46 protein-coding genes and 1 tRNA gene (1 of these 47 cut by a window edge) are annotated in these 41,674 nt (G+C 58.6%); 21 read left to right on the top strand and 26 right to left on the bottom strand.

Annotated features, from left to right (window positions below; translation table 11 throughout):
* Positions 1 to 78 precede the first annotated feature (78 nt).
* Entirely contained in the window at positions 79 to 462 is a 384-nt protein-coding gene (locus tag I9182_RS04150; RefSeq protein ID WP_209596686.1) for a VOC family protein, read from the top strand.
* 82 nt (positions 463 to 544) lie between these two features.
* Here I9182_RS04150 and I9182_RS04145 read toward each other — a convergent pair whose 3' ends face one another.
* Positions 545 to 1,192: a response regulator transcription factor gene (locus tag I9182_RS04145; RefSeq protein ID WP_209503641.1), complete on the bottom strand. Its 648-nt coding sequence runs from the start codon at positions 1,190 to 1,192 to the stop codon at positions 545 to 547.
* A complete protein-coding gene (locus I9182_RS04140) occupies positions 1,189 to 2,622 on the bottom strand; it encodes a cache domain-containing protein (RefSeq protein ID WP_209596684.1) in 1,434 nt (477 codons plus the stop codon). Before I9182_RS04140 ends, I9182_RS04145 begins: the two co-directional genes overlap by 4 nt.
* A gap of 245 nt (positions 2,623 to 2,867) precedes the next feature.
* Here I9182_RS04140 and I9182_RS04135 point away from each other — a divergent pair, with 245 nt between their 5' ends.
* From I9182_RS04135 to I9182_RS04125, 3 genes are all read left to right on the top strand, one after another.
* Positions 2,868 to 3,950, top strand: a complete 1,083-nt coding sequence (locus tag I9182_RS04135; protein WP_209503643.1) for a TRAP transporter substrate-binding protein — start codon at positions 2,868 to 2,870, stop codon at positions 3,948 to 3,950.
* A gap of 122 nt (positions 3,951 to 4,072) precedes the next feature.
* Positions 4,073 to 4,999: a TRAP transporter small permease subunit gene (locus I9182_RS04130; RefSeq protein ID WP_209503644.1), complete on the top strand. Its 927-nt coding sequence runs from the start codon at positions 4,073 to 4,075 to the stop codon at positions 4,997 to 4,999.
* Positions 5,000 to 5,016: 17 nt separating this feature from the next.
* On the top strand, positions 5,017 to 7,371 hold the full coding sequence (locus tag I9182_RS04125; protein WP_209596682.1) for a TRAP transporter large permease subunit: 2,355 nt from the start codon (positions 5,017 to 5,019) through the stop codon (positions 7,369 to 7,371).
* Between the two features lie 134 nt (positions 7,372 to 7,505).
* Here I9182_RS04125 and I9182_RS04120 read toward each other — a convergent pair whose 3' ends face one another.
* From I9182_RS04120 to I9182_RS04105, 4 genes are all read right to left on the bottom strand, one after another.
* Positions 7,506 to 7,895: a VOC family protein gene (locus I9182_RS04120; RefSeq protein ID WP_209503646.1), complete on the bottom strand. Its 390-nt coding sequence runs from the start codon at positions 7,893 to 7,895 to the stop codon at positions 7,506 to 7,508.
* Positions 7,896 to 7,902: 7 nt separating this feature from the next.
* Positions 7,903 to 8,727 carry an arginyltransferase gene (locus I9182_RS04115; RefSeq protein ID WP_209596680.1) on the bottom strand — a complete coding sequence of 275 codons (825 nt, stop codon included), beginning with the start codon at positions 8,725 to 8,727 and terminating at the stop codon, positions 7,903 to 7,905.
* Between the two features lie 75 nt (positions 8,728 to 8,802).
* Positions 8,803 to 9,234 carry an RDD family protein gene (locus tag I9182_RS04110; protein WP_209596678.1) on the bottom strand — a complete coding sequence of 144 codons (432 nt, stop codon included), beginning with the start codon at positions 9,232 to 9,234 and terminating at the stop codon, positions 8,803 to 8,805.
* Between the two features lie 66 nt (positions 9,235 to 9,300).
* The gene (locus I9182_RS04105) at positions 9,301 to 9,723 is read right to left on the bottom strand and encodes a DUF2852 domain-containing protein (protein ID WP_209596676.1); all 423 of its coding nucleotides are present in this window, start codon (positions 9,721 to 9,723) and stop codon (positions 9,301 to 9,303) included.
* 148 nt (positions 9,724 to 9,871) lie between these two features.
* On the opposite strand from I9182_RS04105, the gene I9182_RS04100 reads away from it, so the two are divergent.
* Genes I9182_RS04100 through I9182_RS04080 form a run of 5 tightly spaced genes read left to right on the top strand, consistent with a single transcriptional unit; the run spans position 9,872 to position 15,136 of the window.
* Positions 9,872 to 10,255: a nuclear transport factor 2 family protein gene (locus tag I9182_RS04100; protein WP_245222471.1), complete on the top strand. Its 384-nt coding sequence runs from the start codon at positions 9,872 to 9,874 to the stop codon at positions 10,253 to 10,255.
* Positions 10,256 to 10,304: 49 nt separating this feature from the next.
* Positions 10,305 to 13,100: a glutamine-synthetase adenylyltransferase gene (locus I9182_RS04095; RefSeq protein ID WP_209596672.1), complete on the top strand. Its 2,796-nt coding sequence runs from the start codon at positions 10,305 to 10,307 to the stop codon at positions 13,098 to 13,100.
* Positions 13,084 to 13,356 carry a hypothetical protein gene (locus I9182_RS04090; RefSeq protein WP_209503652.1) on the top strand — a complete coding sequence of 91 codons (273 nt, stop codon included), beginning with the start codon at positions 13,084 to 13,086 and terminating at the stop codon, positions 13,354 to 13,356. Before I9182_RS04095 ends, I9182_RS04090 begins: the two co-directional genes overlap by 17 nt.
* A gap of 38 nt (positions 13,357 to 13,394) precedes the next feature.
* The gene (locus tag I9182_RS04085; RefSeq protein WP_209596670.1) at positions 13,395 to 14,597 is read left to right on the top strand and encodes a class I SAM-dependent rRNA methyltransferase; all 1,203 of its coding nucleotides are present in this window, start codon (positions 13,395 to 13,397) and stop codon (positions 14,595 to 14,597) included.
* Complete coding sequence (locus tag I9182_RS04080) at positions 14,594 to 15,136, top strand: PIN domain-containing protein (protein WP_209503654.1); 543 nt, start codon at positions 14,594 to 14,596, stop codon at positions 15,134 to 15,136. The genes I9182_RS04085 and I9182_RS04080 overlap by 4 nt, the downstream gene beginning before the upstream one ends.
* A gap of 71 nt (positions 15,137 to 15,207) precedes the next feature.
* Here I9182_RS04080 and I9182_RS04075 read toward each other — a convergent pair whose 3' ends face one another.
* The 7 genes from I9182_RS04075 to I9182_RS04045 form a co-directional block, all read right to left on the bottom strand.
* Positions 15,208 to 15,894 carry a M48 family metallopeptidase gene (locus I9182_RS04075; protein WP_209596668.1) on the bottom strand — a complete coding sequence of 229 codons (687 nt, stop codon included), beginning with the start codon at positions 15,892 to 15,894 and terminating at the stop codon, positions 15,208 to 15,210.
* A gap of 101 nt (positions 15,895 to 15,995) precedes the next feature.
* Positions 15,996 to 16,592 carry an NAD(P)H-dependent oxidoreductase gene (locus I9182_RS04070; protein WP_209596666.1) on the bottom strand — a complete coding sequence of 199 codons (597 nt, stop codon included), beginning with the start codon at positions 16,590 to 16,592 and terminating at the stop codon, positions 15,996 to 15,998.
* Positions 16,593 to 16,693: 101 nt separating this feature from the next.
* Positions 16,694 to 17,878 carry a VWA domain-containing protein gene (locus I9182_RS04065; RefSeq protein ID WP_209596664.1) on the bottom strand — a complete coding sequence of 395 codons (1,185 nt, stop codon included), beginning with the start codon at positions 17,876 to 17,878 and terminating at the stop codon, positions 16,694 to 16,696.
* Between the two features lie 4 nt (positions 17,879 to 17,882).
* On the bottom strand, positions 17,883 to 18,053 hold the full coding sequence (locus tag I9182_RS04060; RefSeq protein WP_209596662.1) for a hypothetical protein: 171 nt from the start codon (positions 18,051 to 18,053) through the stop codon (positions 17,883 to 17,885).
* Between the two features lie 7 nt (positions 18,054 to 18,060).
* Positions 18,061 to 19,428, bottom strand: a complete 1,368-nt coding sequence (locus I9182_RS04055; protein ID WP_209503659.1) for a DUF2927 domain-containing protein — start codon at positions 19,426 to 19,428, stop codon at positions 18,061 to 18,063.
* Positions 19,425 to 19,874, bottom strand: a complete 450-nt coding sequence (locus I9182_RS04050) for a GNAT family N-acetyltransferase (RefSeq protein ID WP_348540372.1) — start codon at positions 19,872 to 19,874, stop codon at positions 19,425 to 19,427. The genes I9182_RS04055 and I9182_RS04050 overlap by 4 nt, the downstream gene beginning before the upstream one ends.
* Positions 19,875 to 19,983: 109 nt before the next feature.
* Positions 19,984 to 20,829 (bottom strand): MoxR family ATPase, encoded by an 846-nt coding sequence (locus tag I9182_RS04045; RefSeq protein WP_209503660.1) that lies wholly within the window; start codon positions 20,827 to 20,829, stop codon positions 19,984 to 19,986.
* Positions 20,830 to 21,210: 381 nt separating this feature from the next.
* On the opposite strand from I9182_RS04045, the gene dksA reads away from it, so the two are divergent.
* Positions 21,211 to 21,633, top strand: a complete 423-nt coding sequence (gene dksA / locus I9182_RS04040) for an RNA polymerase-binding protein DksA (protein ID WP_209504868.1) — start codon at positions 21,211 to 21,213, stop codon at positions 21,631 to 21,633.
* 71 nt (positions 21,634 to 21,704) lie between these two features.
* Positions 21,705 to 22,853, top strand: coding sequence for an FAD-dependent monooxygenase (locus tag I9182_RS04035; protein ID WP_209596661.1), 1,149 nt, complete (start codon positions 21,705 to 21,707; stop codon positions 22,851 to 22,853).
* A 4-nt stretch (positions 22,854 to 22,857) separates the two neighbouring features.
* On the opposite strand, the gene xth is transcribed toward I9182_RS04035, so the two are convergent.
* Both xth and I9182_RS04025 read right to left on the bottom strand, forming a co-directional pair.
* Entirely contained in the window at positions 22,858 to 23,637 is a 780-nt protein-coding gene (gene xth, locus I9182_RS04030; protein ID WP_209596659.1) for an exodeoxyribonuclease III, read from the bottom strand.
* Between the two features lie 280 nt (positions 23,638 to 23,917).
* Positions 23,918 to 24,241, bottom strand: coding sequence for an iron-sulfur cluster assembly accessory protein (locus I9182_RS04025; RefSeq protein ID WP_209503663.1), 324 nt, complete (start codon positions 24,239 to 24,241; stop codon positions 23,918 to 23,920).
* A 76-nt stretch (positions 24,242 to 24,317) separates the two neighbouring features.
* Between I9182_RS04025 and I9182_RS04020 the strand changes: the two genes are divergently transcribed.
* Entirely contained in the window at positions 24,318 to 25,457 is a 1,140-nt protein-coding gene (locus tag I9182_RS04020) for a deoxyguanosinetriphosphate triphosphohydrolase (RefSeq protein WP_209596657.1), read from the top strand.
* Here I9182_RS04020 and I9182_RS04015 read toward each other — a convergent pair.
* Complete coding sequence (locus I9182_RS04015; protein WP_209503665.1) at positions 25,436 to 25,657, bottom strand: hypothetical protein; 222 nt, start codon at positions 25,655 to 25,657, stop codon at positions 25,436 to 25,438. The two genes, I9182_RS04020 and I9182_RS04015, sit on opposite strands and share 22 nt — an antisense overlap.
* A gap of 53 nt (positions 25,658 to 25,710) precedes the next feature.
* On the opposite strand from I9182_RS04015, the gene argS reads away from it, so the two are divergent.
* The 5 genes from argS to scpB all read left to right on the top strand — a co-directional run bounded on the left by argS (position 25,711) and on the right by scpB (position 31,037).
* Positions 25,711 to 27,456 (top strand): arginine--tRNA ligase, encoded by a 1,746-nt coding sequence (gene argS / locus I9182_RS04010; protein ID WP_209503666.1) that lies wholly within the window; start codon positions 25,711 to 25,713, stop codon positions 27,454 to 27,456.
* 88 nt (positions 27,457 to 27,544) lie between these two features.
* Positions 27,545 to 28,609, top strand: coding sequence for an SPOR domain-containing protein (locus tag I9182_RS04005; protein WP_209596655.1), 1,065 nt, complete (start codon positions 27,545 to 27,547; stop codon positions 28,607 to 28,609).
* Positions 28,606 to 29,613, top strand: coding sequence for a beta-N-acetylhexosaminidase (gene nagZ / locus I9182_RS04000; RefSeq protein WP_209596653.1), 1,008 nt, complete (start codon positions 28,606 to 28,608; stop codon positions 29,611 to 29,613). The genes I9182_RS04005 and nagZ overlap by 4 nt, the downstream gene beginning before the upstream one ends.
* Complete coding sequence (locus I9182_RS03995) at positions 29,603 to 30,397, top strand: ScpA family protein (protein ID WP_209503669.1); 795 nt, start codon at positions 29,603 to 29,605, stop codon at positions 30,395 to 30,397. The genes nagZ and I9182_RS03995 overlap by 11 nt, the downstream gene beginning before the upstream one ends.
* Positions 30,390 to 31,037 carry an SMC-Scp complex subunit ScpB gene (gene scpB / locus I9182_RS03990; protein ID WP_209503670.1) on the top strand — a complete coding sequence of 216 codons (648 nt, stop codon included), beginning with the start codon at positions 30,390 to 30,392 and terminating at the stop codon, positions 31,035 to 31,037. Before I9182_RS03995 ends, scpB begins: the two co-directional genes overlap by 8 nt.
* Before the next feature lie 93 nt (positions 31,038 to 31,130).
* Here the strand turns inward: scpB and I9182_RS03985 are convergent, their stop codons facing one another.
* The 8 genes from I9182_RS03985 to I9182_RS03950 form a co-directional block, all read right to left on the bottom strand.
* Positions 31,131 to 32,210 carry a 2'-deoxycytidine 5'-triphosphate deaminase gene (locus I9182_RS03985; protein WP_209596738.1) on the bottom strand — a complete coding sequence of 360 codons (1,080 nt, stop codon included), beginning with the start codon at positions 32,208 to 32,210 and terminating at the stop codon, positions 31,131 to 31,133.
* Between the two features lie 61 nt (positions 32,211 to 32,271).
* Positions 32,272 to 32,348 (bottom strand) — tRNA-Pro (locus I9182_RS03980).
* A gap of 61 nt (positions 32,349 to 32,409) precedes the next feature.
* On the bottom strand, positions 32,410 to 33,009 hold the full coding sequence (locus I9182_RS03975) for a MerR family transcriptional regulator (protein WP_209503672.1): 600 nt from the start codon (positions 33,007 to 33,009) through the stop codon (positions 32,410 to 32,412).
* Between the two features lie 17 nt (positions 33,010 to 33,026).
* On the bottom strand, positions 33,027 to 33,329 hold the full coding sequence (ihfA, locus tag I9182_RS03970) for an integration host factor subunit alpha (protein WP_209503673.1): 303 nt from the start codon (positions 33,327 to 33,329) through the stop codon (positions 33,027 to 33,029).
* 96 nt (positions 33,330 to 33,425) lie between these two features.
* Positions 33,426 to 34,397 (bottom strand): beta-ketoacyl-ACP synthase III, encoded by a 972-nt coding sequence (locus I9182_RS03965; protein WP_209503674.1) that lies wholly within the window; start codon positions 34,395 to 34,397, stop codon positions 33,426 to 33,428.
* A gap of 22 nt (positions 34,398 to 34,419) precedes the next feature.
* On the bottom strand, positions 34,420 to 35,508 hold the full coding sequence (gene plsX / locus I9182_RS03960) for a phosphate acyltransferase PlsX (protein ID WP_209596651.1): 1,089 nt from the start codon (positions 35,506 to 35,508) through the stop codon (positions 34,420 to 34,422).
* A gap of 24 nt (positions 35,509 to 35,532) precedes the next feature.
* The gene (rpmF, locus tag I9182_RS03955; protein WP_008756996.1) at positions 35,533 to 35,739 is read right to left on the bottom strand and encodes a 50S ribosomal protein L32; all 207 of its coding nucleotides are present in this window, start codon (positions 35,737 to 35,739) and stop codon (positions 35,533 to 35,535) included.
* A gap of 205 nt (positions 35,740 to 35,944) precedes the next feature.
* Entirely contained in the window at positions 35,945 to 36,481 is a 537-nt protein-coding gene (locus I9182_RS03950) for a DUF177 domain-containing protein (RefSeq protein WP_209596649.1), read from the bottom strand.
* Between the two features lie 85 nt (positions 36,482 to 36,566).
* Between I9182_RS03950 and bamE the strand changes: the two genes are divergently transcribed.
* The 3 genes from bamE to I9182_RS03935 all read left to right on the top strand — a co-directional run bounded on the left by bamE (position 36,567) and on the right by I9182_RS03935 (position 39,758).
* Entirely contained in the window at positions 36,567 to 37,040 is a 474-nt protein-coding gene (gene bamE, locus I9182_RS03945; protein ID WP_209596647.1) for an outer membrane protein assembly factor BamE, read from the top strand.
* A gap of 100 nt (positions 37,041 to 37,140) precedes the next feature.
* Positions 37,141 to 37,881, top strand: coding sequence for a GNAT family N-acyltransferase (locus I9182_RS03940; protein ID WP_209596645.1), 741 nt, complete (start codon positions 37,141 to 37,143; stop codon positions 37,879 to 37,881).
* Between the two features lie 68 nt (positions 37,882 to 37,949).
* A complete protein-coding gene (locus I9182_RS03935) occupies positions 37,950 to 39,758 on the top strand; it encodes an ATP-binding cassette domain-containing protein (protein WP_245222470.1) in 1,809 nt (602 codons plus the stop codon).
* On the opposite strand, the gene I9182_RS03930 is transcribed toward I9182_RS03935, so the two are convergent.
* Positions 39,755 to 40,303 (bottom strand): sugar O-acetyltransferase, encoded by a 549-nt coding sequence (locus I9182_RS03930; protein ID WP_209596643.1) that lies wholly within the window; start codon positions 40,301 to 40,303, stop codon positions 39,755 to 39,757. The two genes, I9182_RS03935 and I9182_RS03930, sit on opposite strands and share 4 nt — an antisense overlap.
* Positions 40,304 to 40,312: 9 nt before the next feature.
* Positions 40,313 to 41,068: a 3-hydroxyacyl-CoA dehydrogenase gene (locus tag I9182_RS03925; RefSeq protein WP_209596641.1), complete on the bottom strand. Its 756-nt coding sequence runs from the start codon at positions 41,066 to 41,068 to the stop codon at positions 40,313 to 40,315.
* A gap of 217 nt (positions 41,069 to 41,285) precedes the next feature.
* Here I9182_RS03925 and I9182_RS03920 point away from each other — a divergent pair, with 217 nt between their 5' ends.
* Positions 41,286 to 41,674, top strand: the 5' portion of a protein-coding gene (locus tag I9182_RS03920) for a hypothetical protein (protein ID WP_209596639.1). It continues 328 nt past the right edge of the window; 389 of the gene's 717 nt are visible here — the first part of the coding sequence; its start codon is at positions 41,286 to 41,288; the stop codon falls past the right edge of the window.

The following is a 41,674-nucleotide window of genomic DNA, read 5'->3' as shown; positions in this document are numbered from 1 at the left end:
CATCTCCTTTGCTGCAATAAATGCTATCAAAGGAGCGGCATCAAACCGCGACACGTCCATTCCTGTTCGGAGCTTCAGATGCCCAAGATTTTGCAACTTACCCCATTTGTGCTGTGTTCATCCTTGCAGAACCAGATTGATTTCTACTGTAAGCGACTAGGATTTACCTGTAGCTTCAAGCAGGACAATTACGCATTTTTGTCACTTGGCCCGGTCGCCATTCGGTTGTTGGAATGCCCACCGCGAGAGGATGGCAAGGCGTTGGGCGACGACCAGTCGTTTTATATTGATGTAGACGATATCGACGGCTTTTATGAAAACTTGCGGGCTGGGTTGGCCGATCTGCCCGAGGGGCGCGTTCGGCCTCCGTTCGACCAACCTTATTTGCAGCGTGAGTTTCACATTCTGGATGAAGACGGAACACTTGTGTTCTTTGGTCAGGATATCAGACCCCGGGCGTGAACGCTCCCGCCTGTTATCGCTATGCCTGCGGCAAGCCTCCTCTAGTTGGGTAAGGCAGCACTGGGCTGCGACCGCGCATCGATCAGAAGCCGACCCCGGTGCCTTGCAGCATGCCATGTTCCAGCGCATAGCGGGTCAGCCCGGCGGTCGAGGAAATTCCCAGTTTGCGCTTGATGTTCTTGCGATGCGTTTCAACCGTTCGCACCGAGATATCCAGCTTTTGTGCAACCTCTTTGTTTGATTTGCCCTGCGCCAGTTCCAGCAGAATTGTTTGCTCGCGCCCTGTCAGCGCCTCGCGTGCGTCGCCGCCTTTGGGCTTCAGGGATCCACTTGCGCCGGTGCACAGATACTGCTCACCCCGCATGACCGCATCGATGGCCTGCTTGATCTCTTCGGTTGGGACATCTTTGAGAACATAGCCTTTTGCACCGTGGCTGAGCGCGGTCGAAATATATTCGGGGCTGTCATGCATCGACAGGATCAGGATGCACGTATCGGGCAGACGTTCCAGAATGATCTCCGTGGCGCTGAGGCCGCCGAGGCCAGGCATGTTCAGGTCCATCAGGATGACATCCGGGGAAAGGCCAACCGCATGATCCACCGCGGCCTGACCGCTGCCGAGTGTCCCAACCACTTCGATATCGTCGTAGCTTTCAAGGATCGACTGAATGCCCTCGGCCACCATGGGATGATCGTCGACAATTAGAACTCGGATATTCTTGGCGCTCATGTACCGGCCTTTCGGTTCGGAGTTGCGTCTTCCTGCGGTGGCAACAGGTGGCTCAGCGGCAGACTGGCCTCGATTACCGTACCGCCGCGCGGCCCGCGTGATGACAGAATACGCAGCGATCCGTCAAGTTGCTCAATTCGTTCCTGCATGTTGCGCAGACCGATGCCGGTGGTCGGGGTCCCGGATTCTGCGCGCAAGCCACGGCCATTGTCGGTGATCCGCATGGTTGCGCCTTTCTTGTGGCCGCGCAGGTCAATCGTCACATAAGAGGCGTCGGCGTGGCGTTCGATATTTGTCAGCGCCTCTTGGGCGATGCGATAGAGCGCGATCTTGCTGTCCTGATCCAGCCGGTTGCGGAATACGACGGTGGAAAATTCAGTCTCGATCCCGGTTCGTTCGCGAAAATCGTCGGTCAGAGCCTTCAGCGCAGGTCCAAGGCCGAGGTCGTCCAGCACGCCGGGGCGCAGGTCGCGGCTGATCCGGCGGACCTCGGTGATGGCGGTGCGAAGATGGTCGATGCCTTTGTCCAGCGGATCGCGCGCACCTGCATCATCGCCGCGCAACAAACGGCGGCGCGCATTGTCCAGCGCATAGCGTACCCCCACAAGGATCTGGCTGATGCCATCATGCAGTTCGCGGGCAACCCGGCCGCGTTCTTCTTCCTGCGCGTCGAAGACACGTTGCGTCAGTTCCTTCAGCTTGGCATCCGCCAACCGCCGCTCGCGAATGTTCAGCAACATGCCCGAGGCAAAGACAATCAGAACGGCAGCAACAACAATGGCGCCGATATACATGAAGGTGCGCTGCACGCGGGCCTCGACCTCGGCCCTTGCGTTGGCGACCGTGGCGACAATGTCGTCAATGAAGACCCCGGTACCCACGACCCAGCGCCAGTCCTGCAACCCGACGACATAGGCGATCATCTGCGCCTCATCGCCGGTCGAGGGTTTCTCCCACATGAAGCTGTGCCACCCGGCCCCTTGACGGGCGAGGCTAATGAACTCGTCAACGATGGGCGTGCCATCGCTGTCGGTCAGACCTTCCCAGTTGCGGTTGATAAATTGTGTCTGACGGGGGCTGACCAGATTGTTGCCATCATAGTCGTAAACAAAAAAGAACCCGTCCTGCCCATAGATCATTGCCGAGAGTATCTGCGAGACAAGGTTCTTTGATACCTCGTCATCCGGTTCAGCGCGGCCATAGATATAGGCAAAACCATTGCGCGCCTGCGTCACGTAGTTGCGCAGCTCTTCTTTCTTGGCTTCGATCAGGCTGCGCTCCAGAGCTTCGATCTCGCGCTCGGCGGTCGCACGCGCCTCATATGCGACAAGCACAGCGATTGCGGCCACGGCCACAACCAGCGGGATTGCGGCCACCAGCGACAGTTTCTGCGCATAGGTCAGCGAGACCAGATGTCGAAGTCTTTGCATGGACGAATCGATACGCAAGCGGCGGCAAAAATGCAAAAAGATTGGCGTTGGTCTGTGAAATTCCGGTATTTGGGCCGTTTTTGTTGGAGTTTTCATTCGGAAATTTCACCGCATCCCCAAAAGAAATCGATTCTCTACGCAGTAGTAGGTATTCCCTTTCGCTTCGCTCACATTAGGCTGACGCGCACTGAATGCGACAGGTCCGGTACTGCCGGATCGTGACTATGAAGGGGAGGAACACTCATATGGATCGTCGTTCATTTCTGAAAAAATCCGCGCTGGGCGGCTCGGCAGCTGCAGCAACCGCTCTGGCGGCTCCGGCCTATGCGCAGGGACAGCGCACACTGACCATGGTGACCTCGTGGGGTCGTGGTCTGGCTGGCGTGTTTGACAGTGCGCAGCGTTGTGCCGACAGCATCAACGCGATGTCGGATGGCAGCCTGAATGTCGAGATCAAAGCGGCAGGCGAACTGGTTGGCGCGTTCGAGGTGTTTGACGCGGTGTCGTCCGGTCAGGCCGACATGTATCACGCCGCTGACTATTACTTTGTCGGTCAGCACCCGGGCTATGCGTTCTTTACGGCCGTGCCCTTCGGCATGACCGCACAGGAACTGGTGAACTGGTACTATCATGACGGCGGTATGGAGCTGCATGATGAGCTGGGCGAAATCTTTGGCCTGAAGTCCTTCTTGGCCGGTAACACCGGTGCGCAGGCGGGCGGCTGGTTCTCGAAAGAGATCAACAGCCCCGAAGACTTCAATGGTCTGAAGTTCCGTATGCCCGGTCTGGGCGGTAAAGCACTGGGCAAACTGGGCGCGTCCGTTCAGAACATCCCCGGTTCTGAAGTGTATCAGGCGCTGTCGTCCGGCGCGATTGACGGAACCGAGTGGATCGGACCCTGGGCCGATGAAAAAGCGGGCTTCCAGGAAATCACCAAGACCTACTACACCGCGGGCTTCCACGAGCCGGGCGCAGGTCTGTCGCTGGCAACCAACCGCGACGTGTTCAATGAACTGACCCCGGCCCAGCAGAAGATCATCGAGATCGCTGCCGCAGAAGCACACCAGTGGAACCTGGCGCAGTTCCTAGCCAACAATGGTGCAGCGCTGCAGCGCCTGCAGGCCGGTGGCGTCAAGGTCCTGGAATTCCCCGACAGTGTCTGGGATGCGTTCGGCAAGGCCAGCCAGGAAGTTCTGGACGAGAACATGAGCGATGAGCTGTTCAAGAAGATCCACGACAGCGCGATGTCGTCGATGGCGGCTTCGTCGGCATGGAACAACCTGTCGTCGGGTGTCTACACCGCACAGCGTGACCGTGTTCGCGGCTAAGCCTTCCTGATCAAAGGAAAAACGGTTTCCCCGCGCCTTGCGGGGAAGCCTTTCCCGTTGCGTGAAGGGACTTGGGCAAGCCACAATAGGCCTGCGCGCAACTGAGACGACCTGGGGACAACATGCAGGACGAAAACGGTATCTCGTTCTTCGGCGCCCTGTGGAATGGACTGGTCTGGTTCATTCAGAACATTGCCGAAGCCTTCTATAATTTCGGATATGCGGTCACGCATCCGCAGCTCTGGCTGGACTGGTCTGACAAGGCGTCGATCATGCGCTTTGTCTATTACGGCGGCTCGGTCGAGTTCTTCTTTGTGGTGTTCACCTTCTTTTTGGTTCTGACAGCCGTCGGGTTGTATTATCGGAACTTCATGTGGGCCATCGTGCGCGGCCTGGAAGGTTTTGCAAACACCACCGGGCGGTTCTTTGCCTGGGCGGGTCTGCTGATGGTGATTCAGCAGATCGTCATCGTATTCATGCAACGGGTCTTTACCCGTCCTGATATGTCCTTCGGTCTGGGAATACCGTTCCAGATGGATATCAGCTGGTTCGCGGAAGAGCTGAAACTGTATAACGCCATGGTTGTTTGTCTGTGTTGTACCTACACATTTGTGCAGGGCGGGCATGTGCGCGTTGATCTGATCTATGCCGGTATCAGCCACCGCGCCAAGCGTGTGGTCGATATGTGCGGTGCGTTGCTGTTCATGATGCCAATGGCGGTGCTGACCTGGATGTACGGCTGGTTCTTCCTGTGGCGTCACCTGATCGTGCCGAACCCTTCGGCCAGTGACGCGCTGGACCGTCTGGTGGCCAAATCCCGCGCCTTGCGCTGGAACGTGGAAACCATCGGGTTCAGCCCCAACGGGTTCAATGCCTACTTCCTGTTCAAGATCCTTCTGGTGGCGTTTGCGGCCATGGTGTTCCTGCACGCCATCGCGTTTTTGTACCGGTCGTATCTGGAATACGTGGAAGGACCGGACAGCGTTGGAAAATACCTCGACAAGGACAGCCTTGGTGAGGGCGAAGAAGCCTATGAAGGCGCGCATTAAGGGCGGAGACAAAGACAATGCTATTCGGACTTGATGGCGTCGAGATAGGCCTCATTATCGTATTCTTTTGCCTTTTCGGGGGCATTCTTTCCGGCTTTCCGGTGGCTTTTGCCATCGGCGGGGCAGGGATAATATCCTTTGGCATCATCGCCGCGCTGGACAGCGCGGGGTTGCTGATCCACCAGGCGATTGACGTCGGATCGCAAAGTTATCGGGACCTTGTGAACTCCGGGATCAAGCCGGACACCATATCCGTGTTCCGATACCCGGATTTGCCAAGGCTCGCCGAACCGGTTTTTGCCTCGGGCTGGGAAACCGCGCTGGACCGGAACGTGTCGTTCATCGTGAACCGCATGAACGAGCGCGTGCTGGCCGGGCAATCCATCGAGACCCTTCTGGCCGTGCTCATGTTCGTTCTGATGGGCATCACGCTGGAGCGGTCAAAGATTGCCAACGATCTTCTGACCACAATGGCGCGGGTTTTTGGCCCGCTTCCGGGTGGTCTGGCCGTGTCGATTGTGGTTGTGGGGGCGTTCCTTGCGGCTTCGACCGGTATCGTTGGCGCGACCGTTGTGACGATGGGCCTGTTGGCGCTTCCAACCATGTTGCGCAACAACTATTCGCCGGAACTGGCGACCGGTGTGATCGCGGCATCGGGCACCTTGGGGCAAATCATTCCACCGTCGATCGTGATCGTCCTGCTGGGCACATTGGCGGGGGATCTGTATTCGACAGCGCAGGAAACCCGGGCTGTTGAAGCCGGTTGTACCGACGCGCTGACCTATCTGGGTGAGCCTGCGGTTGTCTCGGTCGGGACGTTGTTCCAGGCTGCGCTGCTGCCGGGGATCATGCTAGCGCTGCTCTACGCGCTCTACGCCTTTGGCTATGCGCTGCTGAACCCGCACAAGGCGCCTGCAGTGGCTGTGTCCGGTGGCTCCGGGGAACCCATAACGCGGTCAGAAGGCCTGACATGGTTGCTGGGTGCGCCGGTTGCCCTGATCGTCGGTGCGGTCCTTCTGGGCAATGTCGGTGTGATCGGAAGCCAGAATATCTCGGTCTCGGCCTTTTCGGATATTGGTGAGGGTGCGTCGCTGCGGACCAACGTGTCGGCAGAGTGCAAGGCGTCGATGATCGATCTGCACGGGCAGGTTGCCTGGGATCAGGCTGTTGCCGAGCAGGAGGCAATTGATGCCGCTGGCGGCACAGCCGAAGCGCATCGCCTGACAGAAGAGGAACTGGCGGCCGAACAGCAAAAAAGGATTGCCGATGCGGCGCCGATCGGCACCGGAGTGGCGGTAACCCTTGTTCTGCTGGGTCTGACCCTGGTTCTGGGCCGTGGTATCGCACCGTCGCGGTCACCGCAGCCGCTGATCCTTGGCGCGATCGGGTTGTTGCTGATGGCATTGGTCGACATCTTGATGATATCGCCGACCACATCCTCTGGCGTGACTTTCGTGCTACTCACCCTGCCGTTCGCGCTGGCCATGTATGGCTGCAAAGAGGCTGCAGCCCGCTGTGCCACAAACGATCTGATCCGTGTGGTCTTTCCTCCACTTGTTCTGATCATCGCGGTGCTGGGCTCGATCCTGGGCGGTGTCACCAATCCGACACCGGCGGCTGCGCTGGGTGCGGGTGGCGCGATCATGCTGGCGGCCTATCGCAAGCTGCAGGATCAAGGCCGCTCGGGCAAAGTGGTCATCTGGTCGACCTTCGCCGTTGTCATTGCATTGCTGATGGGGGTCAACTTTGACCTGCGTATCAATCAAGGCAGTGTGACGGTAGAAACCTGGATCGCCTTCATCATTGCCTATGCGGCTTACCTGTACGCCCTGTTCGGGCTGTTGTACGGATGCTGGGTGCTCTATTCCAGCGGTGTATTGACCCCGGTGGTGCGCGAGACGGCCAAGGTGACCTCGATGGTGTTCACCATCCTGATCGGATCGCAGCTGCTGAACCTCGTGGTGATTTCATTCGGAGGGGAGCATTATATCCAGCAATTCCTGAAGAGCTTTGACAACGAGTTCACGGTTTTCCTGATCGTGATGCTGGTGCTGTTCATTCTGGGGTTCGTGCTGGATTTCCTCGAGATCATCTACATCGTGATCCCTATCGTGGGCCCTGTGATCTATGGCGGCTCCTTTGATCCGAAATGGGTCACAATCATGGTGGCGGTGAACCTTCAGACGTCCTTCCTGACGCCACCTTTCGGGTTTGCGTTGTTCTACTTGCGGGGGGTTGCGCCGAAAGAGGTCACAACAGGTCATATTTATCGCGGGATCGTTCCGTTTGTTCTGATCCAGGTGATGGGGATCGCGATCTTGTGGTTCTTCCCGACGATTGTCACGATCGTTCCGGACCTGATGCCAAACTGATCCGATCCGGAAGGGAATATTGCAAAGGGGGCCGGTTGGCCCCCTTTTCTGTTTGTTTCGGGCAAGGGGCCAGCCCCTTCTTGGCCTGCGGCCAATTCATCCCCGGGATATTTTCGGCCAGATGAAGATACGGATCAGGTGAACTGGATCAGGTCCCAGCGATTGCCGAAGGGATCACGCCAGACTGCGACAATGCCATAAGGTTCGTGACGGGGTTCTTCTTCGAAGTGGATATCCCTTGCGCGCATGTTCGCATGGTCGCGGTAGAAATCATCGGTTTGTAGGAAGAACCCGACGCGTCCGCCGGTCTGGTTGCCAATGGCGGCGGTTTGTTCGGGTCCGTCAGCCTTTGCCAGAAGAAGGCAGCCGTTATCCGAACCGGGAGGCGCGACCAGAACCCAGCGCTTGCCATTGCCGAGGTCGATGTCCTTGATAAGTTCGAAGCAGAGCGTCTTTGTATAAAACAAGATGGCGTCGTCGTAATCCGGCACCACGAGGGTGACGGCATGCAGGCTTTGTTTCATCGCGCGGTCAGCCTTTGGTCGGATGCCGGTCAGGGAGCTGGATATTGGCGACCTGTTCGGCGATTGGTGGCGCCGATAAGGGGTGATGCGATGTGCCGGTATAGGCATCCGGATCGCTGATCTTTTGCCAGCCCCCCTGAATATAGGCCTCAAGCCCTGAAAACTTGGCTTTGTAGCCCATCTTGGGACTGCCGGGGACCCAGTACCCCAGATAGATATAGGGCAGGCCAGCCTCACGTGCGATGTCGACGTGGTCGAGGATCATGTAGGTGCCGAGTGAGTTCTGCGGCTGTTCCGGGTTGTAGAAGGAATAGACCATGCTTAGCCCGTCATCGAGCACATCGGTGAGGCTGACGGCGATCAACTCGCCGGTTTCAGGATCGGCATATTCCACAACGCGGCTGCGGATCGGTGTTTCCTCGATCATCGCGGCGAATTCGAAAACATCCATGTCAGCCATGCCGCCATCGGCGTGGCGGGTGTCAAGATAACGGCGGAACAGCTCGTATTGTTCATCCGTGGCCCATGGCGAGGTTGCGCGACGTTCCAGGTATCCGTTCCGCTTTGCCGCGCGTTTCTGGCTTTTGGTCGGCTGGAAGGCTGACACATCGATCCGGGCTGAAAGGCAGGCCGCGCAATCCGTACACGAAGGCCGGTAGAGCACATTCTGAGACCGGCGAAATCCTTGTTGAGACAGGGAATTGTTCAGCTGTTCAGCCCCTTCGCCTTGCAGGGCGGTGAACAGTTTACGTTCCATCCTGCCGTCAAGATAAGGGCAGGGCTGCGGTGCCGTGACATAGAATTGTGGCGCTATTGGCAGCGTATGTCGCATGAAATCCCCATCCAGCCTCGAAAGGGATGATAGCAACCGTTCCCGAGACCGCCAAGTGTTTCACGCAACCTTGCGTCAGGCCCGTTGATTGATCATGACGGTGCCCAGAAAACTGTCGGTCAGACCCTGGCCACGGGCGCTGGTCATCATCATGATGACCGAGATGATCTGGACCACGGGAAAGGCCATGCTGACGAAATAGCCCGCAGTATGGGCAAGCGCCTTGCCCAGATCCATTCGTTCTCCGAACGCGTCGCGCAGCTCGATCCCCATAAATCGCATTCCCAGCGTGGCAGAGCCGTTGGCGATGGTCACCACCCGGTAGACGAAACTAACGACGGCGTAGATCAGGGCTAGGAAAAACAGACCCAGAAACGCAGTAAAGAGGATTGCCACCGTGCAAAGCAGCGAAATGAAGGCGATATCGAACAGCCAGGCGACGAAGCGTTTGGTTGTCACGGAACGATAGAAATCGGGTTGGGTGTCGGGGTTGGGCAGATGGTTCATTCGATGGGTCCGAAAAACTGGGGTAGGGGTACCCTGTCCCGAAACACCGGGGCAGGGCAAGGTCAATCAGGCGGGCTCGCCCTTGCCGTCTTCGTCATGGTTCTCGCGGGCGCGTTCATCCATGAATTGGTCGAATTCGGCCTTGTCCTTGGCGTCACGCAGACGACGCAGGAAAGCTTCGAAATCCTGTTGTTCACGTTCCAGTCGGGCCAGGGTATCTGCTTTGTAGGCGTCAAAGGCGCTGTTGCCCGAGGGCTTCATCGCACTCATGTGGCTTTGCCAGGATTTGCGGCGGTTGCAGGATTTGCTGAACATGCGTTTGCTCCAGATCATATAGGCCAGCAGGGCAAGGCCAACGGGCCAGAAGAAGATGAAACCAAGAACCATGGCGGCGATCCAGGCCCCTTTGCCTTTGTCATCCAGCCAGGCTTCGGTTCGATAAAGCCATCCCGGATTCGCGGGGACGGCGGGGTCGGACAGTGCGGTCATTTGAGCTCTCCAGGTTTGATGTAAACTCTATTCACATTGCATAGATGGGGTGCCGTTTGGACGGGCGCAAGGGATAATGTGAAAAAGATTTACATTATGCAATCCGGTTGACGTTTCAGGAACTGGCTCGCAGGGTCGGAGTATGGATATGACGGACAACAAAGCTGCCCCTGCACTAAAGGACATACTTGAACTGGAAACACAGGTCTGGGTGGCGCTGGTTGAAAGTAATGCAAGCGCCGACCGCGCCTTGCTGAGCGCGGATTTTCTGGGCGTTTATCCCACGGGGTTTGCCAATCGGGACGATCACGTCGGGCAATTTGCAGATGCGCCAACGATGGCCGAGTTTGATCTGAGTGACGCCCGGTTACGCATTCTGACCCCGGATATCGTCTTGTTGTCCTACCGCGCCGATTACCTGCGCCCGGGCGCAGACCGGCGCGAGGCAATGCTGATTTCATCTTTGTGGGAAAGAAGAAACGACGTTTGGGTCAACAGCTTCAGTCAGGATACGCCGGTTCAGGTAACCTGATCAGAATGCCCCATTGACGATTACGCGCCGCAATGCGCAGGGTGCGCGCATGACTAACGCTCTTGCCATTACCCGCCTTCCGCGTGCGTTTGATCCGTCTCTGGGCGATGAAACCCGCGCTCTGATACCTGATCTGTCGCAGGAGATGGGAGAGTTGGTGGCGGGAACAGCCGGGTCCAGCCCATATCTGAAAGGCCTGATCGAGCGTGAAAGGGAATGGCTGCCTGATGCCTTATTGCGCCCGGATCAGGCGCTGTCTGAAGTCATGGCGGATGCGCGTGAGCTGCCGACGGATCAGCTGAAACCCGGCTTGCGGCAGGCCAAGCGGCGTGTGGCGCTGTTGACCGCGCTTGCCGACATTGCAGGTGCCTGGCCGCTTGAAAAAGTCACCGCGGCACTGACCGATTTCGGTGCACTGGCCGCGGATACTGCGGCCAAGGCCGAGATTGCGATGTTGATCCGGCGCAACAAACTGCCGGGAATGACCGAGAACGATATCGAAACTGCCGCCGGGATGGTCATTCTGGCCATGGGCAAGATGGGCGCGTATGAGCTGAACTACAGCTCGGATATCGATCTGATTGTGCTGTTTGATGAGACACGGTTTGACCCGGATGACTTCTACGAGGCCCGGCAGGGCATGGTGCGGGCAACGCGGAACTTCTGCGCAACGCTCAGCGACAAGACTGCCGATGGCTATGTTTTCCGTACAGATCTGAGGCTGAGGCCAGATCCCGCCGTAACACCGGTTTGCATGGCAATGGAGGCCGCTGAACGGTACTACGAAAGCCTTGGCCGCACATGGGAACGCGCGGCATATATCAAGGCCCGCCCCTGCGCCGGAGACTTGGCCGCGGGGCAGCGGTTTCTGGACAGTCTGCGCCCTTTTGTCTGGCGTCGCCATCTGGATTTTGCCGCCATTCAGGACGCGCATGACATGCGCCTGCGCATCCGGGAAAACAAAGGTACGGGCGGGGCCTTGTCGATCCCGGGCCACGACATGAAGCTGGGGCAGGGCGGTATTCGCGAGATCGAGTTCTTCACCCAGACCCGTCAGTTGATCGCAGGCGGCCGCGATCCGGATTTGCGGGTGCGTGGAACGGTTCCCGGGTTGGCGGCGTTAGCGTCAAAAGGCTGGGTGCCGCAGGATGTCGCGGACAAACTGACCGATCATTACCGGGCGCATCGCGAAGTCGAACACCGCATTCAGATGGTTCATGATGCACAGACGCATAAGGTGCCGAAATCACAGGAAGGCATCGAACGTATCGCCTGTTTGATGGGGATCGAAAGTGATGAACTGCAACAGGACGTGAAAAACCGCCTGACCGAAGTGCACGAACTGACCGAAGGATTTTTTGCGCCCGGGCCCGGTCCTGCACCTTTGGCGGCGCAGGATGTGGAGTTTGATCAGAGTGTCCTGGCCCGGTGGACGACCTATCCGGCCTTAAGGTCCCAGCGCGGGTCGCGGATATTCGAACGGTTGCGGCCCGAGCTGCTGTCGCGTCTCGCCAAGACCGCCAAACCGGACGAGGCGTTGATGGCGCTGGACGGGTTTCTGTCTGGCCTTCCCGCCGGGGTTCAGCTGTTTTCCTTGTTCGAGGCCAATCCGCAACTGATCGACCTTCTGGTCGATATCGTTGGCACGTCACACGCTCTGGCCTCGCATCTGTCGCGCAACGCCTCGGTTTTCGACGCGGTGATCGGCGGCAGTTTCTTTGCCGATTGGCCGGGGCAGAAGGAATTGCAGGTCGAACTGGCCCGTGCGCTGGCGGAAGAGTCTGACTATGAAACCCGGCTCGACTTTGCGCGGCGCTGGTGTAAGGAATGGCATTTCCGGGTCGGCGTCCACCACTTGCGGGGTCTGATTGACGGGGCACAGGCAGGCCGGCAATATGCAGAGCTTGCACAATCGGTGATTGCTGCCATCCTGCCCTATGTTGCCGAGAATTTCGCCCGCAAACACGGGCCCGCACCGGGACGCGGAGCGGCGGTGTTGGGCATGGGATCGCTGGGCGCAGGACGGATCAATTCGCAATCCGATCTGGACATGATTGTGATCTATGATCCGCAGGATCAGGACATGTCCGATGGTCCGCGTCCTCTGGCCACGCGCACCTATTATGCGCGGTTCACGCAGGCGCTGATCACGGCACTTTCGGCTCCGATGTCTCAGGGGAGGCTGTATGAGGTCGACATGCGCCTGCGCCCGTCCGGCAATCAGGGACCAGTCGCCACCAGTTGGGCCAGCTTTACCAATTATCAGCAGAATGAGGCCTGGGTGTGGGAACATCTGGCCCTGACCCGTGCTCATGTCGTTGCGGGTGATGCCGGTTTGGCAAATGATATCGAAGCGTTCCGCGCCGGGTTTCTGTCGCGCCCACGCGAGCGGGGCAATGTCTTGCGCGAAGTCGCCGAGATGCGAACGCGTCTGGCCGCGGCAAAGGCACCCGCCGGGATATGGGATGCCAAAAACGGGCCCGGCCGCCTGATGGACATCGAACTGATGGCCGAAACCGGTGCTTTGCTGGCAGGGACTACGGCACGCGACGTGTCCTCGGGCCTCGATGGAGCCGTCGCTGCCGGGTTGCTGGATGTCGCGCAGGCGCAATCCCTGAAAGACTGCTACAGCCTATGCTGGTCGGTGCAATGTGCGGCCCGGCTTCTATCGGGCAAAGTCATCGAGGCGGAGCAGATCGGTGAAGGAGGTGTGGATTTCCTGTGCCGTGCCACCGGGTTTGAACAGGTCGATGCACTGCAACGGGCATTGCAGGAGAGTTACACGACTGCGGCCGACCTGATCGGCGGCGTGATCCAAGAGGGCGAAGATGGCACGCAGTACTGATCCCAATGACCACAAAGGTCTGATCCAGGAAGCCTATCGTATCGAAGGCATCACCCTGCCGGAATGCCGCAGCATATTTCTGGACTGGGCGCTCAGCCTGCCCGAAGAGCGTGACCAGAACACGGCGCTGACCGAGTTGCATGCGGCATACGCGCTGCACAGCCCGGATCACCCCATGACTCAGGTTCTGTCCGAGGGCCTTCAGGGGGCCCAAACCCCGAAACGGCGTGGCGGCTGGCGCTCTCGGAACCGCTAGGGCTTTTCCATCGGCACATTCGCGACTAAGAGAGCGCCATGACCCAAACTGCCGACCGCCCCCGTATCCGCCTGAAACCCAAAGCCAACGCGCGCGGGCTGCGCCATGGCTTCCCCTGGGTCTATGCAAATGACATTGTCACAGACCGCCGCACGCGCAAGATCCCCGCGGGCGCACTGGCGATTCTCGAGGATGACAACCGCGCGGCGCTTGCGCTGGTGGCGGTCAACCCTGACTCAAAAATCATGTGCAGGGTGCTGGATCGTGATACCACCGCACAATTGGACAATACTTGGTTCGAAACCCGCCTTAGCCGCGCCCTTGCACTGCGTGAACGCTTGTTTGATGCGCCTTTCTACCGTCTGGTCCATGCCGAGGCCGATGGCTTTCCCGGTCTGATCATCGACAGGTTTGGCGATAGCTGTGTCATTCAGCCCAACGCGGCCTGGGCCGAGGTGCATCTGGATACGCTCACCGAAACGCTAGTCAAGGTCGCAGGCGTGACGACGGTGCTGAAAAACGCCTCGGGACGCACGCGCGGGCTGGAAGGGCTGGACGATGAGAACCTGACTTTGCACGGCACCGCACCCGACGCACCCCTGCCTGTGCCGATGAATGGTGCCACGTATATGGCCGACCTGACCGGAGGTCAGAAAACCGGCCTGTTTTACGATCAACGCCCCAACCATGCCTTTGCCGCACGGCTGGTACATCCCGGAGCGCAGGTGCTTGACGTGTTCAGCCATGTTGGCGGCTTTGGCCTGGCGATGCTGGCCGCAGGAGCCGGACAAGCCCTGTCCGTCGATGGGTCTGCTGCCGCGCTGGAACTGGCCGCCAAAGGTGCCGAGGCTTCGGGCCTTGGCGACAGGTTCCAGATACGGCAGGGCGATGCGTTCGATGTGTTGACCCAATTGGGGGACGAGGGTGCGGCGTTTGACGTGGTCATCTGTGACCCACCTGCCTTTGCCCCGTCAAAACAAGCGCTGGATGCGGGATTGCGCGCTTATGAGCGTATCGCGCGGCTTGCCGCACCTCTGGTCAAACCCGGCGGCTATCTGGGGCTGTGCTCGTGTTCTCATGCCGCCGATCTGGGGCGGTTTCGCGATGCCTCCTCCCGCGGGATTGGCCGCGCGGGCCGACAGGCGCAACTGATCCACACCGGATTTGCCGGGCCGGATCATCCGCAACTGCCGCAACTGGCGGAAAGCGGCTACCTCAAAGCGGTGTTCTACCGCCTATGAAGGCTGTTCTCGATACTTGTGTCCTCTATCCAACGGTCATGCGCGAGATGCTGTTGGGTGCCGCACGATTGGGGCATTTCACCCCGATCTGGTCCGTCCGCATCCTCGAAGAATGGGCCCGCGCCGCCCGCAAGCTGGGCCCGACGGGTGAAGCGCAGGCGCGCGCTGAAATCGCGCTGGTGCAAGCGGCCTGGCCAGATGCCGAACGTCCAGCGAACGAGGGTCTTCAAAACCGCCTGTGGCTGCCGGACGCAGCAGATATCCATGTGCTGGCCACAGCAATCGCGGCTTCCGCTGATCTGATTGTCACGGTAAATGCCAAGGATTTCCCCAAAAATATCCTGACGGATGAAGGGCTTGACCGGAAAGATCCCGACAGCCTGTTGTACGGCTTCTGGCGATTCAATCCAGAGGGCATGGGCACACTTGCCACTCAGGTCCTTGCCGAAGCCAATCGCCTCTCAGCCGAACAGTGGACGCTCCGCGCGCTCATGAAAAAAGCCCGGCTTCCGCGATTGGGCAAGGCACTCGCCACCTGAGTGGGGTCCAGCTTCATCTGGCCAAAAATATCCCGGAGAGCGCGAGAGGCTGGCCTCTCGCAGCACAGGCATCACCGCTGTGCCCAACGCTGTTCAAGCTTTTCCAGCGCCGCAACACGTTCATCCGTCTTGGGATGGCTCATCAGCCATGCCGGGACCACCCCGGCGCGCTGCTGTGTCAACTCTTCCAGCTTGTGAAACAGTGATTTCTGCGGGCCTATTCCGATACCGGCTTTTGTCAGCAAAGCGGCTGCGTATTCATCCGCTTCATACTCATCCCCCCGCGACAGGCGCGAGGCGATCAGTGCGGTCAACGCGTTGGCAATCATCGCTCCGACAAAAGGGATGAACCGGTTCAGGACCATGATCAGCGCCGTGCGCATCGCATTCTGCCCTGAAAAATCGATCATCCGCCGCCGCGCGTGACCTAGTGCCACATGGCCCAACTCATGCGCGATTACACTGGCCATTTCCTCAGCCGAAACCTCGCTGTTGCGGAACTTGCGGTAAAATCCCCGCGTGATGAATATCCGCCCGTCCGGTGCGGCCAGCCCGTTCACCGGGTCGATCTCGTAGATATAAACCGGGACCCGCTCGATCTCGAGCGCGGCAGCCAGCCGGTCGGTCATGCGCTTGAGGGCCGGGTCAACAAGCTCGGTCGACTTTGCGTCCAGTTCCCGATGGGTGCGCCAGACGGAAATCCGGTACATCACAATTCCATAGGCAATGGCCAGCAGGATAGGGGTCAGGCGAAGCATGGGCTAGATATGGGTTTTCAACACCCCAAGAGCAAATGGAAAATAGAAGCTTCTCACAATCCAGCCGCATTTCGAAGTGAGGCTGCAGAGCGCGACCGTGTTCATGGATCGCTTTCAGGTTGCGGAAGCGTACGTCCAATTTCATAGCAACGTTCCAAAAGCGCCTGTCGCCGCGGGGCTGATCCGGTCGCGCCATGCAACAGCTCGAGTTTCCGGGGTGAAAACCCGAAATACCCGAATGTGCCTTTGGTCCAGAGTGTCTCAAGCGCGTCGGTGTATCCTTTGGCTTCCATTTCGTCAGAACGCGCACCGGCTGGCACCAACAGTAATCCTGTTCGGGACCTCTGGAGGGACTTTTCCGGGTCGTCCAACTGATCGTAGGCCCAGCCCCACATCCATACGCGGTCGACCCAGCCTTTCATCATCGAAGGCATTCCCCACCAGAACAACGGAAAGGCCAGGCAGATTGCATCGGCGCGCGCAATCCGTGTTTGTTCCGCAAGTATGTCTTGCGGTGCGCCCGTGCCTGCTTCGCCTTCTATATCCGCCATTGACCAGCGTGGATCGAACCCTTCTGCATGCAAATCCGCAACCTCGGTGGTATGGCCAGCCGCCTTTGCGCCTTCGCTGAGTTTCGCGACAGCGGCGGCCGTAAAGGAGTTCGGCTTTGGGTGATCCAGGATTGTCAGCAGATGCACAGTAAGCTCCTCAGGTTTTCAAACGGCAACCGGGATACTGTGAAAGCTCAACCCTGCTTGAGGTCAAGGTATTAATCAGCAGGAATACCTGATGGCGTGTGTCAGCGCGTCAGCTCGCGCATTCCCTTTTCCAGACCAGCCAGTGTCATGGGCACCATGCGATCTTCAAAGATGTCGCGGATCATGCCGATGGAGTGGGTGTATTCCCAGTATTTCTCGGGCACCGGGTTGATCCACAGATTTGACGCCCACTGTTCGCGCGCGCGTTGCAGCCAGACTTGCCCGGCTTCCTGATTCCAATGTTCATTGGCACCGCCGGGATAGGCAATCTCATAGGGGCTCATCGAGGCGTCGCCGACAAAGATGCACTTGTAGTCGGATCCATAGGTGCGCAGCACTTCGTGGGTCGGGGTCTGTTGGTTCCAGCGGCGGCGGTTGTCGCGCCAGACCCCCTCATACAGGCAATTGTGAAAGTAGTAATATTCCAGATGCTTGAACTCGGTTCTTGCAGCGGAAAACAGCTCTTCAACCACCTTGATATGCGGGTCCATCGAGCCGCCGACGTCCAGAAACAGCAACACTTTGACGGCGTTGTGACGCTCGGGCCGGGTTTTGACATCCAGATAGCCATGCTCGGCCGTGGCACGGATGGTGCCGTCCAGATCCAGCTCTTCGGCTGCTCCCTCCCGCGCCCAGCGGCGCAGGCGTTTCAGGGCGACCTTGATGTTGCGGGTGCCCAGTTCAACCGTGTCGTCGAGGTTCCTGAATTCCCGCTTGTCCCAGACCTTGACGGCACGCTGGTGGCGGCTTTCTTTCTGACCAATACGGACGCCTTCCGGGTTATACCCATATGCCCCGAACGGAGAGGTTCCTGCGGTACCAATCCATTTGTTACCGCCCTGGTGGCGGCCTTGTTGTTCCTTGAGTCGTTCGCGCAGTGTTTCCATCAGCTTGTCGAAACCGCCGAGCGCTTCGATCTCGGCCTTCTCCTCATCCGACAGGTGTTTCTCGGCCATCTTGGCGAGCCAATCGGCGGGGATATCGACAGCTTCCAACACCTGATCGAAACTGATCTCGCCCAAGCCCTCAAAACTGGCGGCAAAGGCGCGGTCGAATTTGTCGATATTGCGCTCGTCCTTAACCATCGACACCCGGGCAAGGTAATAGAATGCTTCGACATCATAGGTGACCAGACCCTTTTTCATGCCTTCCAGAAAAGTCAGATACTCCCGGAGCGATACCGGGATGCCCGCTTTGCGGAGGTTTTCGAAAAAGGGCAGGAACATCGCGTCACGCCACCATGCGAAGCAGAACCAGCGAGATCACCAGCCCCACAAGCGCTAAAGCGATCCCATATCCGGCAGCATACTGCGCCATGTCGGCGCCGTTTCCATTGCGTTTTTTTGCGGTCAAAGCGCCCAGGATTGCACCCAGTATCGCCATTCCCAGTACTAGCAACATATGCGTTTCATCCGTCTTTCGTGCTGTCAGCGGGGCGTCGGCCACTGTTTTGAACCAGAGATTGAGCCACCAAATCCGAACCGAACCCGTATCGCGCCCATCCAAGGCTGTCCAGCCTGACGGCGCGTGCCTGCTGCAATTGACCGGCCTGCTTCAAGGCCTCGGATTTCAACAGCAGCAACGTTGCCAGAAGCGAAGCGTTTTCCGCCCGGGTCATCACGTCGATGGCCTGATCCAGTTCGGGCAGGACCTCGGGCCCGCGATCCTGCGCAAGCGCAAAGGCTGCGGTTTGGGTTGAGACATAAGCCTGATGAACCTCGGTTCCGGGCGTCGCGCGAAGAAATTGTTGCGCGATCTTGAACTGCCGCTGGGCCTCTGCCGGGTCTCGAAACTGCTCCATCCGACCCATAAGGTAGTGGGGATAGGCGCGGCGATGATCCGTCCATCCCAATTGCTGCCCGATGCGGGCTGCCTTTTGCGCGGCGCGCATCTGTCGGGGGGAACCCGGCCCCGGTCCCAGTGATTTCTGGATCGCGTTGATCCACTCTCGGGGAGTATTTGTGGGGGGTTGCGCAGCTATTCTGTCGCCGCGTGGATTTAGACGACTGAGAATTCCGGGGATGACGGCGGCGACCTGATCGCGGGTCATGCCGGTGTGCAGTTCGGGCGCATAAGCCGCGCGCAGGATCAGCATGTCGAACCCGGTCAAGACCGTATGAATATTGTCGTCGTTGAACACCGAATCCGGCAGATGATAGAGGTCGTTCAGCGGACCAAGGGCCTGCGCCAGTTCTTCGTGCAGGCAATCGCGCATTTCCTGCGGGCTGACATCATAGGGGATGAATATCCCCAATCGTTCGCGTTGGCGCAGCTCAACCCAACTGCTTTTGGTTTTGCGACGGTCGCGCTGATACTCAGCCAGGCTGGACGCGTTTGGCACCACGAAACAGGCCGCGTTTGGCAGAATTTTCAGAATGTCCTTCTGGCTGACCGCTTCGATCGTGATATTGGCCTGACCTTCGTTGATTTGTCGGATGTTGATACCCGCCTCGCGCTTCAGGCGGTTCAGCAGGCGGGTCAAATCCTGTTGCATACTTTGTGTCGGCGATCCGGTCAGGCGAACGGTGATCGGAGTTTCGAACCGGGTGAAAACGGGCAGGGCGGCCCCGCTTTCGAGTTCGAAATGCAGGGACAGGAAATCCGACGCGATGTTCGTATTGGACCGTGCCGGTGGAGAGGGACGCGGTGCCGCAAAAGACTTGGCCGGCGGCAACGCCACTTCGACATATGGGGCATCGTTCCCGAGTTCGATTGTCTCGACAGATGTGCAGCCAGCGATAACCAGCGCCAGAAAAAGGGCGCCCAAACGCATCATGGGCGGGCGTACTTGATGAACGGTGTCAGGGTGCCGATGCGATCATAAAGGTGGCGTGCCGTGGTGTTGAACTCTTGCGTCAGCCAGTAAACGGATGGGGCGCCCTGGCGATCGGCCTCTTCATAAACCGCCTGAATCAAAGCGCGACCGACGCCCGTTCCTCGGGTTTCAGGTCGGGCGAACAGGTCTTGCAGGTAACAGACCTTTTCCACTTTCCAGGCGTGGCGATGAAACAGGTAATGCGTCAGCCCGACCAAAACGCCCTCCTGTTCCGCGACAAAACAGGAAAAATGCTGCGGGTCGTCGCCCAACAATCTGGAAAAGGTCGATTCATACACGTTTTCAGGCAGGGTGGTTTCATAAAACGCCAGATAATCCCGCCACATTTCGGCCCACTGATCTTTGTCCTCGGCCCGCAGGGTCCGGATTGTCAGAGCGTTCGCCAAGTAATGACCCCAATATTGCTGCTTTGAAACGCGGTTGCGTCAGGTATCTCGATGCTGACACCCGAGATACCCAATGGCAAGCCGTGATCACAGATTGTTCACACGCAGGCTAGCGTTTGCCACGTGCCATGAAAGCAAGACGTTCGAACAGATGCACATCCTGTTCATTTTTCAGCAAAGCGCCATGCAGCTTCGGCAGCGCGCTGGCCCCGTCACGCCTGAGGTCTTCGGCCGTCAGGTCTTCGGCCAGCAACAGCTTCAGCCAGTCCAGCACCTCCGAGGTCGAGGGCTTTTTCTTGAGCCCTTGCGTCTCGCGGATTTCATAGAATTGCGTCAGCGCGGCGGTCAGAAGCGCGTCCTTGATGCCGGGGTGGTGCACATCGACGATCCGGCGCATCGTCGCCTCGTCCGGAAAGCGGATATAGTGGAAAAAACAGCGGCGCAGGAAGGCGTCGGGCAGCTCTTTTTCGTTGTTCGAGGTTATGATGACGATGGGGCGGTGCTTGGCCCGGACTGTCTCGCCCGTTTCATAGACGTGGAACTCCATCTTATCGAGCTCTTGCAACAGGTCGTTGGGGAACTCGATATCCGCCTTGTCGATTTCGTCGATCAGCAGAACAACCTTTTCTTCGGCGTCGAAGGCCTGCCACAGCTTTCCCTTGCGGATATAGTTCGACACGTCATGGACACGCTCTTCGCCCAGTTGGCTGTCACGCAGGCGACTGACGGCATCATATTCATAAAGACCCTGCTGCGCGCGTGTGGTAGATTTCACGTTCCACTCGATCATTCTCAGCCCCAGCGCCCCGGCCACCTGTCTGGCCAACTCGGTCTTGCCGGTACCGGGCTCGCCCTTTACCAGCAGGGGGCGTTCAAGCGTGACGGCGGCGTTCACGGCAATGGTCAGATCGTCGGTGGCGACATATTCGGCTGTACCTTGGAAACGTGCGGTCATGGGCCTCTCGTGCGTATTTTGCGTTGGACGGGCAGGTTGTGGTTTCCGGGTTACAGAGCGGCAAGGTTTTTTACAACCCGCGTCCCTGCGTCGCCCCTCGGGAATTGTGCTGCAACTCCAAGCCCTTTTGCTTGATTCCGGTAAAGACCATTCGCAGGCGTTGTGCCTGTCGCCCCAAAAAAGCCTGTCAAATTTCATAGAAATACAAGGTTTTGTTGATGTTTGTCTCATAGTTAGACAAATCCGCGGGGGTGCACTGTCGTGCAACGTTTGTGTAGTGACATTCCACCGCCCGTCGGCTAAACGCTGCGCAGAAGGGAGAGCCAAATGTCAGCTGAAACAGCCGCGAACGACGTCACTGGCCAAACCGAGGGAGCAAATATGAAGCAGGAAGTTTTTCTGCCGGAAGATTACCGTCCGGCCGAAGATGAGCCTTTCATGAATGATCGTCAGCTTGAGTATTTTCGCCGCAAGCTGCTGGATTGGAAGACAGAGTTACTGGCTGGTAGCCGCGACACCATCGAAGGGCTGCAAGACAACACCCGCAACATTCCGGACGTCGCGGACCGCGCCAGCGAAGAAACAGACCGTGCGCTGGAACTTCGGACCCGTGATCGTCAGAGAAAGCTGGTCGCAAAGATCGACTCGGCCCTGCGCCGGATTGATGATGGCGAATACGGGTATTGCGAAATGACGGGCGATCCCATCTCGCTGAAGCGTTTGGACGCGCGACCGATTGCAACCATGACACTTGAAGCGCAAGAGCGCCACGAGCGTCGCGAGAAGGTCCACCGCGACGATTAATCGCCGGGTATGTGTAAGAAATCCAAGCGCCGGGGCCTGTGGCTCCGGCGTTTTTGCGTTATGCGGGTGTCATGAAGATAGACGGATTGAAATTCTGTGTAATCGGCGGTGGAATCGGCGGGCTGGCCTCGGCACTGGCGCTGCAACACCGTGGGGCGCATGTCACGCTTCTGGAGCAAGCCCCGGCCCTGACCGAAGTCGGTGCTGGTTTGCAGATCAGTGAGAACGGGATGCGCGTTCTTCATGCCCTTGGTGTCACGGGTCTTTCCGTCGGGCAGAAGTCCCATGGAACGGTCTTGCGCGATTACCGAAAAGGGCGCGTGGTCAGTCAACTGCCGGGCCCCTCAGCTGGTCCGACCTATTACTATCACCGTGCCGACCTTCTGAACCTTCTTCATAACGCGGCTTGTGCGGCAGGCGTGGATATCCGGTTGGGCACCAGAGTTTCGCATGTGCAAAAGCATCCCAACGAGGCAGAGGTGGTCTTGGCGTCAGGCGAGCGAATTCGCGCTGAATGCGCCATTGCGGCCGATGGCGGCCGTAGCATGCTCCGTCCGGCTTTGAACGGGGCAGAGGTGCCGGAGTTCACGCATCAAGTGGCCTGGCGCGCCACCATCCCCTGGCAGCCCGGTCATGATCCGGTTTCCGCATCCCTGACGATGGGGTCGGGGAGGCATGTGGTGACCTATCCGTTGCGTGACGAAAGCATGATGAACATTGTTGCGGTCGAGGAGCGCTCGGACTGGCGGGAAGAAGGATGGCGTCAGACGGGCGACCCTGAAGAGCTGCGCAAGCGCTTTGCAGATTTCGGTGGCCCCGTGCGCGACATTCTGTCGAAAGTCACGGAAGTGCATCTGTGGGCATTGTTTCTTCGGCCTGTCGCACAAAACTGGCAGAATGGTCGGTTGGCTCTGGTGGGGGACGCGGCCCATCCGACGTTGCCATTCATGGCACAAGGGGCATGTCTGGCGCTCGAGGACGCCTGGGTGCTGGCGCGCGCGTTTGACGAACGATCGGGTATCACCAACGCACTAGCGGCCTATGAAACAACCCGCAAGCCAAGGGCGCAGCGCGTTGTCGCGGCGGCCGGGTCAAATGCGCGGAACTTTCATCTGCGCGGTCCAGCCCGTATGGCTGCGCAATGTGTGCTGCGGGTCGTTGGTGCCCGGTTGTCACAACGCTATGAGTGGATCTACAGTCACGACGTCACGGCTGCCTAGGGCCTCAAATATCCAGGTCAATCCAGACAGGAACGTGATCGGATGGCTTTTCGTGCCCCCGAACAGCGGCATCAATCTGGCAATCCCGCATGAGGTCGGCCGCTTGTGGCGTTAGCAGGAAATGATCAATCCGAATTCCGTCATTCCGGTTCCACGCGCCAGCCTGATAATCCCAGAAAGAATAGTGGTCTGGACCCTGCGTTGTCGCGCGGAAGGCCTCGGTAAAGCCAAGGTTCAGGATTTTTCGAAAGGCGGACCGGCTTTCCGGGCGGAACAACGCGTCTTCCTGCCAGGCATCGGGGCGTTTGGCATCCTCGGCCTGTGGGATGATGTTATAGTCTCCAGCCATCAGTGCCGGCTCCTCTGACTTCATCAGGGTCTTGGCGCGGTCGTAAAGCCGTTCCATCCAGGCCAGCTTGTAATCGTATTTCGGTCCGGGTGCCGGATTCCCGTTGGGCAGATACAGCCCACAGAGTCGCAGGGCCTTTTTGCCCACGACAGTCGCCTCGATCCAGCGTGCCTGTTCATCATTGTCATCGCCGGGAAGGCCGCGTGATACATCCTCCAGCGGAAGCTTCGACAGGATCGCGACACCATTGAAGCTTTTTTGCCCGTGTGTTTCCACGTTGTACCCGCGATCTTCAAACATCTCGCGGGGGAAGTTTTCGTCGACGGATTTGATTTCCTGAAGAAGAACAACGTCGGGCTGGGCGTCGTCCAGCCAGCGGGGCAGCGCCTCGGTTCGCGCCTTGATGCCATTGATGTTGAACGTGGCGATTTTCATGCGCGATCCTCCGAAGCCTTGTGGCAACCTATCGCTCAGAACGGGCCCAGCGGCAAGTCGGAGATCGGACTAGCGAGGCTCTGCCTCGCGCTCCGGGATATTTTTAGCCAGATGAAGAAACGGATCCTTAACCATTTTCTCGATACTTGAAAGGGCGGTACAGGCGGGGACGCCGATGACCGCGCCAGGTGAAGCTCTCTGGTCGCTATAGTCAGAGAGTGGATCCCTGCTTCATCTGGCTGAAAATATCCTGGGGGTGTGGGGGCAAAGCCCCCACTGGTTACATTGAAAACGACGTGCCGCAGCCACAGGACGAGGTGGCGTTGGGATTGTCGATCACAAACCGTGCACCGATAAGCTCCTGAGTGAAATCGATCACAGCGTTTTCAAGAAAGGGCAGAGAGACAGGGTCGACGATGACTTTTTGCCCCTTGCCTTCAAGGATGAGGTCATCGGTGTTTGGCGTGTCCAGAGCGATTTCATATTGAAAACCGGAACATCCACCGCCCTCCACTGCGACACGCAGGGCTTGCCCCTGTTCCGCGGCACCGATCTCGGCGAGGCGGTCATAGGCGCGTTCGGTGACTGATGGGGGCAGATTCATGCCGGTCTCCAAAGGTTTATTTCCCAAGCGTCCTACAATATATGAAACCAAAAGACAGCCGACAAGGACAAGGCCTTTGGACAGAGCAGGTTTTGCTTCGGACCCAGACCGCGCAAGGGGGCGGCTGGTGCCAGAGGAAGAAAGCAGCTTCCGGTCAAGCTTTCAGCGCGATCGCGACCGGATCATTCATGCCAGTGCGTTTCGACGGCTCAAGCACAAGACGCAAGTCTTTGTCGAGCACGAAGGTGACAGCTATCGAACACGGCTGACCCATTCCATCGAAGTCGCTCAGGTCGCGCGAACCATTTCAGGGGCGTTGGGCCTGAATCCAGAACTCACCGAAGCTGTAGCCCTGGCGCACGACCTGGGTCATACCCCCTTTGGTCATACGGGTGAGGACGCCCTCCACGCGCTGATGGCGCCTTACGGGGGGTTTGATCACAACGCTCAGGCCATTCGGATCGTAACGAAGCTGGAGCGGCATTATGCCGGGTTTGACGGATGCAATCTGACCTGGGAGTGCCTGGAGGGTATCGCCAAGCATAACGGCCCAGTTGTTGGTGAATTGCCCTGGGCCCTGGCGGAATGCAACCAGGGCTTTGATCTTGAACTTCATACTCATGCAAGTGCCGAGGCGCAGGTGGCGGCCTTGTCTGATGACATTGCTTACAACAATCACGACCTTCTGGATGGATTGCGCGCGGGGTTGTTTGAAGATGATGATTTGCGTCACCTTCCGATCGTGGGGGCGTGTTACGCGGATGTAGATGCGAAATACCCCGGCCTTGATCCGTATCGACGACGTCATGAATCACTCCGGCGGGTTTTTGGCGTCATGGTGGCGGACGTTATTACAACGTCGCGTGACTTGATTGCGGCCTCGGGCGCGCAGGCGGTCGAAGAGATTCGCCATCTCGGGTATCCTGTCATCCAATTCTCGGCCGGAACTTGGACGGATCTGAAACAAATCAGGGCGTTCCTGTTCACCCGGATGTATCGCGCACCCAGCGTCATGAAGGTACGGGCCGAGGTTGCAACGGTTGTCGAAGACTTGTTTCCGATCTATCTGAGCGACCCGAAACAGATGCCCGCACGCTGGCACGAGGATATTGAAGCTGCGGCGGACGAGACCGCTCTGGCCCGGATCGTATCGGACTATATCGCAGGTATGACCGACCGTTTTGCCTTGCAGGATCACGCACGGCTGACGGGCTGATTGCGCTGCAACGACACGGGTAATAATCCGCTTTCGCGGCCTTTTTGCAGGTTGGGTGATGTGTCTTGCGCAGCCGGGAAATGGTGGTCGGTGGCAGCTCGACAGACAGCGCGCAGGGCAATTGAGGTCTCAGGCAGCGGATATTCGGGCGAGATTGGCGGGCATTTGGCGCCAACCGAGTTCAAACAATAGGCTTCCATTGACCTTGCCGCATTGCGTGGTAAACCCCGCGACAAGCAAAAGGACATCCGAAATGAACCTGTTTTCCGAGATCCGCAGCCTCGTATTGGACGCGCTGGCGCAGATGCAGTCTGAAGGCGCGTTGCCCGAGGGACTGAGTTTTGACAACGTGGCGGTCGAACCGCCGCGTGATGCGGCGCATGGCGACATGGCGACAAACGCGGCGATGGTGCTGGCAAAACCGGCCAGGATGAAACCGCGCGACATTGCCGATGTATTGGCTGGGAAGCTGGCAGCGGATGACCGGATCACCAGCGCCGATGTGGCAGGTCCGGGCTTTCTCAATTTGCGGCTGGCACCGTCGGTCTGGCAAGGTGTGCTGGCGGCTGTGCTGGAGAAGGGCACCGATTATGGCCGCTCGACTATGGGCCACGGGCAGAAGGTCAACGTGGAATATGTTTCGGCCAACCCAACCGGACCGCTGCACGTGGGTCATACACGGGGTGCAGTGTTCGGGGATGCTCTGGCAAGCCTGCTGGCCTATTCCGGCCATGACGTGACCCGCGAGTATTACATCAACGACGGCGGCGCGCAGGTGGATGTGCTGGCGCGCTCGGCTTACGAACGCTATCGCGAGGCCAATGGTCTGAGCCCCGAAATTGCCGAAGGTCTTTATCCCGGCGACTACCTGATCCCAATCGGTGAGGCGTTGAAAGAGAAATACGGCGACAGCCTGATCGACAAGCCGGAAAGTGACTGGCTGGAAGAGGTGCGTGAGTTCTCGACCGACGCGATGATGGACCTTATTCGCGCTGACCTGAAAGCGCTGGGCGTCGAGATGGATGTGTTCTTCTCGGAAAAATCTCTCTATGGCACTGGTCGGATCGAGGCCGCATTGCAATCGCTGACTGACAAGGGCCTGATTTACGAAGGTGTGCTCGAGCCGCCGAAGGGCAAAAAGCCCGAAGATTGGGAGCCACGCGAACAGACCCTCTTCAAGTCGACCGAACATGGGGACGACGTCGACCGCCCTGTCAAGAAATCGGATGGTAGCTGGACCTATTTTGCCCCGGATATTGCTTATCACTATGACAAGGTGACCCGTGGTTTTGACGCGCTGATCGACGTGTTCGGCGCCGACCATGGCGGCTATGTCAAACGGATGAAGGCCGCTGTGTCGGCGCTGTCCGACGGTAAGGTGCCGCTTGATATCAAGCTGACGCAGCTGGTGAAGCTGTGGAAAAACGGTGAGCCGTTCAAGATGTCCAAGCGGGCGGGGAACTTTGTCACTCTGCGCGATGTGGTCGATCAGGTGGGCCCGGACGTGACGCGGTTTGTTATGCTGACCCGCAAGAACGACGCGCCGTTGGATTTCGATTTTGACAAGGTGCTGGAACAAAGCCGCGAGAACCCTGTGTTCTACGTTCAATACGCACATGCCCGTGTCATGAGCGTGCTGCGCCGTGCGGCCGAAGCTGGAATTGCGGCTGATGATGCGACCCTTGCGGACGCTGACCTGAGCAAGATCGATCATGCCTCGGAACTGGTTGTTGCCAAGAAGCTGGCAGAATGGCCACGGCTGGTCGAGATTGCCGCCCGGACCAATGAACCGCACAGGGTCGCCTTTTACCTTTATGAACTTGCAGGCGACTTTCACGCGTTGTGGAACAAAGGCAATGACGAGACGCAATTGCGTTTTATCCAGGATGGCGATGTTGCCACAAGCCAGTCAAAAATCGCTTTGGCCCGGGCCGTTTCTGTTGTGATTTCAGCGGGCTTGGGTATTCTTGGCGTTACTCCGGCGCAGGAGATGCGGTAAAAAATATCGCCCGAACCGCCGGTATGAGGTAGGCAAGAAATGACCCGCGGGCCTTATTTTCAGGCGCGAAACGGGCAGTGAGGCGGACATGGCGAGTTACGATTACTCGGGGCATCAAAGCCCCGGGCAGATTCATTACCCGAATCAAGCGCATTCTGATGATGTGTATGATTTTCCCGAAGATATGCAGGAAGATGACGCGCCGCGAGGCTCGTTTGGTCTGGGCAGGGCAGTCAATTTCCTGGGGGCTGTTGCTTCCTTGGCGCTGGTCGCTGGTGTCGGGGTCTGGGGCTATCAACTGATCATGCGCGATGTCAGTGGCGTGCCGGTTGTTCGCGCCGCCGAAGGGCCGATGCGTGTACAGCCGGAAAATCCGGGTGGAACACCCGCCGATCATCAGGGCTTTGCCGTGAATGCCGTCGCCGCCGAAGGCAGCGCTGCGGCGCCGGCCGACCGGTTGATCCTTGCACCGCGCCCGGTGTCCTTGACAGACGAAGATCTGCCCGCCGGAGAACTGAAGCCGACCCCTGCGCTGCATGTTGTCGAAGAACCTATCACCACGCAGGAGGCCGCGCGCCTGCGCCAGAACGCAGTAGATGCGCTGGTTGCGGAATTGGCGGGTGCGGCAGCAGAAACGCAGCAAGAGTTCGAAGACGGTGTACAACTGGCATCGCTGACCACCCCCGATGAAGAACCCGCCATTGACCCGGCAGATTTTGCTGCGGCCTTGCCTGACCCGAGTTTCGCCGAGTTGCCGGGCGTTCGCCGATCGTTGCGCCCTGTGACGCGTCCGGCACGGTCCACCCGCAGTCAGGTCGCGCCCAGCGAGAATTCCGAAGACGCCATCAATGCAGCGGTGAAAGCCGCGGTCGGGGTGGATGTTGATCCGGATACACTGGCAAAGGGAACCCGGCTGGCGCAGCTTGGAGCTTATGACAGCACGCAAGTGGCACAGGCCGAGTGGGACCGTTTGAATGGTCAGTTTGGTGAGTATTTGTCGGGAAAACAGCGTGTTATCCAGAAAACTTCAAGCGGTGGGCGCACCTTCTACCGCCTGCGTGTTCTGGGGTTCGAAGACCTGAGCGACTCGCGCCAGTTCTGCGCTGCTCTGGTCGCGCAAGGCGCTGACTGTATCCCGGTGGCCGTGAGGTGAAGTTCGGAGCAGCGATCACAGATGCTGAAGGCCTGCGCCTGACGCAGAAGGAAAGAGACCTGTTTCGCCAGATGAACCCGTTTGGGTTCATCCTGTTCGCCCGCAATATTGAAAGCGCCGATCAGGTGCGGGCCTTGTGTGATGATTTCCGCGAGGCCGTTGGGCGCAACTGTCCCATTACCATTGATCAGGAAGGTGGGCGCGTACAGCGTTTGCGCGCACGCTTGGCCCGCGAATGGCTGCCGCCGCTGGATCATGTGACCAGGGCGGGTGATCAAGCGGAACGCGCCATGTACCTCAGGTACCGCCTGATTGCGGATGAGCTGTTTGGTCTGGGTATCGACAGCAACTGTGCCCCCATGGTCGATGTGGCGCGGCCCGAGACCCACGCGTTTCTGAAAAACCGCTGTTATGCCTTTGATCCTGAGCAGATTTCCAGGGTCGGCAGGACCGTGGCACAGGGCCTGTTGGACGGGGGCGTTCTTCCGGTTCTCAAGCACATTCCCGGCCATGGCCGGGCCACTTTGGACAGTCACCATGACCTGCCGCATGTTGATTTGCCGCTGGTAGAGTTGGAATACAGCGATTTCGCGCCGTTCCGCGCCTTGAACGACCTGCCGATGGGGATGACGGCGCATCTGGTCTTTGATCAGATCGATCCCCGGCCAGCCACCATTTCCGCGGCCATGATGGGCCTGATCCGAGACAATATCGGCTTTGGCGGCCTGATCATGACCGACGATATCTCGATGAAGGCGCTCAGTGGGGCGTTGACGGACCTCACTCGCCAATCATTGCAGGCGGGCTGCGATGTGGTCCTGCATTGCAATGGCAGTTTTTCTGAACGTGCCGCTGTGATGGAAACTGCCGGAGAAATGTCGGATGTGGCACAAGCCCGCGCAGAACGGGCGCTGGCGATGCGCAAACGCCCGCGGGAACTTGACATCCAAGCCGCCGAAGCGGAACTATCTGCCCTAATGGGCGGGCAGGTAAATGAACGATAATCTTTTTAGCGAAGACCCTGTCTCGGTCGCGGATCGTCTTGCGGCCGAAGCGCTGATTGTTGATGTCGACGGGTTCGAAGGCCCGTTGGACGTTCTGCTGACCCTGTCCCGCACGCAAAAAGTGGATCTGCGCAAGATCTCGGTTCTTGCGCTGGCGCAGCAATATCTGGCCTTTGTTGAAAAGGCGCGTGCGCTGCGCATTGAACTGGCCGCAGATTATCTGGTCATGGCGGCGTGGCTGGCCTTTCTCAAGTCCCGTTTACTGCTACCACCAGACCCCGATGACGAAGGGCCATCGGGTGAAGAACTGGCCGCGCATCTGGCGTTTCAACTTGAACGCCTGCAGGCGATGCGTGACGTCGCTGCACGGTTGATGGCCCGCGACCAACTGGGGCGTGATTTTTTCAAACGCGGGCAGGGCGAGGACGTCACCCGCATTCGCACCGTGACTTATTCCGCCACGCTGCTGGACCTGATGCAGGGGTATGCCCGTATCCGCACCCGTGACGAATTCCGCCCCTTTGTGATGGACCGCGATGCGGTGTTCACGATGGAGCAGGCACTGGAGCGGATGCGCCCGCTGATCGGTTTTGCGGGGACGTGGACCGATATGGAAACCTATCTGCCCGATGGCTGGGATACTGACCCGGTGCGCCGCAGGTCGGCGACGGCTGCGACCTTTGCGGCCTCGCTGGAACTGGTGAAAGAAGGACATATGGAGATCAAGCAGAGCGAGACATTCGCGCCGATCCATTTGCGCAAAAGGACACAGACACGTGACTGATGCCCCAGAAGAAACCGGTACCCTGTTCGAGGCGCCACCCCTGGCGGAACAGGAGCGTATGGTCGAGGCGGTGTTGTTTGCCAGTGCCGATCCGGTGACGATTGCCGATCTTGAAGCGCGGATGCCGCATGGAAGCGACGCCGCGCAAGCCGTTGAATTGTTGCAGAGACGTTACGAAGGGCGCGGCGTGCGCGTGGTGCGTGTTGGAGAGGCATGGGCGATTCGCACAGCCCCCGATCTGGGCTTTCTGATGCAGAAGGAAACGGTCGAGTCCCGTAAACTCAGCCGGGCCGCGATTGAGACATTGGCCATCGTCGCGTATCACCAACCCTGCACCCGCGCCGAGATTGAGGAAATTCGCGGTGTGTCAGTCTCACGCGGGACGATTGACCAGTTGCTTGAGATGGAGTGGATCAGGTTGGGCCGGCGCCGCATGACACCGGGTCGTCCGGTGACATTTGTGGTGACGTCCGAGTTTCTGGATCATTTTGGTCTGGAGAACGCCCGCGACCTGCCGGGTCTCAAGGAACTAAGGGCTGCGGGTTTGTTGGAAAACCGACCTCCGCCGGGGGCGATCCCGTTGGGCGAGGCGCGCGAAGACGAAGTGGACGAAGACCAGTCGGAACTGTTTGAGGAGTAAAAATCCGGACAGGTCACTACAGGTCAGGCGCAGAACCTGCGACAGGCAACGCGGGTTATCCGGCATATGCACCCTTGCAAGAAATTCGGAGGGTTATCCAACCGCTTTGAAGTGCTTGGACAGTTTCAGGCCTTGCCCCTGATAGTTCGATGCAATCCCGGCACCATATAGCTGCGTGGGCATCTCGGCCATTCTCTCATAAACAAGACGACCGACCACCTGTCCGTGCTCCAGCACGAAAGGCGCTTCGTGGCATCGCACCTCAAGCACGCCACGCGACCCGGCCCCCCCGGCGGCTGCATGGCCAAAGCCGGGATCGAAGAATCCGGCATAATGCACCCGGAATTCACCAACCATCGCCAGATAAGGTGCCATTTCGGCGGCATACATCGGCGGGATGTGGACCGCCTCGCGGCTGACAAGGATATAGAATGCACCGGGGTCAAGTATGATGCGACCGTCCTTGGTGCGTACTTCCTCCCAATAGTCCTGGGGGTCGTATTCGCCAATTCGGTCCAGATCAATTACCCCGGTATGGGGCTTGGCGCGATAGCCGACCAGATCAGTATCGGGCAGTTGCAGATCGACCGAAAAGCCAAGACCGTCCTGAATTACGGCAGGGCTGTCTACCAACGGCGATTCGGCGTGCAGGGCGGTCAGTTCGGCGTCAGACAAGACGGCCTGACCCTGACGGAAACGGATCTGGTTCAGACGCATACCGGGCCGGACCAGAACCGAAAACGAACGTGGACAGATCTCGGCATAAAGCGGGCCTTTGTAGCCTGCGGTCACGCGATCGAACTCGGTGCCACCATCGGTGATGGTACGGGTCAGAAGGTCAAGCCGCCCGGTCGAGCTTTTGGCATTGGCGACGGCGGTTATATCGCGGGGCAGGGCAAGCGATTCCATCAGAGGCACCAGATAGACGCAGCCCTTTTCCAGAACAGCGCCGTCCGAGATGTCGATGCGGTGCATCTCGAACTCGGCCAAGCGATCCGTAACGGTCTGTCCTTCGCCCGCGAGGAATGAGGCACGAACGCGGTAGGCCACTGTTCCCAAACGCAAATCAAGGCTGGCCGGTTGAATTTGCGCTGACAGGACATCGGGGTTGGCGGCGATCTCTCCGCGCGCGATCATTGCTTCGATTTGCTGGTTCGCGCAAACACCTGTCATCTCGATCCCCTCATGTGCCAGAGCGGGATCTGGCCTTTGTGCCATAAACGTCGGTGTGATTTGGTCGGGCTAGCAGGACTCGAACCTGCGACCTTCCGTCCCCCAGACGGACGCGCTACCAGGCTGCGCCATAGCCCGACGTTGGGCCGTTCATAAAGATTTTCCCGGCAGGGGCAAGAGGAAAACACTGCCTTTTTTCCTAACCCGTCGCCTGTGTTTCGACCCGATCCAGCCAGCGGCGCAGGTCTTTTGCAATCGGTGCAATCTGGCGCAGAAGTTCGTCGTCAAACTCGGCACGCTTCCACGCCAGCGAAGCAATTCCGCCTATCAGGGGCGCTGTGTTCAGGTCTGGTTCTTGTACTGACACAGCCGTGGGACGTGCGTCGGCCTGCATGCATTCATTCGCCGGCTGCTCGGACGGTCCGTCCAGATCCATAGGGATTTGTTCGGTGGCGGCAGCGGGTTTGGGTTCGAACGGCACCACAGTACCTTGAACGGGTTCAATCAGGGCAGGACCCGGTTCGTCCAGAGGCGGAGACAGTGCTGCGACATGTGCGACGCCTTGCTCGCGCAGGATTCGCTGTACGCCCTTGATTGTGGTCCCGTCTTCGTGAAGCAGTTTCTTTATGCCCCCCAAAAGACGCATGTCATTGGGGCGATAATACCGGCGCCCGCCCGCGCGTTTGACCGGTTTGACCTGAGCGAACCTGCTTTCCCAGAATCGCAAAACATGGGCCTGAACCCCAAGCCAATCCGCTACTTCACTGATCGTGCGAAACGCGTCGGGAGACTTGCTCATATCCGCGTGACCCTGGGTTACTTGCGATTCCCGACGGCGACGCGATCTTTCATAAGATGCGACGGGCGAAAGGTCAGTACGCGGCGGGGCTGTATCGGAACTTCTTCGCCGGTTTTGGGGTTGCGACCGACTCGCGCGGTCTTGTCGCGAACACTGAATGTACCGAAGGACGAAATTTTCACCTGCTCACCGCGCACCAGAGCGTCGGACATGTGGTTCAGAACGCTTTCGACCAGCTGCGCACTTTCGTTGCGTGAAAGCCCGACTTCGCGAAAGACGGCCTCGCTCAGATCCATTCGAGTCAGTGTATTGTCGCCCATGTCATTTCCCCTGTTGCTGTCAAAGCATATGGGTATGGCAAATTCGCTGTCAATATCAATGAATTGCAAGCAGCTGTGTAAGCTGGATTGCGCCGGTTACCAGCGCAGAACCACCGCGCCCCAAGCCAGACCGCCGCCAATCGCTTCGGTCACGATCAGGTCGCCGGGTTTGATCTGCCCGCGTTGTTTACCAACCGACAATGCCAATGGGATCGATGCAGCCGAGGTGTTGCCGTGATCCTGAACGGTCACAACCACGTTTTCCATCGGCAGGCCCATCTTTTTGGCCGTGCCCTGAATGATGCGAATATTGGCCTGATGAGGAACAATCCAGTCGACGTCAGCGCATCTCAGCCCTGCGCGGCTCAGGGCTGTCTCAGCGGTTTTGGTAAGCTTTTCAACGGCATGTCGGAAGACCTGATTGCCCTGCATCCGCAGATGCCCGGTGGATTGGGTCGAAACACCCCCATCGACATAAAGCAGGTCCTTGTAGCGCCCATCCGAGTTCAGATCGGTTGCGAGTATGCCGCGATCCGCAGCGGTGCCTTCGCCGTCCTGCGCTTCGAGTACCAATGCGCCGGCGCCATCCCCGAACAAAACGCAGGTCGAGCGGTCGGTCCAGTCCATAATCCGGGAAAAGGTTTCGGCACCAATGACCAGCACGCGTTTGGCTTGGCCGGACAGGATCAACGCATTTGCGTTGCTGAGCGCGAAAACGAATCCCGCGCAGACAGCCTGTACGTCGAAAGCAAACCCCTTTGTCATGCCCAGCCGGGCCTGAACCATGGTCGCGGCAGAAGGAAAGGTCAGGTCCGCCGTCGAGGTCGCCAGGACAATCGCGTCGATATCATCCGCTGTCAGGCCCGCATCGGCCAGCGCAGCCTCGGCAGCTTTGGTGGCCAGGTCCGACGTCGTTTCGTCATCGGCGGCAAAGTGACGGCGTTCGATCCCCGACCGGGTTCTGATCCATTCATCCGTCGTGTCCAGCGTTTTCTCGAACTCGGAATTTGGAACAATACGTTCCGGCAAATAATGCCCGACACCTACTACAACTGAACGGCCTGCCATTTTTGAGGTACTGCCTTTTTTGTTATTTATCGGTCTGCGGCGCAGCTTGCGCGGCATCTTGTGCAAGCTGGGCCGTGGATGCAACCCGCGCAGCTAATTTTTCGGCAAAGCCGGACTGTGCCAGGGTAAAGGCCAGTTTGATCGCCGCCGACACTCCGGTCGCATCTGCCCCGCCATGGGATTTAATAACTGTCCCGTTCAGACCCAGAAACACGCCACCGTTTACGCGCCGCGGATCAATGCGCTTTTTCAGGCGCTGCAGCGACGTGATGGCCAAGACCGAAGCCAATCGGGACAACGGAGAGTATTTGAACGCCTCACGCAGAAGATCTCCGATCAGGCCGGCGGTGCCTTCACCCGTTTTGATCGCGACATTGCCGGTAAACCCATCGGTAACAATGACATCTGCCTTGTCACCGGGAATGTCGCTGCCTTCGACAAAGCCAACAAATTCGAAATTCGCCTGTTCCGCGAAATCCGAGATCAAGGCGTGTGCTGCTTTCAGTTCCGCGCGGCCTTTATGCTCTTCTGTGCCAACGTTCAGCAGCCCGATCCGGGGTCGGTTCAGGGCCATGCCGTTGCGCGCATAAGACGCGCCCATCAGGGCGAATTGCAGCAAGTCCTTGGCGTCGGCGCGCACATCGGCGCCCACGTCCAGCATCACATTGAACCCCTGCGGGTTGCGCGAAGGCCACAGGATCGCGATTGCGGGGCGGTTGACACCCGGCAATTTGCGCAGGCGCATCATTGACAGGGCCATCAGGGCACCGGTGTTGCCGCAGGACACAGCGCCATGGGCTTCGCCCTGACGAACCGCTTCCAGCGCGGACCACATCGAGGTCTGCTTGCCGTTGCGCACAACCTGGCTGGGCTTGTCCTCCATCGTGACAACGTCGGGGCAATCACGAAAAACGACGCGCCCTTCAAGGACACGTCGTTTGGCAACCAGCTTGCGCAATACCTGTTCGGGCCCGTGCAGCAGGAACCCGATATTCGGGTTCTTGCCAGCCGATTTCGCCAGACCTGCAACGACGACAGCGGGACCTGCGTCCCCTCCCATTGCGTCAACCGAGATGGTGATCCGTCCGGCGTGCGTGGGCTGATCGTTCATGCCTTGGCCTGCGCTCGATCAGGCTTAGGCTGCGTCTTCGTCCAGATCGATTTCGTCGGCCTGTGCGACGACTTCGCGATCGTCATAGTGGCCGCAAGATGCACAAACGTGGTGCGGGCGTTTCAGCTCGCCGCAGTTCGGGCATTCGTTCGGGTTTGCAGCAACCAGAGCGTCGTGTGCGCGGCGGTTGTTGCGACGCGACTTGGAAACTTTGTTCTGTTGGACGGCCATGGTCTCAACCTTTGTCTGACTGGGGGCCGCAGATTCGCTGCCGACCCGGGTTTCGTAGTTCGTTTATCGTGGTTTGACGCGCGTTTAGGCGACGGGCCCCGCAATGTCCAACCCAAAATCCGATGAGCGCGCGAAAATACTGCGATTCTCGGCATGTTCAAGCGATTTTTCTGACCGCCTGCTATGACAGGAAAACTGGCACCTGTCACTCGTCTTTTTTTAGTACATCGCGCAACCCTGCCAATCCTGCAAAGGGTTTGGCATCGTCATCCGTCATCGCCTGTTTGCCCGGTTCTGTATAGGCAGCCTGACCCAGTTCTGCGCCGTCTTTCCGCGGATATTGTGGCAGAGCCAGGGACAGGGCCTCGATCATGACTAGGGCCGGATCAATTTCAGGCCCCAAAGGTTCAGATTCGTCTTCTTCCGGGATCTCGAACTCTGGATCATCTGGGTCTGCCCAATCCGCAAGAAAAGTCCGGTACACCGGAATATCGATCCTTGTCGTCACCGGTTCCAGCGTTACCACGCAAGGTTGGATGACAGTTGCACCGAGTTTGCCGTTCAATTCCCAGTCCCGTTTACCTTGTGCCTGCACTTCGCCCGAAAAGCTGAGCTTGCGCAACCCCAGCAGCCCAAGGTCTTGCCTGATTTGCTCAAGCGCGGTGGTTGCGGGGCGCAGATCGAACGGTGTCGGGGCGTTCTGTGGCAGGTCAGACACCCGAAATGATGTCGTGTTGCTCATTCGTGAGCCTTTCTATGTGTTGAACCGTGGCAGCGGTTTATGTAATCGGATAGAAGCCGAAGAAGGCCAAGGCAAGAGGGTGCAGATGTTGAAGGTAGTGAACCAGTTGAAACCAGCTGCGAAATCGCTTGTGTTTGTTGCCTTTCTGGCTGCGACCGGGGCTTGTACGGCTGTCTTCAAGAATCACGGCTATGTGCCACCGGCCGAGGAACTGGCGGAAATCAAAGTTGGCGTAGACACGCGTGACAGCGTGCAAGAGGCCATCGGCGCGCCGGGCGCATCCGGCGTGGTTCGGGATTCGGGCTATTACTACGTCCGCTCTCGCGTGCGTCACTACGGTCCGAAACGGCCCGAGGTGGTATCGCGCGAGCTGGTTGCCATCAGTTTTGATCAGCGCGGTGTCGTCAGAAATATCGAACGCTTTGGTCTAGAGGACGGGAATGTGATTGCTCTGGAGCGCCGCGTTACCGATTCCAACGTTCAGGACAAAGGCTTCCTGCGTCAGCTGCTGGGCAATATCGGCAACTTCAATCCGGCCAACATTCCGGGCGCCAACTAATTTGCGCCAAAACCTTGCGGTGGTCACAGGGCAGTCACATGTCATGTGCTAACGGTGTCGTACCGACGCCTGAGGGTCGGCAACCGTGGAGGACGCGACCGTGGCAACGGCAGTTTTGTTAAGCAAGGGGCGCTATCGCGCCAGACTGGCGCAATCGCCCGAGGATATCAGAACAGCTCAGGCATTGCGGACCTTGGCTTTTGGTACTGAAAAACCGGACTGCGACGAATTTGATGCACGCTGTAGCCATATCCTGATCGAGGATATGCGCTCGGCTGAACGGCTGGTCTGCTGCTTTCGGATGCTGACCATGGAAAGTGGCGGCGAGATCGGACAAAGTTATTCAGCACAGTTCTATGACCTGACCTCGCTCGAAGGCTTTAAAGGTCGGATGGTCGAAATGGGACGATTTTGTATCCACCCCAATCACAGCGACCCCGACATCCTGCGTGTCGCCTGGGGGGCAATGACGGCCTACGTTGACCGGAACAACGTCGAGATGTTGTTTGGATGTTCCTCTTTTGCCGGTACCGAAACTGAGCAGTATCTGGATGCGTTTGCGATGCTCAAATATCGCCATCTGGGCCCGAAACGTTGGTTGCCGCGCGTGAAGGCTCCGGATGTGTTTCGTTTTGCCGCGCGTCTGCGGCGCAGACCGGATGTGAAAAAGGCAATGCTGCGGATGCCACCCTTGTTGCGGACCTACCTGATGATGGGCGGTTGGGTCAGCGATCATGCGGTGGTGGATCGCCACATGAACACGCTGCACGTTTTCACAGGGGTGGAAATCGGTGCGATCCCCCCGGCACGCAAACGTCTGTTGCGGGCGGTGGCCGGGTAGATTGAGTATTTTTGAAAAGGTGAAGACGGGGCGTTGACGCAATGTGTCAGCCGGTTTAGCTGGCGCACATGGCGAGAATTCCTTTGTTGCAGATGTCCGGCATTTCCCTGACTTTCGGGGGTGACCCGGTGTTTTCCGAACTGGATCTGGTGGTTCAACCCGGAGATCGTGTTGCGCTGGTGGGGCGAAACGGATCCGGAAAATCCACGCTGATGAAAGTGATGGCCGGTCTGGTCGAGGCTGATCGGGGCGAGATTGTCGTGCCGCCCGGAAAATCCGTGGGCTTCATGGAGCAGGACCCGACGATGGAGGGCTTTGCCACGCTGGGGGATTACGCATCCAGCGGGTTGGAGCCGGGAGAACTTTACAAGGTTGAACGGGCCGGTGAAGGGTTGAAGTTCGATCCTTCACGCGCGGTTGAGACCGCTTCGGGCGGAGAGCGGCGGCGGGCGGCACTGGCCAAGCTGATGGCCGAAGCACCGGATCTGATGTTGCTGGACGAGCCGACCAACCATCTGGATATCGAAGCCATCGCGTGGCTGGAACGCGAACTTGGCGCGACCCGAGCGGCCTTTGTGCTGATCTCGCATGACCGGGCCTTTTTAAGGGCGCTGACGCGGGCAACACTTTGGATTGACCGGGGGGCTGTTCGGCGACAGGAGCAGGGCTTTGAAGCCTTTGAGGCCTGGCGGGACAAGGTCTGGGAGGAAGAAGACCAGCAACGCCATAAGCTGAACCGCCTGATCAAGTCCGAAGCGAAATGGGCGGTTGAGGGCATTAGTGCCAGACGCAAACGTAACCAAGGCCGGGTGCGGGCCTTGCAGGCATTGCGAGCTGAAAAGGCGGCGCAGATCAAACGTCAGGGCTCGGCTGCAATGGCGCTGGAGGCCGGGCCAAAATCGGGCCGAAAAGTGATCGAGGCCAAGGGGTTGGCCAAAGCGTTTGATGCCACTCAGATCGTTCGGAACTTTGATCTGCTGGTACAGCGCGGAGACCGGGTGGCCTTTGTCGGGCCGAACGGTGTTGGAAAAACAACGTTGCTGAAGATGCTGCTGGGGCAGGTGGAGCCGGACGCGGGCTCGGTTTCCTTGGGGACGAACCTTGAAATCGCGGTGTTCGATCAGACCCGCGCCCAACTGGACCCCGAGATGAGCCTGTGGGACAGTCTGACCGGCGATCCGGAAATGCGGGTGTCGGGTAAGGCCGATCAGGTGATGGTGGGCGGGCAGCCCAAACATGTTGTAGGGTATCTCAAGGAATTTCTGTTTGACGAACGGCAGGCCCGAGCAGCCGTCAAATCCCTCTCCGGTGGGGAAAAAGCCCGATTGCTTCTGGCCAAGCTGATGGCGAAACCCTCGAACCTATTGGTGCTGGACGAACCGACCAACGATCTGGATGTCGAGACGCTGGACCTGCTGCAAGAGCTTTTGGACGATTACGACGGCACCGTTCTGCTGGTTAGCCATGACCGGGATTTTCTGGACCGCGTGGCGACAACCACCATCGCGATGGAGGGGAACGGACGGGCGACAGTCTATGCTGGCGGTTGGTCGGATTACATCGCGCAGCGTGGCGACGTGATCCAAAAAAGTATCGAAAAAGCAAAAGCTTCAAAGCCAAAGATCAAGCAGGAAGAAAAGCCGAAATCCGGCCTATCCTTCTCGGAAAAGCACCGGCTGGAGAAACTGCCTGCCGAGATCGCGCGCCTAGAGGCCCAGATTGCCAAGCTGGAAGAGTTGATGTCCGACCCCGAGCTGTTCACGCGCGAACCGGTGAAGTTCCAAAAAGCGACCGAGGCGCTGGTTGAGCGGCAGGAGAAACTCTCGGCCGCTGAAGAGGAATGGCTGACGCTCGAAGAGAAGGCTGAAAGCGCTTAGCGCGCCAGACGTCTTGCCGGATTACCTGCTACGGTTTCTTTGGCGGGGACGTCTTTGGTGACGACGCTGCCTGCGCCGATTGTGGCGTAGTCGCCTATGGTAATGCCGGGCAACAGGATCGCTCCGCCGCCAACCCAAACCTGCCTGCCGATGGTGACGGGCAGGCCGATTTCCAACCCTTGTGCCCGATCAGCCGGGTCCTTGGCATGATGCGCGCAGTAAATCTGAACATTGGGGCCAAACATCGTGTCGTCGCCGACTCGAACGGGGGCCGTGTCCAGAACCACGCATCCGGCATTGAAGAAAACCCGGCTGCCCAGATGGATGTTCATTCCATATGCGCAGTGAAAAGTGGCTTCGAGAAAACAGTCCTCGCCGACATGGCCCAGCAGCGCGTGCAGTTCCGGGGCCATCGCGCCGCGTGTGTCGGGCGGACAGGTGTTGTGAGTGTGAACAGCCCGTCGTGCCCGCGCGCGCAGATCATCCAATTCAGGATCAAGACAGCAATACCACTGCCCGGACTGCATTTTCTGGCGCTCCGACATGGGGCTATCTTACCGCATCCGCAGAGCGCCGTCGATGCGGATGACTTCGCCGTTCAGATAGCCCATTTCAACGATGAAACCGGCCAGCCGCCCGTATTCCTTGGGGTCACCCAGGCGGGCCGGGTTCGGGACGTCGGCGGCCAGTTGTTGCTGCACGTCGTCAGGAAGGCCCGCCAACATCGGGGTCATAAAGATACCCGGCGCAATGGTCATGACGCGAATCCCGGACGAGGCCAGATCGCGGGCCATTGGCAGGGTCATGCCAACCACGCCGCCTTTCGATGCAGCATAAGCCGCCTGTCCCTTTTGGCCGTCGAATGCAGCAATCGATGCAGTGTTGATGATCACACCGCGCGCCCCGTCCGGTTCGGGTTCGTTCTTTGCCATCTCAGCCGCGGCCAGCCTTGAGACGTTGAATGTGCCGACAAGATTGATGTCGATCGTGCGCTGGAACGCGTCCAGCGGGTGGGGTCCATCCTTGCCGACTGTCTTGATTCCATAAGCGATACCCGCGCAGTTCACAGTCGCGGTGATCTTGCCCATCTTGTCCATGCCGTGGCGTACGGCAGCTGCGACCGAGGTTTCGTCGGTTACATCCGTCAGCGCAAAATACCCACCGATTTCGGAGGCGACTAGAGCGCCACGGTCCGCGTCACGGTCCAGAATAGTGACTTGCGCACCCTGCGCGGCAAAGTGACGGGCGGTGGCTTCGCCCAGACCGGATGCGCCGCCGGTGACAAGAGCGGCTGTGGTGGACAGGTGCATCGGAACTCCTCCCTGGGATATGAACAGCTGTTCAATAACTGCATTGCAGGGTCGGTGTCCACATCTTTGAGCCTGAACGCCTAAAGGGGCGGGGCGGACTGACCGCCGGGCAAATACGCATCTTTAAGGCATCTTAATCCGCGCTTCACGAAAACGCGCCTGTTCGTGAACGAAGTAATCACAGCCATTGCGTGTTTTTTCGTCAGGAGGTTCCGATATGGTAAATGGTAAGAATAAATCACTGGGTGCTGTTCTGGCTGCACCTGTCTTTGGAATTGTGGTTGCCGGCAGTGCTGTTGCAGCGCCGGAAACCTGTAACTGGAAAACGGCTCGAAATCTTGCGAATGCAGGCGACTATGCCGGGCTTTGCGATTGTGTTCAGGTGACCCCGAGCTTTCTGGACAGACTTCAGAAGAGACCGGATTTTGAGACAACTCTGAGCATTGCCGGGGCGCAATGCCCGGGGCTGGCCGCGTTGTTGACGGATTTGCCAACGGCAAGCTTGACCGGCGCGGCAGAAAATCGGGGCGAAAGCCGCAGTTCAGAACCCGGCGGGGCAGGGTTTGCGAACGCGGTTGGTCCTGACGGTCTTGGTGGTGGAGGAGA

Origin of the sequence: Ruegeria sp. HKCCSP351 (assembly GCF_017872535.1) — a bacterium.
Taxonomy (GTDB): domain Bacteria; phylum Pseudomonadota; class Alphaproteobacteria; order Rhodobacterales; family Rhodobacteraceae; genus Ruegeria.
This window is presented reverse-complemented; position numbering and strand designations above follow the sequence as displayed.

What these genes read in the sequence shown, in the direction of transcription:
- I9182_RS04150 (WP_209596686.1), top strand. Translation starts at nt 79, where the DNA reads ATGCCCAAGATTTTGCAACTTACCCCATTTGTGCTGTGTTCATCCTTG.
- I9182_RS04145 (WP_209503641.1), bottom strand. Translation starts at nt 1,192, where the DNA reads ATGAGCGCCAAGAATATCCGAGTTCTAATTGTCGACGATCATCCCATG.
- I9182_RS04140 (WP_209596684.1), bottom strand. Translation starts at nt 2,622, where the DNA reads ATGCAAAGACTTCGACATCTGGTCTCGCTGACCTATGCGCAGAAACTG.
- I9182_RS04135 (WP_209503643.1), top strand. Translation starts at nt 2,868, where the DNA reads ATGGATCGTCGTTCATTTCTGAAAAAATCCGCGCTGGGCGGCTCGGCA.
- I9182_RS04130 (WP_209503644.1), top strand. Translation starts at nt 4,073, where the DNA reads ATGCAGGACGAAAACGGTATCTCGTTCTTCGGCGCCCTGTGGAATGGA.
- I9182_RS04125 (WP_209596682.1), top strand. Translation starts at nt 5,017, where the DNA reads ATGCTATTCGGACTTGATGGCGTCGAGATAGGCCTCATTATCGTATTC.
- I9182_RS04120 (WP_209503646.1), bottom strand. Translation starts at nt 7,895, where the DNA reads ATGAAACAAAGCCTGCATGCCGTCACCCTCGTGGTGCCGGATTACGAC.
- I9182_RS04115 (WP_209596680.1), bottom strand. Translation starts at nt 8,727, where the DNA reads ATGCGACATACGCTGCCAATAGCGCCACAATTCTATGTCACGGCACCG.
- I9182_RS04110 (WP_209596678.1), bottom strand. Translation starts at nt 9,234, where the DNA reads ATGAACCATCTGCCCAACCCCGACACCCAACCCGATTTCTATCGTTCC.
- I9182_RS04105 (WP_209596676.1), bottom strand. Translation starts at nt 9,723, where the DNA reads ATGACCGCACTGTCCGACCCCGCCGTCCCCGCGAATCCGGGATGGCTT.
- I9182_RS04100 (WP_245222471.1), top strand. Translation starts at nt 9,872, where the DNA reads ATGACGGACAACAAAGCTGCCCCTGCACTAAAGGACATACTTGAACTG.
- I9182_RS04095 (WP_209596672.1), top strand. Translation starts at nt 10,305, where the DNA reads ATGACTAACGCTCTTGCCATTACCCGCCTTCCGCGTGCGTTTGATCCG.
- I9182_RS04090 (WP_209503652.1), top strand. Translation starts at nt 13,084, where the DNA reads ATGGCACGCAGTACTGATCCCAATGACCACAAAGGTCTGATCCAGGAA.
- I9182_RS04085 (WP_209596670.1), top strand. Translation starts at nt 13,395, where the DNA reads ATGACCCAAACTGCCGACCGCCCCCGTATCCGCCTGAAACCCAAAGCC.
- I9182_RS04080 (WP_209503654.1), top strand. Translation starts at nt 14,594, where the DNA reads ATGAAGGCTGTTCTCGATACTTGTGTCCTCTATCCAACGGTCATGCGC.
- I9182_RS04075 (WP_209596668.1), bottom strand. Translation starts at nt 15,894, where the DNA reads ATGCTTCGCCTGACCCCTATCCTGCTGGCCATTGCCTATGGAATTGTG.
- I9182_RS04065 (WP_209596664.1), bottom strand. Translation starts at nt 17,878, where the DNA reads ATGTTCCTGCCCTTTTTCGAAAACCTCCGCAAAGCGGGCATCCCGGTA.
- I9182_RS04060 (WP_209596662.1), bottom strand. Translation starts at nt 18,053, where the DNA reads ATGTTGCTAGTACTGGGAATGGCGATACTGGGTGCAATCCTGGGCGCT.
- I9182_RS04055 (WP_209503659.1), bottom strand. Translation starts at nt 19,428, where the DNA reads ATGATGCGTTTGGGCGCCCTTTTTCTGGCGCTGGTTATCGCTGGCTGC.
- I9182_RS04045 (WP_209503660.1), bottom strand. Translation starts at nt 20,829, where the DNA reads ATGACCGCACGTTTCCAAGGTACAGCCGAATATGTCGCCACCGACGAT.
- dksA (WP_209504868.1), top strand. Translation starts at nt 21,211, where the DNA reads ATGAAGCAGGAAGTTTTTCTGCCGGAAGATTACCGTCCGGCCGAAGAT.
- I9182_RS04035 (WP_209596661.1), top strand. Translation starts at nt 21,705, where the DNA reads ATGAAGATAGACGGATTGAAATTCTGTGTAATCGGCGGTGGAATCGGC.
- xth (WP_209596659.1), bottom strand. Translation starts at nt 23,637, where the DNA reads ATGAAAATCGCCACGTTCAACATCAATGGCATCAAGGCGCGAACCGAG.
- I9182_RS04025 (WP_209503663.1), bottom strand. Translation starts at nt 24,241, where the DNA reads ATGAATCTGCCCCCATCAGTCACCGAACGCGCCTATGACCGCCTCGCC.
- I9182_RS04015 (WP_209503665.1), bottom strand. Translation starts at nt 25,657, where the DNA reads ATGGAAGCCTATTGTTTGAACTCGGTTGGCGCCAAATGCCCGCCAATC.
- argS (WP_209503666.1), top strand. Translation starts at nt 25,711, where the DNA reads ATGAACCTGTTTTCCGAGATCCGCAGCCTCGTATTGGACGCGCTGGCG.
- I9182_RS04005 (WP_209596655.1), top strand. Translation starts at nt 27,545, where the DNA reads ATGGCGAGTTACGATTACTCGGGGCATCAAAGCCCCGGGCAGATTCAT.
- I9182_RS03995 (WP_209503669.1), top strand. Translation starts at nt 29,603, where the DNA reads ATGAACGATAATCTTTTTAGCGAAGACCCTGTCTCGGTCGCGGATCGT.
- I9182_RS03985 (WP_209596738.1), bottom strand. Translation starts at nt 32,210, where the DNA reads ATGACAGGTGTTTGCGCGAACCAGCAAATCGAAGCAATGATCGCGCGC.
- I9182_RS03975 (WP_209503672.1), bottom strand. Translation starts at nt 33,009, where the DNA reads ATGAGCAAGTCTCCCGACGCGTTTCGCACGATCAGTGAAGTAGCGGAT.
- ihfA (WP_209503673.1), bottom strand. Translation starts at nt 33,329, where the DNA reads ATGGGCGACAATACACTGACTCGAATGGATCTGAGCGAGGCCGTCTTT.
- I9182_RS03965 (WP_209503674.1), bottom strand. Translation starts at nt 34,397, where the DNA reads ATGGCAGGCCGTTCAGTTGTAGTAGGTGTCGGGCATTATTTGCCGGAA.
- plsX (WP_209596651.1), bottom strand. Translation starts at nt 35,508, where the DNA reads ATGAACGATCAGCCCACGCACGCCGGACGGATCACCATCTCGGTTGAC.
- rpmF (WP_008756996.1), bottom strand. Translation starts at nt 35,739, where the DNA reads ATGGCCGTCCAACAGAACAAAGTTTCCAAGTCGCGTCGCAACAACCGC.
- I9182_RS03950 (WP_209596649.1), bottom strand. Translation starts at nt 36,481, where the DNA reads ATGAGCAACACGACATCATTTCGGGTGTCTGACCTGCCACAGAACGCC.
- bamE (WP_209596647.1), top strand. Translation starts at nt 36,567, where the DNA reads ATGTTGAAGGTAGTGAACCAGTTGAAACCAGCTGCGAAATCGCTTGTG.
- I9182_RS03935 (WP_245222470.1), top strand. Translation starts at nt 37,950, where the DNA reads ATGGCGAGAATTCCTTTGTTGCAGATGTCCGGCATTTCCCTGACTTTC.
- I9182_RS03930 (WP_209596643.1), bottom strand. Translation starts at nt 40,303, where the DNA reads ATGTCGGAGCGCCAGAAAATGCAGTCCGGGCAGTGGTATTGCTGTCTT.
- I9182_RS03925 (WP_209596641.1), bottom strand. Translation starts at nt 41,068, where the DNA reads ATGCACCTGTCCACCACAGCCGCTCTTGTCACCGGCGGCGCATCCGGT.